55 protein-coding genes (1 of these 55 only partly in view) are annotated in these 57,671 nt (G+C 36.9%); 9 read left to right on the forward strand and 46 right to left on the reverse strand.

Translation table 11 applies throughout. From position 1 onward, the window contains the following. Positions 1–1,119, forward strand: the 3' portion of a protein-coding gene (locus LY60_RS01500) for a S8 family peptidase (protein ID WP_145079013.1). Its footprint begins 51 nt before the window's first position; the window shows 1,119 of its 1,170 coding nt (coding positions 52–1,170); its start codon lies beyond the left edge, outside the window; the stop codon is at positions 1,117–1,119. Between the two features lie 185 nt (positions 1,120–1,304). Here LY60_RS01500 and LY60_RS01505 read toward each other — a convergent pair whose 3' ends face one another. The 18 genes from LY60_RS01505 to LY60_RS01575 form a co-directional block, all read right to left on the reverse strand. Further along, a complete protein-coding gene (locus LY60_RS01505) occupies positions 1,305–2,087 on the reverse strand; it encodes a ParA family protein (protein ID WP_145079016.1) in 783 nt (260 codons plus the stop codon). A gap of 441 nt (positions 2,088–2,528) precedes the next feature. Beyond that, a complete protein-coding gene (locus LY60_RS01510) occupies positions 2,529–2,984 on the reverse strand; it encodes an Imm63 family immunity protein (RefSeq protein ID WP_145079019.1) in 456 nt (151 codons plus the stop codon). A 175-nt stretch (positions 2,985–3,159) separates the two neighbouring features. Further along, positions 3,160–3,375, reverse strand: a complete 216-nt coding sequence (locus tag LY60_RS01515; RefSeq protein ID WP_145079022.1) for a hypothetical protein — start codon at positions 3,373–3,375, stop codon at positions 3,160–3,162. Between the two features lie 355 nt (positions 3,376–3,730). Beyond that, positions 3,731–4,216: a hypothetical protein gene (locus LY60_RS01520; RefSeq protein WP_145079025.1), complete on the reverse strand. Its 486-nt coding sequence runs from the start codon at positions 4,214–4,216 to the stop codon at positions 3,731–3,733. A 196-nt stretch (positions 4,217–4,412) separates the two neighbouring features. Beyond that, positions 4,413–4,913, reverse strand: coding sequence for a hypothetical protein (locus LY60_RS01525; RefSeq protein ID WP_145079028.1), 501 nt, complete (start codon positions 4,911–4,913; stop codon positions 4,413–4,415). 35 nt (positions 4,914–4,948) lie between these two features. Then, the gene (locus LY60_RS01530; protein ID WP_145079031.1) at positions 4,949–5,596 is read right to left on the reverse strand and encodes a hypothetical protein; all 648 of its coding nucleotides are present in this window, start codon (positions 5,594–5,596) and stop codon (positions 4,949–4,951) included. 104 nt (positions 5,597–5,700) lie between these two features. Continuing rightward, on the reverse strand, positions 5,701–5,943 hold the full coding sequence (locus LY60_RS01535) for a hypothetical protein (RefSeq protein WP_145079034.1): 243 nt from the start codon (positions 5,941–5,943) through the stop codon (positions 5,701–5,703). A 62-nt stretch (positions 5,944–6,005) separates the two neighbouring features. Next, positions 6,006–6,491 (reverse strand): Fic/DOC family protein, encoded by a 486-nt coding sequence (locus tag LY60_RS01540; RefSeq protein ID WP_145079037.1) that lies wholly within the window; start codon positions 6,489–6,491, stop codon positions 6,006–6,008. 3 nt (positions 6,492–6,494) lie between these two features. Next, positions 6,495–6,671 carry a hypothetical protein gene (locus LY60_RS17915; protein WP_019227893.1) on the reverse strand — a complete coding sequence of 59 codons (177 nt, stop codon included), beginning with the start codon at positions 6,669–6,671 and terminating at the stop codon, positions 6,495–6,497. Between the two features lie 881 nt (positions 6,672–7,552). Next, positions 7,553–8,443, reverse strand: a complete 891-nt coding sequence (locus tag LY60_RS01545) for a sensor domain-containing diguanylate cyclase (RefSeq protein WP_145079040.1) — start codon at positions 8,441–8,443, stop codon at positions 7,553–7,555. A 31-nt stretch (positions 8,444–8,474) separates the two neighbouring features. Next, positions 8,475–9,128 (reverse strand): RecX family transcriptional regulator, encoded by a 654-nt coding sequence (locus LY60_RS01550; protein ID WP_145079043.1) that lies wholly within the window; start codon positions 9,126–9,128, stop codon positions 8,475–8,477. 461 nt (positions 9,129–9,589) lie between these two features. Next, complete coding sequence (locus LY60_RS01555) at positions 9,590–10,009, reverse strand: acyl-CoA thioesterase (protein WP_145079046.1); 420 nt, start codon at positions 10,007–10,009, stop codon at positions 9,590–9,592. A gap of 14 nt (positions 10,010–10,023) precedes the next feature. Next, positions 10,024–10,932 (reverse strand): protein translocase subunit SecF, encoded by a 909-nt coding sequence (secF, locus tag LY60_RS18120; RefSeq protein ID WP_246145339.1) that lies wholly within the window; start codon positions 10,930–10,932, stop codon positions 10,024–10,026. Next, positions 10,932–12,197 (reverse strand): protein translocase subunit SecD, encoded by a 1,266-nt coding sequence (gene secD, locus LY60_RS18125; protein WP_040581959.1) that lies wholly within the window; start codon positions 12,195–12,197, stop codon positions 10,932–10,934. The genes secF and secD overlap by 1 nt, the downstream gene beginning before the upstream one ends. 22 nt (positions 12,198–12,219) lie before the next feature. Beyond that, positions 12,220–12,612 carry a hypothetical protein gene (locus tag LY60_RS01565; RefSeq protein WP_145079049.1) on the reverse strand — a complete coding sequence of 131 codons (393 nt, stop codon included), beginning with the start codon at positions 12,610–12,612 and terminating at the stop codon, positions 12,220–12,222. A gap of 53 nt (positions 12,613–12,665) precedes the next feature. After that, positions 12,666–12,788: an OadG-related small transporter subunit gene (locus LY60_RS18280; protein ID WP_281291804.1), complete on the reverse strand. Its 123-nt coding sequence runs from the start codon at positions 12,786–12,788 to the stop codon at positions 12,666–12,668. A gap of 9 nt (positions 12,789–12,797) precedes the next feature. Beyond that, the gene (locus tag LY60_RS01570; protein WP_145079052.1) at positions 12,798–13,937 is read right to left on the reverse strand and encodes a sodium ion-translocating decarboxylase subunit beta; all 1,140 of its coding nucleotides are present in this window, start codon (positions 13,935–13,937) and stop codon (positions 12,798–12,800) included. A 206-nt stretch (positions 13,938–14,143) separates the two neighbouring features. Beyond that, positions 14,144–16,294, reverse strand: a complete 2,151-nt coding sequence (locus LY60_RS01575; RefSeq protein WP_170226070.1) for a DNA topoisomerase 3 — start codon at positions 16,292–16,294, stop codon at positions 14,144–14,146. Positions 16,295–16,431: 137 nt separating this feature from the next. Here LY60_RS01575 and LY60_RS01580 point away from each other — a divergent pair, with 137 nt between their 5' ends. Together LY60_RS01580 and LY60_RS01585 are read left to right on the forward strand one after the other, a co-directional pair. Then, a complete protein-coding gene (locus LY60_RS01580) occupies positions 16,432–17,496 on the forward strand; it encodes a P-loop NTPase fold protein (protein ID WP_145079058.1) in 1,065 nt (354 codons plus the stop codon). 19 nt (positions 17,497–17,515) lie between these two features. After that, positions 17,516–18,880: a hypothetical protein gene (locus LY60_RS01585; RefSeq protein ID WP_145079061.1), complete on the forward strand. Its 1,365-nt coding sequence runs from the start codon at positions 17,516–17,518 to the stop codon at positions 18,878–18,880. A gap of 110 nt (positions 18,881–18,990) precedes the next feature. Here the strand turns inward: LY60_RS01585 and uvrA are convergent, their stop codons facing one another. The 5 genes from uvrA to rph form a co-directional block, all read right to left on the reverse strand. After that, positions 18,991–21,807 (reverse strand): excinuclease ABC subunit UvrA, encoded by a 2,817-nt coding sequence (gene uvrA, locus LY60_RS01590; protein WP_145079064.1) that lies wholly within the window; start codon positions 21,805–21,807, stop codon positions 18,991–18,993. An 11-nt stretch (positions 21,808–21,818) separates the two neighbouring features. Next, positions 21,819–23,801 carry an excinuclease ABC subunit UvrB gene (gene uvrB, locus LY60_RS01595; RefSeq protein ID WP_145079067.1) on the reverse strand — a complete coding sequence of 661 codons (1,983 nt, stop codon included), beginning with the start codon at positions 23,799–23,801 and terminating at the stop codon, positions 21,819–21,821. A 123-nt stretch (positions 23,802–23,924) separates the two neighbouring features. After that, on the reverse strand, positions 23,925–24,407 hold the full coding sequence (locus LY60_RS01600; protein WP_145079070.1) for a metallophosphoesterase family protein: 483 nt from the start codon (positions 24,405–24,407) through the stop codon (positions 23,925–23,927). Further along, on the reverse strand, positions 24,388–25,002 hold the full coding sequence (rdgB, locus tag LY60_RS01605) for an RdgB/HAM1 family non-canonical purine NTP pyrophosphatase (protein ID WP_145079073.1): 615 nt from the start codon (positions 25,000–25,002) through the stop codon (positions 24,388–24,390). The genes LY60_RS01600 and rdgB overlap by 20 nt, the downstream gene beginning before the upstream one ends. Then, positions 24,999–25,742 carry a ribonuclease PH gene (gene rph, locus LY60_RS01610; protein ID WP_145079076.1) on the reverse strand — a complete coding sequence of 248 codons (744 nt, stop codon included), beginning with the start codon at positions 25,740–25,742 and terminating at the stop codon, positions 24,999–25,001. The genes rdgB and rph overlap by 4 nt, the downstream gene beginning before the upstream one ends. 194 nt (positions 25,743–25,936) lie before the next feature. On the opposite strand from rph, the gene LY60_RS01615 reads away from it, so the two are divergent. Continuing rightward, a complete protein-coding gene (locus LY60_RS01615) occupies positions 25,937–26,710 on the forward strand; it encodes an IclR family transcriptional regulator (protein WP_246145340.1) in 774 nt (257 codons plus the stop codon). 42 nt (positions 26,711–26,752) lie between these two features. Here the strand turns inward: LY60_RS01615 and LY60_RS01620 are convergent, their stop codons facing one another. The 4 genes from LY60_RS01620 to LY60_RS01635 form a co-directional block, all read right to left on the reverse strand. After that, on the reverse strand, positions 26,753–27,913 hold the full coding sequence (locus LY60_RS01620; protein WP_145079079.1) for an FIST signal transduction protein: 1,161 nt from the start codon (positions 27,911–27,913) through the stop codon (positions 26,753–26,755). A 38-nt stretch (positions 27,914–27,951) separates the two neighbouring features. Beyond that, the gene (locus LY60_RS01625; protein ID WP_212633435.1) at positions 27,952–28,188 is read right to left on the reverse strand and encodes a MoaD/ThiS family protein; all 237 of its coding nucleotides are present in this window, start codon (positions 28,186–28,188) and stop codon (positions 27,952–27,954) included. Between the two features lie 15 nt (positions 28,189–28,203). After that, a complete protein-coding gene (locus LY60_RS01630; protein WP_145079085.1) occupies positions 28,204–30,051 on the reverse strand; it encodes an aldehyde ferredoxin oxidoreductase family protein in 1,848 nt (615 codons plus the stop codon). Positions 30,052–30,624: 573 nt separating this feature from the next. Beyond that, positions 30,625–32,712: a stalk domain-containing protein gene (locus LY60_RS01635; protein ID WP_145079088.1), complete on the reverse strand. Its 2,088-nt coding sequence runs from the start codon at positions 32,710–32,712 to the stop codon at positions 30,625–30,627. Between the two features lie 229 nt (positions 32,713–32,941). Between LY60_RS01635 and ric the strand changes: the two genes are divergently transcribed. After that, the gene (gene ric, locus LY60_RS01640; RefSeq protein ID WP_145079090.1) at positions 32,942–33,658 is read left to right on the forward strand and encodes an iron-sulfur cluster repair di-iron protein; all 717 of its coding nucleotides are present in this window, start codon (positions 32,942–32,944) and stop codon (positions 33,656–33,658) included. Between the two features lie 219 nt (positions 33,659–33,877). Here the strand turns inward: ric and LY60_RS01645 are convergent, their stop codons facing one another. The 4 genes from LY60_RS01645 to LY60_RS01660 form a co-directional block, all read right to left on the reverse strand. Next, positions 33,878–34,585 (reverse strand): Crp/Fnr family transcriptional regulator, encoded by a 708-nt coding sequence (locus LY60_RS01645; RefSeq protein WP_019227915.1) that lies wholly within the window; start codon positions 34,583–34,585, stop codon positions 33,878–33,880. A gap of 12 nt (positions 34,586–34,597) precedes the next feature. Beyond that, positions 34,598–36,436 (reverse strand): heavy metal translocating P-type ATPase, encoded by a 1,839-nt coding sequence (locus LY60_RS01650; RefSeq protein ID WP_145079093.1) that lies wholly within the window; start codon positions 36,434–36,436, stop codon positions 34,598–34,600. Between the two features lie 186 nt (positions 36,437–36,622). Continuing rightward, a complete protein-coding gene (locus LY60_RS01655; RefSeq protein ID WP_145079096.1) occupies positions 36,623–36,838 on the reverse strand; it encodes a heavy-metal-associated domain-containing protein in 216 nt (71 codons plus the stop codon). 334 nt (positions 36,839–37,172) lie between these two features. Beyond that, on the reverse strand, positions 37,173–38,066 hold the full coding sequence (locus tag LY60_RS01660; RefSeq protein WP_145079099.1) for a substrate-binding domain-containing protein: 894 nt from the start codon (positions 38,064–38,066) through the stop codon (positions 37,173–37,175). Between the two features lie 235 nt (positions 38,067–38,301). Here LY60_RS01660 and LY60_RS17920 point away from each other — a divergent pair, with 235 nt between their 5' ends. Further along, positions 38,302–38,475 (forward strand): hypothetical protein, encoded by a 174-nt coding sequence (locus tag LY60_RS17920; protein WP_170226071.1) that lies wholly within the window; start codon positions 38,302–38,304, stop codon positions 38,473–38,475. A 34-nt stretch (positions 38,476–38,509) separates the two neighbouring features. Here LY60_RS17920 and splB read toward each other — a convergent pair whose 3' ends face one another. From splB to LY60_RS01695, 7 genes are all read right to left on the reverse strand, one after another. Next, a complete protein-coding gene (gene splB, locus LY60_RS01665; protein WP_145079101.1) occupies positions 38,510–39,529 on the reverse strand; it encodes a spore photoproduct lyase in 1,020 nt (339 codons plus the stop codon). A 277-nt stretch (positions 39,530–39,806) separates the two neighbouring features. Continuing rightward, on the reverse strand, positions 39,807–40,256 hold the full coding sequence (locus LY60_RS01670; protein WP_145079104.1) for a staygreen family protein: 450 nt from the start codon (positions 40,254–40,256) through the stop codon (positions 39,807–39,809). A gap of 114 nt (positions 40,257–40,370) precedes the next feature. Next, positions 40,371–41,135, reverse strand: a complete 765-nt coding sequence (locus LY60_RS01675) for a sugar phosphate isomerase/epimerase family protein (RefSeq protein WP_170226072.1) — start codon at positions 41,133–41,135, stop codon at positions 40,371–40,373. A 138-nt stretch (positions 41,136–41,273) separates the two neighbouring features. Next, on the reverse strand, positions 41,274–42,134 hold the full coding sequence (locus LY60_RS01680; RefSeq protein WP_145079110.1) for a DegV family protein: 861 nt from the start codon (positions 42,132–42,134) through the stop codon (positions 41,274–41,276). A 12-nt stretch (positions 42,135–42,146) separates the two neighbouring features. Next, complete coding sequence (locus LY60_RS01685; RefSeq protein WP_145079113.1) at positions 42,147–42,698, reverse strand: DUF1836 domain-containing protein; 552 nt, start codon at positions 42,696–42,698, stop codon at positions 42,147–42,149. A gap of 230 nt (positions 42,699–42,928) precedes the next feature. Next, positions 42,929–44,056 carry a cell wall-binding repeat-containing protein gene (locus LY60_RS01690; protein ID WP_145079116.1) on the reverse strand — a complete coding sequence of 376 codons (1,128 nt, stop codon included), beginning with the start codon at positions 44,054–44,056 and terminating at the stop codon, positions 42,929–42,931. A 159-nt stretch (positions 44,057–44,215) separates the two neighbouring features. After that, positions 44,216–44,401 (reverse strand): hypothetical protein, encoded by a 186-nt coding sequence (locus tag LY60_RS01695; RefSeq protein WP_145079119.1) that lies wholly within the window; start codon positions 44,399–44,401, stop codon positions 44,216–44,218. Positions 44,402–44,526: 125 nt separating this feature from the next. On the opposite strand from LY60_RS01695, the gene LY60_RS01700 reads away from it, so the two are divergent. Further along, positions 44,527–45,522: a zinc-dependent alcohol dehydrogenase family protein gene (locus tag LY60_RS01700; RefSeq protein ID WP_145079122.1), complete on the forward strand. Its 996-nt coding sequence runs from the start codon at positions 44,527–44,529 to the stop codon at positions 45,520–45,522. A 252-nt stretch (positions 45,523–45,774) separates the two neighbouring features. Here LY60_RS01700 and LY60_RS01705 read toward each other — a convergent pair whose 3' ends face one another. Further along, positions 45,775–46,053 carry a hypothetical protein gene (locus LY60_RS01705; RefSeq protein WP_145079125.1) on the reverse strand — a complete coding sequence of 93 codons (279 nt, stop codon included), beginning with the start codon at positions 46,051–46,053 and terminating at the stop codon, positions 45,775–45,777. Between the two features lie 106 nt (positions 46,054–46,159). Then, entirely contained in the window at positions 46,160–47,092 is a 933-nt protein-coding gene (gene cysK / locus LY60_RS01710; protein ID WP_145079128.1) for a cysteine synthase A, read from the reverse strand. 240 nt (positions 47,093–47,332) lie between these two features. On the opposite strand from cysK, the gene LY60_RS01715 reads away from it, so the two are divergent. After that, entirely contained in the window at positions 47,333–47,698 is a 366-nt protein-coding gene (locus LY60_RS01715) for an iron-sulfur cluster assembly scaffold protein (RefSeq protein ID WP_145079131.1), read from the forward strand. A 233-nt stretch (positions 47,699–47,931) separates the two neighbouring features. Here the strand turns inward: LY60_RS01715 and LY60_RS01720 are convergent, their stop codons facing one another. The 3 genes from LY60_RS01720 to LY60_RS01730 all read right to left on the reverse strand — a co-directional run bounded on the left by LY60_RS01720 (position 47,932) and on the right by LY60_RS01730 (position 50,980). Continuing rightward, positions 47,932–48,531, reverse strand: a complete 600-nt coding sequence (locus LY60_RS01720; RefSeq protein ID WP_145079135.1) for a nitroreductase family protein — start codon at positions 48,529–48,531, stop codon at positions 47,932–47,934. Between the two features lie 236 nt (positions 48,532–48,767). Beyond that, a complete protein-coding gene (locus LY60_RS01725) occupies positions 48,768–49,688 on the reverse strand; it encodes a DUF2935 domain-containing protein (RefSeq protein ID WP_145079138.1) in 921 nt (306 codons plus the stop codon). A gap of 161 nt (positions 49,689–49,849) precedes the next feature. Continuing rightward, entirely contained in the window at positions 49,850–50,980 is a 1,131-nt protein-coding gene (locus tag LY60_RS01730; RefSeq protein ID WP_145079141.1) for a 2-methylaconitate cis-trans isomerase PrpF family protein, read from the reverse strand. 359 nt (positions 50,981–51,339) lie between these two features. On the opposite strand from LY60_RS01730, the gene LY60_RS01735 reads away from it, so the two are divergent. Next, positions 51,340–53,307 carry a flavocytochrome c gene (locus LY60_RS01735; RefSeq protein ID WP_145079143.1) on the forward strand — a complete coding sequence of 656 codons (1,968 nt, stop codon included), beginning with the start codon at positions 51,340–51,342 and terminating at the stop codon, positions 53,305–53,307. 43 nt (positions 53,308–53,350) lie between these two features. Here LY60_RS01735 and LY60_RS01740 read toward each other — a convergent pair whose 3' ends face one another. The 3 genes from LY60_RS01740 to LY60_RS01750 all read right to left on the reverse strand — a co-directional run bounded on the left by LY60_RS01740 (position 53,351) and on the right by LY60_RS01750 (position 57,640). Next, entirely contained in the window at positions 53,351–54,040 is a 690-nt protein-coding gene (locus tag LY60_RS01740) for a TetR/AcrR family transcriptional regulator (protein WP_145079146.1), read from the reverse strand. A gap of 387 nt (positions 54,041–54,427) precedes the next feature. Continuing rightward, the gene (locus LY60_RS01745; RefSeq protein WP_145079149.1) at positions 54,428–56,620 is read right to left on the reverse strand and encodes a flavocytochrome c; all 2,193 of its coding nucleotides are present in this window, start codon (positions 56,618–56,620) and stop codon (positions 54,428–54,430) included. A 123-nt stretch (positions 56,621–56,743) separates the two neighbouring features. Continuing rightward, on the reverse strand, positions 56,744–57,640 hold the full coding sequence (locus LY60_RS01750) for a LysR family transcriptional regulator (protein ID WP_145079152.1): 897 nt from the start codon (positions 57,638–57,640) through the stop codon (positions 56,744–56,746). Between the last annotated feature and the right edge of the window lie 31 nt (positions 57,641–57,671).

Raw genomic sequence — 57,671 nt, forward strand, 5'->3', positions numbered from 1 at the left:
CTAAATTCAAGCAATAACAACATTTTACCGGTTATAATAAGTTATAAGAGCGACAAAAAAATTAAAGAAGGAAAAATTTCTTCATTATCAAATAAATTAAACTACAATCTTCCCATAGTAAACGGATGCGCCTGCGACATGTGCATTCAATCAATCATTGAAATAACAGAAGACCCGGACGTGGAATTCATAAGCTATGATTCAAAGGTATTCGCAGTAATGGATGTTGCAAGAAGCGTGGTGGGAGCGGATTTGATTACAAACACAAAGTATACAGGCAAAAACATCACAGTTGCCATAATTGATACGGGAATTTCACCCCATGCGGACCTTGTTTACCCCACAAACCGCATAGTAGGATTCAAGGATTTTGTAAACAAGGAAACAAGAGCATACGATGACAACGGACACGGCACTCATTGTGCAGGAATACTTGCCGGAAACGGCTATTCGTCAAAGGGTAAGTACAAAGGAATTGCTCCGGAAGCAAATATTCTTTCAGTGAAAGTTCTTGATGAAAGCGGAAACGGAAACACATCAGACATTTTATCAACTGTCCAGTGGATAATCGAAAATAGGGAGGTTTATAAAACAAGAATAATCAATTTTTCCCTGGGAGCCATTGCTCAGTACAGGGAAAGGAGAGACCCATTGGTTAAAGCAGCAAACAGGGCTATAGACAACAACTTCATAGTTGTTGCAGCAGTAGGAAACAGCGGACCCATGAGAAACACCATACTGTCTCCTGCAACCAGCAGGTATGTAATTTCCGTAGGAGCACTTGATGACGGGCGCACAGTTGAAACAAATGATGATTCAATTGCGGAATTTTCAAGCAGGGGCCCAACTCTTGACAGGGTAAGGAAGCCTGATCTCATAGCTCCCGGAGTAAACATCATGTCTCTTTCCAACAAAAACCTGACCAGTTATACTACATTGAGCGGAACAAGCATGTCCGCCCCAATGGTTTCAGGAGCTGCAGCACTTTTACTGAACGAAAACCCAAATTACACTCATTATGATATTAAGCGAAAGCTGTTGAATGCATGCACGAAAATAAAAGCCTCCTCCATTGAACAAGGCGCAGGAATACTTGATATAAGCAGAATTTTTTTATAAAAAAGATACAGTTCATTTCTATCAATAAATCTTAAATATAAAAATTGTACGGGCGGATCTTGTATCCGCCCGCATGTGAATAATAAAAGGTGCTTAAACAATTACCATCATCATTATTTATATCAGGCTTGCCAATTATATCGCTAATCAGATCGTGACCTTTTAATTTCTTATTTAAATTTAATTTACTCATTACATAACACTTCCTTTGCTAACAATTCATATGATTTAGCAACTTCACTGTTTGGATGATATGCAAATATGCTTAGTCCTTGTGATGGTGCTTCAGCAATTTTTGTTGACACCGTAATAGTATTTTTGAACACTTTAATATATTCCCCATAAGTATCATTAATTGCTTCAAAAACTTCTTTACTCAAGTTTGTCCGCTTATCGTACATTGTTAATAGTATGCCTTCAATTTCTAGATCCGGATTGATTTGTGCCTTAACTCCTTTAACAGTTTCTAAAAGTTGTTCCATTCCACGCATTGATAAATATTGAGCTTGCACTGGTATAATTACACTGTCTGAAGCTACTAAAGCATTTATAGTAAGATTTCCTAATGATGGCAGACAGTCAATTATTATGTAATCAAACATTGGCTTAAATTCCTTGACAATATTCTTAAGTATATTTTCTCGGTTTATAGTATTTAGCATTTTTACTTCAATACTAGATAAACCTATATCTGCAGGCAATAAATATACACCTTCTGCATTTATAAGATACTTGCTTTTTTCAATACTATAATTATAGTCCTTAATTCTATTTTCAATTAAATTTGTAATAGTATTATACAGTTCATCAGGCTCAAATCCTAATGACATTGTCAAATTGGCTTGCCCATCCAAATCAATGAGCAACACCTTCTTGTTAAGTTTTGACAGACTTATTCCTAAACTAATTGCTGTTGTAGTTTTACCAACTCCACCTTTTTGATTTGCTATTGCTATTACTTTACACATATACCCTCCTTATTTTTGGAAACAAAAAAATAATTGCATTAAATGCAACTATTTTTCTTATTTTTCAACATTCTTTTATTTTGTCTTACTGTATACGGCACTCAATAACAAGCATCATTGGACCAATTTTGTAAACCATACAGAAACAGCCTTTATTATATACGGTCAAACCCTCGTTTTTTACATCAGAATAGCATCTTTAAAATAATGTACGTTAAGACGAGTGCAGTTTTGGGCGCACTCATCGGTTAACAGCGGTCGGCATTGCCGACCGCTAAGAAATTTGAACCTGCAACAACTTTTCTTTAGGTGGCTGAACATTTAACAGGGTACACCTTTAGGTTAGCTGTAATTACTGTAAAATAGAAGATACAAGCTTTTCAAGGTATTTGTCACGGATATTTTACTTCACAATAATTAGGTTTTGTGTAATACGGCAGTTTACAAAAACAATTGGTCCTGGTACGGTGCTCCATTAAGAATGATATTTATGTCATTTTCAGCCTTTTTCTTATAATTCTCCCCTATTGCTTCAAAAAGCTGAAGTTCTTTATCAAATATCAAACGTCTAGGATCCTTACCTTTTATTCTGTGTTTTAACTCATAGCTTAATGCCATATTAAAAACTTGGTCATTAAATATCCAATAAGATAATTCAAAAAAATCCTTTGTTATCTTATGCATACTCACTTCTCCTCGTTCTGTATAACAATAATGATACCCATTTTCATCAGAGTAGCAATACGCCCCTTCTTTGTTTTGTGGCGTTCCAGTAGAAAAGCTAATATCAAGTGGTTTATAGATACCATCTGATACGGCTAAAGGCTTAAGCCTTCCATACGTTGCATTCAACTTTTTATCAAGCTCAATTGTGGTATACAGATTGTCTAAATCCATATTATAACCCCCATATTATTTTATAATAACATTTTCTTTTTTATCAATTCAACAATCTCGTCCCCTTGTCACTACGGGACTTTATAAAGAAAGACTGCTACGGATAATGAAAAGCCATCCTTTTTATTATCTTATTAGCCTTTGATTTTTCTGACTTTCTATGATTTTAAAACCATTAATAATAGTAAATTTGCCCCTGAGAAAACATATCCAAATACTCTCCATATTCTCTAACATCTTTAATCTTCTCTTCAAAATTCTCAGGTTTTTTTGAAATTGCAATATCTCGGAATATATTACTAAATAATTGTCCCTTTGAGTATGACGCCCATATAAAAATCAATCCTAGACAGAAATTGAGAGTCAATATTACTATTTTCATTGTAGTCATTCATTTACCTCCAGTCTATTAATTATCGTTTATGGGGTTTTGGTTTTCTCTTATCAGGGTCAAATATATCCGATTCAAGTACTTTTAACGTTGTTTGTTTTTATGTGATGCTATTTCTTCGAACAGTGCAGCCATTTGTGACTATATTGTGGTTTCTGCTGAAATTATTACCACAACTTCACTGCAAGATTTAATTTTTGCAGCCAACAGCCTACGGTCTAAACCGTTGGCGTCTGTTGTCGAAAAATTTATTCTGATTAATATATTATAAATATAACATAAGTAATTCACTACATAAAAGTAATTATAGGAACATTTTTATATCATTAAGACATTTTTATTATTAAAACTACTATCATTTTAAAGAATTATAATATGGTTCAAATAAATCATTGATTGAATTTAATTCTTCATAAACTGTTTTGATTTTATCTTCAGTTAATTCTATTTCGCTATTACTCAGTTTAATGGATTCAATAAGTAAGTTTTGAGAATTTTGAATTATTTTTGCTGCTGCATTACTAATATCTCTTCCTTCATCATATGTTTTATCCACATTTAATAAACCTTTTTTGTAACATTCACTCATGTTTCTTGACAATGAAATTAAATTTTCCATCAATATTCCCATATTATATTGAATATTGCTATAATCCTTGATGTTAGGTGTTTCAATGAAATTTTCTAATAATTCTATTAATTCTTTATTGCCGTTTTGAAAGCTAGAAATATCATTTTCGTAATCTCTATATATTCTTTTGTTTTGGTCTTCTATAATACTCCAAGCGATTAAAAATATTGTAATTATTAAAAATACTGCAATTAACCTTTTTTTGTTCATTCAGAAAGCCCACCTTTTAATCAATTATAATATTTTACAGTAATATAAAAACTAATACACACTTATTTTTAATTAGAAGTATTTTGTAAGATATTACTTGTATTTCGTTATAGTCCAATGTTAATGTCATGAGCATAGCAAGACATTGGTCTACAAGCCAGTGTCCGTCTTCTATCCCTATGTCATTATAATCTTATTATTTTGAAAAATTTATTTCTCCTATTCTGAAGCTAGTACCATTCTGTTGAAATAACTTATTCTTGTCACCATCTATTTCTACTCTCCAAGTAGTTGTGTATTCATCCGAATTATCAACTTCATACTTTTTTATTAATTTTTCAATATTTTCATCAAACATCCAAATTTCATTCTTGCCTTCAGACGGATCTATCTGGTTTACCAATATTCCTATATTATTTTTATCTTTTACAACTCCAGAATAATAATATCCATAAGGTAACTTTACCTTATCTTTATGTGATAAGCTATAACCGTCACCATCTTTAGCATATATGTATACTTGATCTTTAGGATTATACCCTTGCCCTTTTTCCAAATTAAATACTACATTTCCGTTTGGCAGCTCTATAAAGTCAATATTATAAGGGTAAACACTCTTAACTTCATTACTTCTAAGTACAACACCCTTATTATCAATCATTTCGACAATAACATCAATGCCACCCTTTTTTTCCATAAGTCTTTTAACATTTTCATCACTTGCTTTTATAATTACAATATTTCCATTTTATAAGATTCAAAAAAAATGTATGAGCCTTCATACTTTTTCAAGTCAAAATTATTTTTGTCTATTTCATGCATTGTTCTAATATTAGTAGTGTTTTCCATGTAGAGTCTACGCCTCTCATGCTCTGAATTACATTCAGCATATATCTTATCACCTACCTCAAAAAAGTTGCTAATTTCGTATTTAATCCTTACAGCCTGCTCTATCTCCATATCTGTATTAAATCTTATAAGATAACTGCTTGGCATCTCATCACCATAAGGAATTTCTCCATATGCCCCCATATACATTTTCTTATCTTTATTAGAATAGTATAGTGCCGTTACTTCAGCGTATTCTTTCGGAATTTCTTTTAACAAATCTATCCTGTTATTTTTAATGTTTACTCTGTATATAAAGTTTCTTCTATCTGTAGAAAGGTATGAGGCTTCAGTATAATACCGCATATTATATACCTTATCGTTTTCATCAAGCTGCACAGAATCTATGGCATCAAAATAAGGTATTTCTTCCACTAGATCAACCTCATTTAAAGTATTTATATGTATTATATCTTTATCACCATTCAAATTTACTACGATTAATGATATCAATAACACTATGGTTAAACTAATAAATAACTTTTTTACCATGTCATTTGTCCTTTCAACTAATTTTCAGGAATTTGAAAGTTAGCATGTTATCAATTTTCATTTATGTATGATGCTCAATTTTGTCATTTTCGCAAACTAAAATGTTATTTCTTACTAGTCTTAATTTTTCTTATATGAAGAATTGTTAGAATCAGCAATACAGTATTTATTCCTGCTACTGCTGGTGAACAGTCAACGTTTTCATAAAACATCTGTCTTCCTGATAAATATAGCATAAAAAATTCACTGCATAAAAGTAAGTAAAGGAACATTTTTATATCATTAAAGGCATTTTTATTTTCTTCTTTATTCTTTCTTTCAATTTTTTTATTGCTTTCATTGTTCATCTCTCATTATCCTTTACTAATATTATTTTTATTTATGATATTAGTTCCGTCTCAAAGCACGATTAATATTTCAACCCAATTGATTCAATAAAATCTTTTTGCTGAGAACGACCATTTCCTTCTCTAAAAGGATGAAGTGCATTTATTTCGCTCATATAAAAAGAAAGACCATCATATATAGCATCGTTACCTGCATTAATAAGATAGTTTTCTTCTTTAAGTTTATTAAAGACATAATCCGCATAGCTCTCGATATTTTCATAATAGCAAAAAACACTGCCCTTAGATATGTTAACATTTCTAATTTGTCCGGCCCACTCATATATATCTTTGAAAATATTGTAGTGTATATCCTTTAAATGTTTGAAATCCAATTTTCCTTTTAGTGGTTCATTTTCAATTTCCATTATTCTTAATGAACTTATTTCTCTTTCAGCAATGCCTAAATCATGTTCATTTGTTATATTTAATTTATTTTTTAGAACAGAAGAATTGGGATAACAATACTTTAAATCGTTATCAAAGCTGTATGAATAATCAGTATTCATAGTCTACACTCTTTTCACAGTATGTTTTTCCACAAGTTTTTTTACAGTATCATTAATTGTGGTTTTTCCAGTTAAACAATCTCTCATTCTTATTTTATCGTTGTTGGTTAATGGCATTCCTTCAATTGATAGATTTGCATTAACATTTCGTATTATTTTTTCTATTCTTTTATCATCCATAATAATCCCTCCAACCATACATATTTTATCATATTTAGGCAATTTTATCTACAAAAACCTTAACTCTTTACTTATATTCTAAGGCTGAATTCTCCACTTGCTTAAAGCTTAATTTCTATTTAACTGCATTTGAAACAACATAATATCCTAATATATAAATTAAAAACAAATATATCAATAATACCGCAAAATAAATTGCAAATCTAATACGTTTTAATTTAAGATGACGAAAATATTTACTATTTAAAAACACATATGCTGTTACAGGCATAAAGATAATAATAATTATTATCGCTTTTAAGATATAATCACCGCCACCAAAAAACTGTGACCATTTTATTATAATTATTATAGTTAATATGAAATACAATACATATTTAAAATTTTTTTCATTATAGAACTCCAATTTATTCTAAAAATAAAATACTATACTACATCTCATGCAAAACTTGCAATTGCACTTATATTAAAAATTAATTTTCTCAAGTGTGTCACTATTTTTCTATTTAATTTTTATTAAATACTATCATATAAAGGCTGATTGTGCGTGGACATGTTGAAAACAATATATGTTTTTGTAAAAACTTAAGATTCGTGTGTTAATTAAAGAAGTTCAAAAATATGAAAGGATTAAAAATTAGATTGGACTAAAAAAAGAATGCTATGCATTCCCTAGACTATTGACAAACTTAATTTCTACATATTGTAGCGGAGGATCTTGTGTCCTCCCGTGGGATTAATACAAACAATAAATTGTTATCTGCGGGAGAGCACAAGGCTCTCCCCTACGTACTTAGATTTCAACATCACCACAATTACCAATATTATTAATTAAAATAACTTTGTCAGAAGCCTGAGGAATGCTATGCATTCCATTAGGTTTATGACAATATTATTCCTTTGCCCATGGACTGGGCCTTTACCAGCAGTGCTTCAGCCTTGCTGAACAACTCTTCAATTGTTTCTCCGTTGTATTCCACCAGGGCGCCGCATGTGCTCAAACTTGTGTTATTGATGTTAAGGTTGTAATTTTTTGTTTCCATTTTTACTTTTTCAACCATAAGCTTGGCTATGTCAATGTCCACGTTGTTCATAACAACTATGAATTTGTCATTTTCATATCTTCCTGCAACATCAATTTTTCTTACTACAGAGCTAAGTATCCTGGCAAAATCCTGAAGAACCTTATCTCCTGTGTTCATGCCGTAGCTTAAGTTGAACGTCTTGAAATCGTCAATGTCTATAATCAGCATGCAGAAGTTGGCTCCTTCTTCTTTATATGATGCAATACTATTGTTTATGCAGTCAATCATGAACTGAAAATTGTAAAGTCTTGTGAGCATATCTACATTGGCTCTTGATTTTATTTCATTTTCCAGATGTTGTATCTGCCTGTCCTTTTCCAGCACAATTCTTCTGATTTCCTTTTTTTCAGTTACATCCTGTGCGGCAATGTAAAATGTGTCATCCTTGTATCCGAAAACACTAAGCCTTAGATATCTTTCAAAGTTCGGAAAATACTGCTCAATTATTTTATGTTCATTTGTCATGGCAGCTTCGGATAATATTCTCGGCCAATCAAACAACGAATCTGAAAGCTTTGGAAAAAGTATTGCCATGTTTTGATTCACCAACGCTTCCGGCCTAAAACCTGTTATGCCCTCTACCTTATCGTTGCAGAAAATCGCGAATAAATCAATCTTTCCTGTTTCCCCTCGTACAATTTTGCACTTTATCAATGCGTCAGAAATATAATTGCTAAATTCAATCATACTTACACCCCCTAGTTATATTCTGTCAATTTTAATAGCACTGGTCAAACTCATCAAAATCCCCCTTTAATAGACTTGACACCACCTTCTTTACTGTGCTGTATTCAAATCCCTTGTTAATTAAATAGTTCGACAATTTAAGCGTTTTTTTGCGGGTATCCTCTTCCTTCATTGAAGCGAGCTTTTTTTTGGCTAGCAAAAATGCTCTTTCTATTTCCTCTTCTTCAGACACGCTGCTCAGTTTTTCATCTATTATTTCCTTATTTATTCCCTTGTTGTACAATGCTTCTTTTATTTTTCGCCTGCCGTCTTTTGATGTGTTTATTTTGCTGCTAATGAACATTTCACTGTATCTTTCATCATCGATGTATCTTTGTTCTCTTAGCTTTTTTATGACATTTTCAATGAAGATTACATCATAACCCTTATCCTGCATTTTCATCTTAAGCTCTTTTTCGCTTTTTGGAGCTCTTGAAAGCAAGTTGACTGCGTAGTTGTATGCATTCATTTCTTCCTCTGCAGTTAATATTTCACTTATGAAATCATCATCTAGTTCCATGTTCTTTGCAAGGGAATATTTTATCATAACATTCATGTCAACAGCAAAGGCATAGCTGTCATCAAGGTAAATGTTAAATCTGTCTTTATTCTTTTTTTGATATTCGATTTTCGTAATTTTTTTCATATTTCCCTCGCAATAATTTTATATATTTTATCATGTTTATCGAAATTTATCAACTTTTGTATTATTAACAAAAAAAAGGAGAAGATTTCTCTTCTCAGAATATTGACAAACCCTGACGCTGTCATCCAACGATAGTGAAGGATCTCATATTTGTTGAAAACATGAGATTCTTCGGCTTCGCCTCAGAATGACAACGACCAATTTTTTTGTTTTGTCATCAGGCTGAGAAGATTTCTCTTCTCCACTAAATACTGACAATTATGTTTATTGTACTAATTGCAGGGGCGGATTATTGTGAGACCACTGAAAAAGTCTATTTTGTCATCCTGAACGTTAGTGAAGGATCTCATCTTTTGTTGAAAATATGAGATTCTTCGAGCAAGCTCTCAGAATGACAGCGAATAAATGTATAGTTTTTCAGTGACTTCATTATTGTCCTCCCTTACAATTCAAAATTTATCTTATTTTAAGTTTTTTGCTCTTTCTCTTATTTGGATTTCTTCTTCATCCTTTGGCTCATCCATCACAAGTCCGTGAGGAACTTTCTTGCCGTCAGCATCAACAGAAATAAATGTTATAAACCCTTCAACAGGTTGGATTTTGTTAAGTTCCATGTCAAGTCTCGTGTACACAACTATACTTGTCTTTCCAACGTGAACAACCTTGCTTGTGAATTTTACTATTTCTCCTCGGTTGATTGGAGTTCTGAACACAAAGCCATGAATATTGAGGCATACAACTCTTTCAGGATCTCCAATTGTTGAAGCAGCTGCAATGAATGCAGACTCTACAAACCATTCTGCAGTGCGTCCTGCGAACAATGTGCCGTGATGATTCAAATCTTCTGATTTTACCAATCTTGAACAAATATACTCCTTCATTTTACCTCCTTATATTATGCTTCTTGTTGTCTCTTATGCCACATAACAAGCATTGGGCCTGCAAGACAAACTGTTGAATAGCAGCCGCTTATAACTCCAACTAGCATTGGTATTGCAAATGTCTTGATTGAATCAATGTTGTAGGCAAATGCCAGTATGCATACAATCAAAATGCTTATGCCTGTTGTTATGCTTGTGTTGATTGATCTTGAAAGCGACTGGTTGATGCTTGTGTCAACAAGCTCTTCGAATGTTTTCTTTTCAAAATATGGTTTGTTTTCTCTTATGCGGTCATAAATAACTATGGTGTCGTTGATTGAATAACCTATTATTGTCAGTGTTACTGCTATAAATGAGTCATTAATAGGCATTTTGAATATTACAAATATGAAGAACACCACCAGCACATCGTGAACAAGTGCTATTAATCCTATAACACCTGCAGAAAGCCCTGATATTTTTTTGAATCTGAAGCGTACATAGATTATTATAAACAATGATGTAAGCCCAAGAGCTATAAGACCGTTTGTGAGGAATCTCTTGCCTATGAACGGCTGTACCACATTTGATTCAGACAATTCAAGCTGAGCATCGGGAAATGCTTTTTTAAGCTCTGCATCAAACTTATCCTGGTCGTTGGCATCAAGACCGCTGTTGCCTGACAGGTTGAATACAATTTTCTTGCTGTGGGTAGCCAGGTCTTCTGTAAGCTGGACTTCCGTGTTTCTGTTTAATATTTCAGTTGCCTTGTCTGCTGCTACTTCAGCATCCATTTCACCTGTGTATGAATATTTTATTATTGCCCCTCCCTTGAACTGAATGGACAAATTAACTCCGTTTATAAACAGTGCAACTAGGCCAACTATCATTATGGCAGCGGATAAAGCAAAAAATATTTTTCTTTTCTCATAAAATTTAATCATTATTTTGCCTCCTTAACTTTAACCCCGTACAGGGATTTTTTTGCGAACGCATCGTTCATGCTCATTGATTTAGATATTATTTGTGATGCAGTCACTCCTGAAACAAAGTTAAGAATACATCCAACCATCAAGGTGTAGCCAAATGAAAGCATTGAACCTGTTCCGAATATCATCATTATTATGGCTGCAGCTATTGTTGTTATGTTACCGTCAAAAACCGCTGAAAATGCCTTCTTGTATCCTGTGTCTATGCAATATCCCAAAGACCTTCCGGCTCTTAGTTCTTCTCTTATTCTTTCAGCAATTATTACATTGGCATCAACTCCCATTCCTATGGACAGAATTATACCTGCGATACCTGTGAGAGTAAGAGTTACCTGAGGTATTGAAAGGGCAAGCATTTGTATTGATACCTGAAGAATAATAGCCAAACATGCAACAAAACCCAATATTCTGTAGTAGAAAATCATGAACAGACATACAAATGCAAATGCCAGCATTCCTGCCTTTATCATAACATCAAGAGCTCCAGAACCCAATGTAGGTGTTATGGTGCTGTGATTTTTTGATACCAGTGAGAAAGGAAGAGCACCTGAATTTATTTTGTCAGAAAGGTCCTTTGCTTCCTCAACGCTTCCTATGTCGCTTATTACAGAGTTTCCTCCGGATATTTTTTCTCTTACGTTAGGAGCAGAAATCAATGTTTCATCCATGTAAATGGATATTCTTTGACCTACAAGTCTTTCTGTAGCATCTGCAAACTGTTTTGCTCCCTCATTATTGAACACTAATGTTACAACAGGTTTGCCTGTTTTTTTGTCAAGCTGCACAACACTTTCCTTTACATCCTTGCCTTCCACCAGAATATTTCCATCCGGGTCTCTGAAAGTAAGTCTTGCTGTTTCACCAAGCTCAGCAATTGCTGCCTGAGGATTGAAATTTGTTTCACCTGATTTCCAAGGAAATCTTACAATTATTTGCCCATTGTTATTGTCTACAGTAATTTCTCTGTCCAGAATGTTCTGAGCATCCATTCTTGTTTCCATTATGATTTTTGCAGATTCAAGCTCGCTTGCTGTAGGCACCCTATTAAGGTCTGCCGGTTCAAACACCGCTTCTACTCCGCCTCTTATGTCAATTCCAAATCTTATATCCTTCATTCCCTTGATTTGAACCGATCCTGCATTTACACCAAAGACTGCAACCAATGATATGCATATTATCAGCAATATTACAAGGATGTACATGTTTTTATTTAATCTCATTGTTTCCTCCTGATTTGTTTTATTATGTTGTTATGATTTCACGCATCATCCTTTTTTTGCCGTCACTCTTGTTTGTGTAGAACACCACAAACACGCTGTAATTAAACAGCCTGAAGATTTCACTTATGACTGAAGAATGTTTGTGTTTATAAATACTTGCATTTAGGCTAACATTTACCAAAATATATGTCTTGAACAAGCTGAACATAAAATTGCTGTTTGCTTTGAAGATGTGAGAATTCTCGTTTTGAGCATACTCTTCCTCTAATATGCTGATACTTTCAGTTTCCGCATACATTTCTATGTTGTTTTGTCCGTCAGTTTCTAATTTTTGGTTGTTTTTAAACTGCAAAATAAAAATCGAGGCCATAATGACTAAAATCATTATGGCTGCAAGTTTTCTGTTGCTTTTCATTTAGTCATCCTTCCCCGATCATTTAATCATTTAATCTTTTAATTAATGTTGTATTATTTCTCGCTAGTCCATTTTAACATTAAATTTAGGGCTGCATATATCACTATTATTACAAAAAATATTGCGGCCATTCCCATTCCCATGAGTTCTAATGATTTTATAACATCTATGTCCATACAAACCTCCTACAACAACAGTGCCGGTACAAGACCTATTATTACGCCGCCGGCTATAACTGAAGCAATTTGTCCTGACACATTAGCTCCTACAGCATGCATCAAAAGGTGATTTTGAGAGTCTGCTTCAAGACCCATCTTCTGAATAACTCTTGATGACATTGGGAATGCAGATATTCCTGCAGCACCAACCATTGGATTTATTTTTTCCTTCAGGAACAAATTAAGGAACTTAGCAAACAATGCTCCTGCGATTGTATCAAACACAAATGCCAGCAATCCCAAAACCATTATTAACAATGTCTCCTTTGTAACAAAATATTCAGCCTTCATGCTTGCTGAAATTGTAAGTCCCAAAAGCAGTGTAATGAGGTTTACCAAATCTTTTTGAGCTGTTTCAGAAAGTGACCTGAGCACTCCACATTCTCTTATGAGGTTTCCGAACATCAAAAATCCTACCAGAGAAATGGAAGCCGGTGCTACAAGACCTGCAATCAATGTTACAACTATTGGGAACAAAAGTCTTGTCATTCTTGAAACACTTTTTGGATTGTACTTCATTCTTATTTTGCGGTCTTTTTCTGTAGTGCATATTTTTATTGCAAAGGGCTGTATTATTGGCACAAGCGCCATGTATGAGTATGCCGCCACTGCTATAGGCCCTATGTAGTTGCTCTTTAAAACCTGCGAAACCAAAATTGATGTAGGACCGTCAGCTGCTCCTATGATTCCTATGGCTGCTGCATCTGTGAGAGAAAATCCCAGAAGCGTTGCAACCGTAACTGTAGCAAAAATTCCGAACTGGGCTGCTGCGCCGAAAAGCAGAAGCCTTGGGTTTGACAAAAGGGGTCCGAAGTCAATCATGGCTCCAATTCCTATAAACAATAAGAGTGGCATCATTTCAGAAGCTTCTATTCCTACTTCAAAAAGCCAATCTATTATTCCCTGTACTTCACCAATTCCTTGTAAAGTCTGATTTAACACGCCTGAACTTGGTATGTTAACCAAAATTGCTCCAAATCCCATTGGCAGCAACAGGGCTGGTTCAAGTTCCTTTGCAATTGCCAAGTAAATTAGAGTGCCACCTATAATCCACATTAAAATTTGCTGCCAGGTAACCTGAGTAATACCGTTAGTTAAAAATTCCATTTCCCGCTCCTTTTTGTTTATTCTTGTGTATTCTATTATAAATAACTTCAATAAGCAATTATACATAATCCTTAAAATTATTCATTTATGGGACAAATCATTAATATTTATATATATTTAACAAAAAACATTCATTAAAATACTAGTAACTTTTATTTTCTCATTTTTTCTGCTATAGTTGTTTTATTCGCATTTTCATGCAAGAATCACTGTACTTCCTGCATCCATGAAGTATGCTCTTTATTTTCTATGGTAAAATCAATTCTGTAGCCATTGTCAGCCATCTTGAGGGTCAAGTCAATTTCCTGTCCTTCTTTTGTTGCCTTTACTGCAGTTTCCTTGTTTTTCAGGAGTTCCTGAACATCTTTACTTGTCAGTGAAATTCCGTTATCTTCAAGAACCTTGTCATTCTTCCATATGGAAAATTTGCAAGAAGGAAAATTTTTATATCCTGTGCAGAAGAAATTTTTTTTGCTTTCATATACTTCTCTGCCACAGCGTGGGCATATGCCTACAGCATTGCTTTTCTTTTTGCTGCCCGTACTTTCAAAGCTCACATTTTTTGCAGAACTTAATTTGCCTTCCTTTATTATTTCAGCTACATACTTTTTTATGTCAACTATGAAATCCTTTGAGGATGCTTTTTTTTGTGCGATTTTTCCAAGCTCACTTTCCCATTCCCCTGTGAGGTCCGGCTTTTTAAGCTTTTCATGCACAATTTCAATGAGCTGTATTCCATTTTGGGTAGGCACCAGATTTTTTTTATTTCTTTTAATATAACCAACAGAAATTAACTTTTCTATTATTCCGGCTCTTGTGGCAGGAGTACCCAGCCCTATGGATTTCATTTCTTCCCTAAGCTTCTCGTCTTCTATTTGCTTACCTGCTGTTTCCATAGCAGTCAGGAGAGTTGCTTCCGTATATGGTTTCGGAGGAGAGGTTTTTTTTGTTACCACCTTAACTTCCTTGGGCATAATCTTGTCGTTGAGATTCAGATTTGTGGTTATTTCCTTGTCTTCCGAATCTTCCTTCACCTTGCCTAGCATTATATCTTCAATTTCCTTCCAGCCGGGTATGACAACTTTTTTTCCTCTTGCTTTGAACTTATCGCTTTCAATTTTAAGTTCAATGTCTGTCTGATCAAATTCCTGCTTCCTGTCAAGTACAGCAATGAATCTGGCAACAATGAGCCTCAGTATGTTTTCTTCTCTTTCAGGAAGCTTAATATTTGAAACTGTCCTGATGTTAGGCGTAACAATTATGGCGTGATGGTCTGTAACCTTTGAGTCGTCAATTACTCTTTTGTCAGCATTGATCTTTTGCTTTAGCACCTTGTCCACGCAGTATTCAGAGCCTTTCCATCCTTGTTTAATGTTTTGAAGAATGTCGGTCAATTTTGATTTCATGTCCTTTGTCAGGTACCTGGAATCTGTTCTTGGATAGGTTGCCAGCTTGTATTTCTCGTAAAGGTTCTGGGCTGCATCAAGGGTCTGTTCAGCAGAATAACCATATCTTCTGTTTCCGTCCCTCTGCAGTTCTGTCAGGTCATACAATAAAGGCCTTTCAACCGTAGCCCTTTTCGTCTGCAGCTTTGTGACAGTTGCTTCCTTGTTCTGACACCTTGCTGCAATTTCCTCGGCCTTTTCCAATTCATCTATTCTTGTGCCATCCTTGTTAAACCAAGTGGCAGTAAACATTTCGCAGTCTGCAGCCACTTCATAAAATGGCTGAGAAACAAACTCGTCGATTTCCTTCTGTCTTGACACTATAAGTGACAATGTTGGTGTCTGAACCCTTCCTATGGTCAGCATCTGGTTGTACTTAACCGTAAAAAGCCTTGTGGCATTTATTCCCACAAGCCAGTCTGCCTCTGAACGTGCCTTTGCGGACTGGTAAAGGGCAAAATATTCCTTGTTGTCCTTCAGGTCCTTGAATCCTTCAAGAATTGCCTCGTCAGTCATGCTGCTTATCCAAAGTCTTCTGACAGGCTTATTACAGCCTGCGTTCACATAGACATAACCAAATATGAGCTGCCCTTCGCGGCCGGCGTCGGTTGCGCATATTATTTCGTCGATGCTGTCGTCAAGCATTAGCCTTTTTACTATTTCATATTGTTTTTCTGTGGAAGGATTGACCATGTATTTAAATTGCCTTGGGAAAATAGGCAGGTCATTTACATTCCAGCTTTTATATTTAGGATCATATTCTTCCGGGTATGAAAGCTGAATCAAATGTCCTACACACCATGTTATTTTGTAATCCTGGCTTTCTATATAGCCGTCTCTTGAACGGTTTATGTTCAAAACCCTTGCAATGTCTTTTGCCACTGACGGTTTTTCAGTAACTATCAATTTCATACAAATTCTTCCTTTTTTATTGCTTTGCCTGATTATTATAGCATAAAACCTGTTACATGTCCTTTCTTTTTTTGTTTTTAACATTATTGCTGCTCTTTCATATAATACAACATTAGTCTATGTAGGGAGGTATTCATTTGAAGGAAAAGCATTTTTTTGCAGGCAACAATACATCGCAAGGTTTTTTCAGTTACTTTGACTATATTTTAAAACCGGATGAAGCAAGACACATTTATATTTTAAAGGGAGGACCCGGTGTTGGGAAAAGCACTTTCATGAAGAAATTTGCTCATGAAATGCTTAAGAAAGGTTACTCGGCAGAATTTATTCATTGTTCCAGCGACAATGAAAGCCTTGATGGTGTTGTGATTCCCGAACTTAAAATTTCACTCATTGATGGCACAGCTCCTCACACTGTTGACCCATCCGTTCCCGGAGCAGTTGACGAAATAATTAATTTGGGTGTTTATCTGGACAAAAGTTCCCTTGAAAAGCACAAAGCACAAATTATGCAGCTCATAAAAAACAAATCAAATCTCTACAAAAGCGCCTACAGGTATCTTGGAGCTGCCGGAATCATATCAGAAGAAATAAATTCTATTTATGACCAGTACATGAACCAGGATAAATTCAACAATCTTGTAAACAAAGCAAAGGAAATGTTGTTCCCGGATGTTCCGCGAAGATTAAAAAAAGGCAAGGCGAGAAAGCTTTTTGCTGAAAGTTACACTTCCGCAGGATATGTAAGCTACACCCCTTCTCTTTCAAGCGGCAAAATAATCTGGGCAGTAGTTGGAGAAGACACAAATTACACATCATTGTTTTTAAAATCAATAGCAGAGGAAGCTTATGACAAAGGCCTGGATACAGAATGTTTCTTCAGACCACTTGACCCAACAAGGCTTCAGCATCTTTATATTCCTGAAAAAAATCTTTTTATCATGAGTGCAGAAACAAGCATGAGCGTACATTATGACGAAGTTTTCGACATGCACCTAATCATGGACACTGAAAGCATCAAGGCCCGCATTTCAGAAATTGAAAACAACCTCCACATGCATGACATGCTTATTAAAAATGCCCTGGAAAAATTGTCAGCCACCAAAAAGGCTCATGAACTTCTTGAAATTTTTTATGTTAACAGCATGGACTTCAAAGGAGCAGATGAATGCTTCAGCAGTGTAATTTCAAAACATACATAAAATTCAAGGAGGTTTATTTATGGTTCTAACTTCAATGCACTATCTGTATATGGTGATGGTTGTCATCATCCTGGTAATCATGCTCATGAAAAAGGATATTGTTATTCCTTGCATAATCGGCATTTTCGCAATGGGTTACCTTTATTCCGGCAGTATTGTTGTGGCTGTTCAGTCAATTTTCAACACTCTCATTTATGCGGGCAATGAATTTTGGGGTATTATTGTTATTATTTCCCTTGTGGTTGCAATGTCTAAAGCATTGCAGGAAGTTGGGGCTGACGTCTTGATAATGTCTCCTATAAAAAAGGTGATGGTAAATCAATCCATGGCATTTTGGGCAATAGGCATAACCATGATGATCATTTCATGGCTGGTTTGGCCTAGTCCTGCAGTACCTCTTGTAGGGGCTGTACTGCTTCCGGCAGCAATGAAAACAGGGCTTCCTGCTATATATGCAGCTGTGGCCATGAACCTGTTCGGGCACGGCATTGCACTTTCCAGTGACTTCTTCATTCAAGGAGCTCCATCCATTACTGCTGCAGGAGCAGGAGTAGAAGTTACGGAAATAATTTCCGCTTCTGTGCCTATATGGCTAACCATGTCTGTAGTGACCGTTGCAGTTGCATTTTTCATGATGAAAAGAGATTTGAAGAAAAATCCTCAGCTTTATGTTCATCACGAAATGGAAGCTTCTGAAGTTAAGGTTCCGGGAAAGACAGCAAAAGCAATTGCCATATTCACACCTCTGGCATTCATACTTGACATTGCAGCAATGTTAAAACTAAAACTTGCAGGAGGAGATGCCACAGCTCTTGTAGGTGGAACAGCAATCATAATAATGCTGGTAACGGTGCTCACAAGCTTTAACCCAAAGGATGGATTTGAAATTACGGTTGATTATATCAAGAAAGGATTCTCTTTTGGAATAACAGTATTTGCTCCGGTTATATTCATAGGAGGATTTTTCTTCCTCGGAAACCAAGGAGGAGCTACGGCAGTTTTCGGCGAAGGGGCTCCGGGCATATTGAATGAAATCAGCATATTCCTTTCGGAAAATGTTCAGATGACAAAGTTCTCTACAATTTTAACCCAGTCTGCAGTATCCGTAATCACAGGACTTGACGGTTCCGGATTCTCAGGTCTTCCCATTGTTGGAACACTGGCATACACATTTTCAAATGTAATAGATATTAATATGGCAGGGCTTGCTGCTCTAGGTCAGGTAATCACTGTGTGGTTTGACGGCGGAACAGTAATTCCTTGGGCTGTTATTCCTGTTGCTGCTATATGTAATGTAAATCCTCAGGACCTTGCAAGAAAGAATCTCATACCTGTTCTGTGCGGTATAGCTGCAGCAATAGCAATATCAATGATAATACTATAAACAATGAAGAATTAATAATTAAGAATGAAAAATGAATGAAGGGAATTTTGCCTCAGCAAAATTCCCTCCTTTAATTCTTAATTCTTCACTCTTCATTCTTAATTAATTAATTAATGTTTCATTACTTTTTTCAGATATTGTCCTGTGTAGGATTTTTTCACCTTTGCCACTTCTTCCGGAGTTCCCTGGGCAACTATTGTTCCGCCGCCGTCTCCTCCTTCGGGACCTAAATCAATAACAAAGTCTGCTGTCTTGATAACATCCAGGTTATGTTCTATGACAACAACCGAATTTCCTGCCTCAACAAGCTTGTTTAAAACTTCAACCAGCATGTGAATATCAGCTATGTGAAGCCCTGTAGTAGGCTCATCCAAAACATACACTGTCTTTCCTGTTCCTTTTTTGCTCAGCTCATATGCTAATTTAACACGCTGTGCTTCTCCCCCGGACAATTCCGTTGAAGGCTGGCCAAGCTTCACATATCCCAATCCCACATCATTGAGTGTCTTAATCTTGTTGTATATCTTAGGAATATTTTCAAAGAATTCCAATGATTCCTCTATGGTCATGTCAAGAACTTCTGCAATATTTTTCCCCTTGTACTTAACTTCAAGAGTTTCTCTGTTGTATCTCTTGCCCTTGCACACATCACATGGAACATACACGTCGGGAAGAAAATGCATTTCGATTTTCAATATGCCATCGCCGCGGCAAGCTTCACATCTGCCGCCCTTAACATTGAAGCTGAACCTTCCCTTTTGATAGCCTCTTTCCTTTGCTTCAAGAGTCATTGAAAAGATATCTCTGATATAATCAAATACTCCTGTATATGTGGCAGGGTTTGACCTTGGAGTTCTTCCAATAGGGGACTGGTCAATGGTAATTATTTTATCGATATTTTCAATGCCCAGCATCTCGTCGAACTTACCTGGTTTATTGCTGTTTTTGAACAACTTCTGGTGCAATCCCTTTGACAGTATTTCGTTTATCAATGAACTTTTTCCTGAACCCGATACACCTGTTACAGCACACAAGACGCCCAATGGAATTTTGACATCAAGATTTTTCAGATTGTTTTCTCTGGCACCTTTTATTTCAATAAACCTTTCAGGCACTCTTCTTACTTCAGGTATTTCTATCTTTATCCTTCCGCTTAAATATTGACCTGTTATGGAGTTCTGGTTGTTTTTTATGTCTTCAAATGTTCCCTGTGCTACAACCTCGCCTCCATGGACACCTGCACCGGGGCCAATGTCCAATATATAATCGGCACTTTCCATGGTTTCTTCGTCATGTTCAACAACTATAAGGGTGTTTCCCAAGTCAGTAAGGTTTCTCAAAGTCTTAATGAGCATGCTGTTGTCTCTTTGGTGAAGACCAATGCTGGGTTCATCCAGCACATAAAGCACTCCCACAAGACTTGAACCGATTTGTGTTGCCAGTCTTATACGCTGGGATTCTCCTCCGGACAATGTTCCGGCATTTCTTTCCAAAGTGAGATATGTGAGCCCCACATCTGATAAAAACTGAAGTCTTGAATTGATTTCTTTGATTATCTCGCTGCCGATTATCTTGTTAATAGGGCTTAGCTCAAGCTCATTAAAAAACTTCAGACTTTTCAAGACTGAAAACTGAGTTACCTCATAAATATTCTTGTTTCCTACCTTTACTGCAAGGCTGACAGGATTTAATCTGGCTCCGTGACATACAGGGCACAAACTTTCATACATGTAATCTTCAATCCACTCTCTCATTTCAGGAGACCTTGTTTCCATGTACCTTCTTTGAAGGTTTGTCACAACCCCTTCAAATTCTCTCTTATATGTTTTATTCTCGCTTTGATACTTGCTGTAAAAATCTACTGTAATTTCTCTTCCATTTGTTCCATACAAAATTTCATCTATGAATTCTTTTGGAGCTTCTGAAAGTGGTTTTGAAACGTCAAATTTGTGGTAATCAGCTATTGCCCTGAATATCTGGTAATAATAACCATCTTCATCTGCTCCGTAAGGAGCAATTGCTCTTTCGCCGATTGTTTTTGAATAATCAGGAATTACCAAATCAGGATCAATTTCTTTTTTTACTCCCAGACCGTTGCATTCAGGGCATGCACCAATGGGGTTGTTAAAGGAAAACATCCTTGGGGATATTTCTCCGAAGCCTATTCCGCAGTCTGTACATGCAAATTTAGTGCTCATGAGAAGCTCTTCCTGCCCCATGACATCAATGAGAACCATTCCGTTAGACATCTCCAGAGCTGTTTCTACTGAATCCACAAGTCTTTTTTGTATTCCTTCCTTTACAATTAATCTGTCTATAACAACTTCAATGCTGTGCTTTTTGTTTTTATCCAGATTAATTTCTTCTTCTAATTCCATGAGCTCCCCGTCAACTCTCACTCTGACGTATCCATCTTTTTTAATGTTTTCAAGAAGCTTTTTGTGGGTGCCTTTTGCCCCCCTTACCATTGGAGCCAAAATTTGTATTTTTGTTCTTTCTTCATATTCCAGAACCTTGTCTGTTATCTGGTCCACTGTCTGAGTTGTAATTGGTCTTCCGCAGTTAGGACAGTGAGGAGTTCCGACTCTCGCATACAACAGTCTGTAATAGTCATAAATTTCTGTTACGGTTCCCACAGTTGAACGGGGATTCTTGCTTGTTGTCTTCTGATCTATGGATATGGCAGGAGACAACCCTTCGATTGATTCCACATCCGGTTTATCCATTTGTCCCAGGAACATGCGGGCATATGAAGACAAACTTTCAACGTAGCGTCTCTGTCCCTCTGCATAAATTGTATCAAATGCAAGAGATGTTTTTCCGGAGCCGCTCACTCCGGTGAAAACAATCAATTTATCTCTTGGAAGCTCAACTGAAATATTCTTCAGGTTATTTTCCTTCGCTCCCTTAATTATAATTTTGTCCATTGTTTATCCTTTCACTCAACAACCAGTGCGATGTTGTTCTGAATTTTTATATCTTTTATCTGATCTCTTAAGTGAGCTGCTTTTTCAAATTCCAGGTTTTCAGCAGCTTTGCGCATTTCTTTTTCAAGCTCGATGATGTATGAATTGACATCCTTAACATCATCCTTGGTCTTGTAATGTTTTTCTTCCTCTGCTGCCTTTGTTGCCTCAATTATGTCTCTCACACCCTTGATTATGGACTGTGGAGTGATGTTGTGCTGTTTGTTGTACTCATCCTGAATTTTTCTTCTTCTGTTTGTTTCATTTATTGCTCTATCCATGGAACCTGTCATTTTGTCAGCATACATTATTACTCTGCCATCCACGTTGCGGGCTGCTCTTCCCACAGTCTGAATGAGAGATGTTTCCGAGCGCAGGAATCCTTCCTTGTCGGCATCAAGAATGGCAACAAGGGAAACTTCAGGCAAGTCAAGACCTTCTCTCAAAAGGTTTATTCCCACAAGCACGTCAAATTCTCCCACTCTCAGGTCTCTGATTATTTCCATTCTTTCAAGTGTATCAATGTCCGAATGAAGATACCTTACCCTTATGCCTGTATTCTTGAAATAAGCTGTAAGGTCTTCAGCCATTTTCTTAGTAAGGGTTGTAACAAGAACCCTTTGATTTTTTGATGTTGATTTTTTTATTTCATTGAGCAAATCGTCAATCTGATTAGCAACGGGACGAACATAAATTGGAGGATCAAGAAGCCCTGTAGGGCGGATGATCTGCTCAGCAACATTCTGAGAATGTTCCGTTTCATATGGTCCCGGGGTTGCGCTTACAAACACAACCTGGTTAATTATTTTTTCAAATTCATCAAATTTCAGCGGCCTGTTGTCAAGAGCCGAAGGAAGTCTGAAGCCGTAATCCACAAGCGTGGTTTTTCTGGCTCTGTCTCCGTTGTACATTCCCCTTACCTGAGGAACTGAAACGTGTGACTCATCTATTATCATCAAGAAATCCTTTGGAAAATAGTCCAGAAGCGTGAATGGTCTCATGCCTGGCTGGAGGTTGTTTATATGCCTGGAATAGTTTTCTATTCCGTTGCAGTATCCCATTTCCTGAAGCATTTCCACGTCATAGTTCGTTCTTTGCTCAAGTCTTTGCATCTCCAGAAGTTTGTTTTCACTTTCAAAAGTTTTAAGTCTTTCTGCAAGCTCCTCTTTTATGCTTACAACTGCTCTTTGAACATTTTCTTCCGTTGTGGCATAGTGAGTTGCAGGAAAAATTGAAATATGGTTTCTCCTGCCTATGAGTTCTCCTGTGACTGTGTTTATTTCTGTTATTCTGTCGATCTCATCGCCGAAAAATTCAACCCTGATTGCATTTTCAGAAGATGATGCAGGGAATATTTCAACTGTGTCTCCTCTGACGCGAAACGTCCCTCGTGTAAAGCTTATGTCATTTCTTTTGTATTGAATTTCCACAAGCTTCTTTATAGTTTCTTCTCTTCCCTTTTCCATTCCCGGTCTAAGAGACAAAACAAGATTTTCATAGTCAATAGGGCTCCCCAAGCCATATATGCATGAAACGCTGGCTACAATTATTACATCTTTTCTTTCAAAAAGAGAAGCAGTTGCCGAGTGTCTCAGTTTATCTATTTCATCGTTGATGGATGCATCCTTTTCAATAAAAGTGTCGCTGCTGGGCACGTAAGCCTCAGGCTGATAGTAGTCGTAGTAGCTTACAAAGTACTCAACTGCATTGTCCGGAAAAAACTCTTTAAATTCCGAGCACAGCTGTGCTGCCAGCGTCTTGTTGTGGGCAAGAATCAGCGTAGGTTTTTGAACCTTTTCGATGATGTTTGCCATGGTGAAGGTTTTTCCTGAACCTGTTACACCAAGAAGGGTCTGATACTTTAAATTTTTCTCTAAACCTTCCGTAATTTTAAGAATAGCCTCCGGCTGGTCGCCTGTTGGCCTGAATTCTGATTTTATTTTAAATTCTCCCATAACGCACCTCTATACATAAACGTATGTTCGCTTCATTATATTACTTTTAGTATACATAGTCAACTAAAAACTGCCTTATCATAATCCATTTTTTGGCATTGAAAAGGCAGTTGCATGTATTGTTTAATTTTCCAGCGTCATGACGCTGCATTTTATATCATTGTCTGTAAATTCAAGTATACCGTAGCTTCCATTTCCCTTTCTTGGGAAAATTGTGCTTCCCGGGTTAAAAAACAATGTTTTGTCCATATATTCAGTCAGCTGGTCGTGGGTGTGCCCAAACAATACAACGTCAGCATTGTTTTCTTCAGCAAATTTCTTTAAGGCATCAAGATTGTATTTGACATTGTGGATGTGTCCATGTGTAATGAGAACATTTCTCCCCATTATTTCCTTGAAGATAATTCCTTTCTCTATAACATTGTAATCACAGTTTCCAGGAACCTGGTATACCGTGTTTATATTAAGTTTGTCCGCAAACTTCTGTGCATCATTGTACTTGTCACCGCAGTGGATTAAAATATCATAATCTCCATGTGTCTTGATTTCATTTATGTGGCTTTCAAACACTGCTCCGTGACTATCGCTAATTACCAGAACCTTCACTTGCTTCCTCCAGCTTTTCCTTTAAATTCATGAGTGCATTTGCTCTATGACTTACTTGGTTTTTTTCTTCTTCTGTCATTTCAGAAAATGATTTATTCCATCCATCCACTATGAACAATGGATCATATCCAAAGCCGTTAGTTCCTCTTTCCTCAAATGCAATCTTGCCCTTGCATTCTCCTTCTGCCATCAGTCGACTTCCATCTTCCAAAACAACTGCCATCACTGTTTTAAATGTGGCAGTTCTTTTTTCCATTGGAACACCTTCAAGATTTTTAAGCAGAAGTTTGTTGTTGTCCTTGTAGGATACAGGCTCTCCTGCATATCTTGCAGAATAAACTCCGGGGTCTCCGTTTAATGCATCCACAAAAAGTCCCGTGTCGTCGGCAATCACTATCCCCTTCACAAGTTTGTGAAGTTCTTCTGCTTTCTTGAATGCATTTCCTTCAAGAGTGTCCTTATCTTCTTCAACATCAAAATCCAAATATCCAAGATCGTCTTTTGACACCACATCAAAAATTGTGTTTTTGAGAATGTCTTTTATTTCATTTATTTTATGCTTATTTCCGCTGGATAAAATTATTTTTCTTCTCATTTTCCTATTTCCCCGCTGATTTCTTCTCCCAGAGCTTCTCTTTGTATATTATAAAGCTTCTGGCAGCCTGATGTGGCCAAAGAAACAAGGTCCATAAACTCGCCCTGAGAAAATGTTGCTTCCTCTCCTGAGCCCTGAACTTCAACAAATTCGCCTTTGTTTGTCATAACTATGTTCATGTCCACATCTGCTGCTGAATCCTCTTCATAGCACAAATCAAGTATTTTTTCTCCTCCGCTCAGTCCAACGCTAACTGCTGAAACAAATGCCTTTATGGGCATCTTTTCAATCATTTTTTTATCTATTAGGCCCTTGAATGCATCTGCCATGGCAACAAATGCACCGGTAATTGATGCAGTCCTTGTGCCCCCATCAGCCTGAATTACATCACAGTCTATCCAAATTGTTCTTTCACCTATAACGCCCAGGTCAACAACGGATCTCAGGCTTCTGCCTATGAGTCTTTGGATTTCCTGAGACCTTCCGTCTATTTTCAATTTATTTATGTCCCTTGACTTCCTAGTAATTGTAGAGCCAGGTAGCATTGAATATTCTGCCGAAACCCATCCCTTGCCTGTTCCCTTCAAAAATGGAGGAACCCTTTCCTCAACCATTGCAGTACAAATTACTTTTGTGTTTCCTACCTCTATTAAAACTGAACCGTCGGGATGCATCAAATAATTTCTTGTTATTTTTACATTTCTCAGTTCATCGTTTTGTCTGTTGTCAATTCTGTTCATAATTACTCCTTTTTTCAATTCTGGAATTATTATACCCTAATTATACATCTTTAACAATAATAAACAACTAAGTTTTTGACATACATTATTTAAAAGAAAAGTCAACCGAACCTTGTTATGTTGACTAATACCATTCATTCGAGTAAAATATAAGTATTACCGTCAAGATTGCAATATGTCTAAGGGGGAAACGTATGGTTATGGAAGATAAGAACAGCAATATTCAAGTTATTGACAGAACTCTTGATATAATCGAACTTCTGTCAACACAACAAAAAGGAATAGGCGTCACAGAAATATCAAAAAAAACAAATCTGCACAAAACTACCGTACATAGAATCCTATCGTCATTATACGCGAGAAATTATGTTGAAAAAAACAAAAATGGCGAGTATAAATTGGGATTGAAATTAATAGAAATAGTGGGCTGCCATATTAATGAACTGGAACTTCAAACTGAGGCTCGCCCATACCTGTTAGAATTATCTTCAAAATACAATCTTACATCACATCTGGGAGTACTTGACGGCGAAAATGTTGTTTACATTGAAAAACTTGAGACATATACACATATGAGGTTGTATACGCAAATAGGTTACCGCGCCCCGGCTTATTGCTCATCTCTTGGAAAATGTTTGCTTTCTTCTCTGTCTGAAACAGAGCTTGAAGATATTATGGCAGACTGCACATTTGTACGATATACTGAAAATACCATCTGTGATTTAAAGGAATTGAAAAAGCACCTTAGAAATATAAGAATACAGAAATGGGCTATGGATAATCAGGAACAGATTATGGGTCAACGATGCATTGCTGCACCAATTTACGATTACAGAGGCGAAGTAATTGCTGCTGTCAGCGGAAGCGGAAACTTAGAACAGCTGCCCGATGAAAAAATAAATGACGTGGCTGATTACATTGTCAATATTGCCATAGAAATATCAAGACGTCTGGGATATAAGCAATAAAACAAAAAACGGCTGGCACCAATATTGGTGTCAGCCTGATTATTATTTTGAAAATCCTGTAAATGACAGCATCAGCCCTCCGCATGTATTAATGCCGTCTTGTTCATATCCGTATTCGCCAAATGTAAATTCAGCAATGAATGGAACATCGCCTGCAGCATCCTTGATTTCTTTAACGACCTCATCAATTCTGCTGTCAATTCCTGCCCTTCTTCCTCCGCAATGAACCAGGTGATAAGCACCAGGATTTGCACCAAGTTTTTCTTTCAATTCATTTAATGTCTTGCCTGTTGATGATATTAATTCATCAACAGAACCTTCCATGTAAATTATTGCTGTGTTAACGGCTATGTTGTTTCCTAAATTCATGGTATTATCTTCATTTCCGTTCATAGGATGTCTGATTGCCACCAGGTCACCAAGGCGGTCCTTAACTCCAAGAGGGGCACATATAGTTGCTCCAAGAAGATTCATGCCTAGGAGGTCCTTAGTGTTTTTACCGCTCCACTCTGCATATTTTTCAAGTGCCGGTACACCATCTATTTCTGCAAGAACTCTGTTTCCTACTACCTTTGTAATAACACCTGATTTATTAGTCTCATTGTAAGCGCCTGTAAATTTATTGGCAAATTTCTTATCTGTATAGAAAAATGCTACAGCAACACCGTCTGCAAATGAACCTTTATCTGTGAACAGTTTCCATTCTCCTGATATGGTATTGTCAGCAGCGCTTCCTCCAAAGAACGGCACTCTGCCTACAACCTTTGTGATGCCCTTCAGATAAAATTCCTCTTCTCCCGGAGGAGCTACCATGTAAAAATAATTCGGCGAATCTGTCCTGCCTGCATTTTCAAGGGCTTTTTTTGCAACTTCTTCACCTGTTGTAATAGCATCAATTCCCTTAGGCATTCCTGCAACACCTACAGTCATATCATCTTCCATGGCCATGATGCCAACAAAAGCATCTCCTGTAATAAATCCTTCAGGTGTTATAACTCCTGTAAATGATGTGTTTCCTATTACAGGAACTCCGTTCATTGCTTCTTTAACGCCTTTAATAAGTTCATCCTGGTCATACGCAACACTGCTGTACATGAAAGCCACTTTCGGATTACTTAATCCTTCAGCTGCTTTCATTCCTGCTGTTTTTCCTGCCTCAAAGGCATTAGTGGATGTACATGAACCAACGTTTGCTTTAAACATAATATTTCCTCCTTATATTTTTAATCAATAATATTTTATTAACCCCCGGCCAGCAGTGGTATAACTGTTAATATGTCCCCCTCTTCAAGAACACAGCTTGGATCACGCCTTTCATTGTTTACAAAAATATTGTATTTTATATTTGTGTCCTTAATTGGAGATGAATCAAGAAGCTCCCTGACAGTCTTTCCCATAGCTTCTGTTATCCAGTACCCTTCATTGTCTTTTTCCGGCATCTTGGCGGATAAAACACCGAAAAATTTCACCTTTACCATATTTTCACCCCACATCTAAGGCAGCATTGGAATATAATCCTCAAGTCCCAATTCCTCTAATGTTTTTGCAGTTGGTATTCCATTTTCATCCCAGCCTCTTAATTTATAATAATCATCAAGCATTTTTTCAAAGGCTGCAGGACTCTTTCCTGCTCTGCCTCCGATTACTGCAGCCCGCAGCATTTTAGGCGGCAGTGTATCATCCTTGCGGCTCATTCCGTCTCTTACGTTTATGAGTCTTTGAAGTGCAATGCCTCTTTCTGAAGTCTTGAGAAGATCCCTGTTTGTGTAATCAAGGCCTGTTGAAACTTTAAGTTCTTTTCCTATTTCAGTTACTGTTAGGCCACCGTTATTAACCATGAATTTGCACATTGTCAGATTGTTGAAAAGCATGCTTGTATTTTGATAAACATATGCACAGTAGCCTGCACTGTCTTCGTCAAATCTTTCAGGAGGAGAATCCATGTCGCAGTCAGGATAGAAAAGTCCCAGTGCACTGGCTTGAGGATTTCCACGTTCGTGACAGGCTCCACGTGGGCTTGTTGCATAATTTACTGCAAGACCATACACGGCCCTTGGGTCATGGGCGGGTAAATCCAGATTCTTTACTTCAACTGCAATTCCAGCAGATTCTTGTCCTATTATTTCAACTGCTCCCCTTATTCCTTTCCTGAATAAACTTCCTACTCCCTCTAAGCGTGATATTTTGTCCTCAAGGTACAAAAGTGTTTCTTCATCATTCCATCTTGGAACCATGCCTATTTCTTCTGCACTTAAGAAACCTGCTTCATAACATTCTATTACGAAACCGATATATGAACCTAAGGATACGGTATCAATACCGCTTCTGTTTGCTCTGTCATTTGCAACAGCAATTGCTTCAAGATCATCAAGCAAAAGAGAAGCTCCAAGCATTCCAAGAGTTTCATACTCCGGACCATTTCCGTCCAATATGCTTCCATCCTTTAATTTCAAATTTATATGTCTGTGGCAGCCAACAGGACAATTTTGACAAGGCAGCGGCTTTACATTCAATAGTTCAGTATATCTTGGAGTGCCTATCATTTTAGCGCCATGGTGCCATACATCACCTCTCCAGTATTTAATAGGAACATCTCCCAGTTCCTCCAGGGGAACCATAACATCGGGAGTTCCTCCGCCTCCTTTTGCAGTTTCATGAAGCCTTATGAAAAGTTCCTTGGCCAGTACCTGAGAACCTTCCAAATCAGCTACAGGAACCTGTTTTGTTCCCCACACGGCTATGGCCTTTAAGTTCTTAGAACCCATTATTGCCCCTGCGCCGCCTCTTCCTGCAAATGAATGTCCGTCACAGCTTATGCAGGCAATAGGGTTTAAATTTTCTCCTGATGGTCCTATGTTTATGGCATTTATTCTTTTATCTCCTAATTCTTCCTTTATAATCTTTGAGGTTTCTATTGTGTCTTTTCCCCATATTGAAGAAGCATCCCTAAATTCAACTTTGTCATCATTGATGAAAATATATACAGGATTTTCTGATTTTCCTTCCACAACCAGCACATCATAGCCTGCCTTCTTCAACTGAGGAGCCCATGCCCCTGTTCCGGCAGAATCAAGAAATGAACCGGTAAGCGGACCTTTAGTAACTACAGTCCATTTGGCATTTCCTGGGAAATTAACAGATTGCATAAAACCCAGGGAAAATATTATCTTGTTTTCAGGAGACAGCGGATCAATCTTAGGTTTTACCTCATCCAGCAGTATCTTAGCACCAAGTGCAGCACCACCTAAAAGCAGTTTTAAATATTTTTCATCTAAAGTTTCTGTGCTGTAAGTATGGTCCGTTAAATTAATTCTTAAAATCGTTTTCCAGTAACCGTACATAGTCGTGAAACCTCCTTTGGCTATATATTTTTAAATAATTATACTGTAAATTTTTCTAAAATACAAATGCCTGGTTCCACATAGCGGACCGTCCATTCCGCATCATGGTACAAAAAAGTTGCTCCGCAACTCCGCTAGGAGGACCTATGTCCCCCTTCGGCGTAAAACGCATACGCGTTTTTACTGAGCACCCCCCTTGACGGCAAGGGCGTCCCGCCCTTTGCAATCCTCGTTTTTATATTATAGGAAAGAGAACTTTCCTATAATATAAAAAATGAGGCACATATGTGCCTCATTTTGTTGACAACCACCGGTGCTGTCATCCTGAACGATAGTGAAAGTTGCCCTAACCCTATTTTTCAGGTGTTTTTCTGAAAAATAGCGGTAGGTCATTCGCGATGAGCACCAAATTTATGTGAGCGTTAGCGAATTAATAAATTTGTGTGCGAAACTGCGGGATCTCATCTTTGTTCAAAACATGAGATTCTTCGAGCAAGCTCTCAGAATGACAACGTCCAAATATACCTTTGTCATAAAACTGAGGAACTTAGATGTGCCTCAGTTTGTTACTATTTATATCGTTGTTTCATCAAGTGACTTCAAATTATAAAGATTAATTATGTTTATCAGCTTGACTGAATACTGTGAATCTGTTGCATATCCGCATCTTCTAAGAGCCCATGCTCCCTGTGTGCTGTCAAACATAACATCCCTGAATGGCTGGTACCTGCTTTTTGTGAGAAGAAGTTCGTTGTGGTCTGCCCAGCTTTCGCTTACGTTGTTGTAAGCTCTGAACTCGGCATCAATTCTGAATGAAACTCCGTTATATTCTTCCCAAGTGTTTGATGTTACCGAACCTGCAGTTCCTGTTCCCTTAACACCGAATAAATTGTTAGATAATTGTCCGTCGTACTTATCAACAGGAACGCTTTGTCCCCAGCCTGTCTCCAGTATTGCCTGTGCTGTCTGAAGCGCAGCCGACATTCCTGTAACTTCCTTTGCATCTGTTGCCAATCTCGAAGCAAAATCCATGAATTTTTCCTTTTCAACTATGGGTTTTGCTGCATACAATTGTTTTGTATAAACACTGAAGTTTACTTCTTCGGTCTTTATGGTGCTGCCTTGATATTTTGCTTCTGCTTTTATGCTGTAGTTTCCTTCTATACCTGTTTCAGGAGTGTATGAATATTCAGCAAGGTAGCTTCCTTCGCCGATTATTTTTGTTTCTCCTGTAGCTTTGTTCGTGAGAATGTACTTGATACTGTCAAGTGTAACATTGCTCTTAACCTTGAGAGTTACCGGTGCGGATACAACTTGTCCCGGTCCCACACCCTGCAGCAGTACCTGTGGTGTTCCCTTGACATTTACAGTAATCTTATTGCTTGTGTAAATATTACCGTTTGTGTCCTTAACCCTTGCATAAAGCTGTTTGCTGCCGGCCATGTCTGGACCGGGAAACCAGTTGTTGCTGATAACTGTTTCTTTTCCTGTGTTCAGATCAACTGCAACATATTCAGCTGTAGAAACGTTGAAATTTTTTGAAACAAAAAGACTTACGGACTTGTCAATTGTTTGTCCTTCCGTCACTCCCCCAAGACTGAGCTTTCTGGCAACATCAACCTTTACATTTACTTTCTTGCTGGAATATTCATTGCCGGCTGTGTCAAATGCAATGACCCTCAGCGCCATGTTTCCGTTGTCTTCCATAACAGGGATCATTGTAAATCCTCCCAGCGGATCAAGTCCTGAAGATATATAGTAAGCATTTGTGTCAGGATTAATTATTTCATATTTTACATAAGCAGCTGAAAAATTAAGTTCAGCAGCAAGAGGCACTCTGTCTTCTGTAACCAGCTCCCCTTCACTAAGGCCTGTAAGCTTAATATCCGGATTTATGTCTACAGTCACTGGAATTGCATGGCCTGCCAGGAAGTTTCCTTTTGCATCGTAAAAGGCAGCAACCAGAACTTTTTCACCATTGTCTTCCATTGCAGGCATCCATTTGTACGATGCAGCAATGTCAGTTCCTCTTGCCACTACAAACCCCCTTGCAGTGTTTCTGTCAAGAAGCAGGTACTTGATTTCTGCAGCACCCTTTGGTGCCTGAGTAGGCATAACAGTTTCAAGATATGTTGTTCCTTCAATAGTTTGTCCTGATTCTACAGAAGAAATTTCAACGTCAAAAAACGGAACCACTTCTGATTCTACGCTTGAGTCCACATATACTGTTCTTTTATTGTTGTCCCATTCAATTCCAACACCAAGTGCGTTGCTTATAAAACGGATGGGTACAAACGTGCGGTCTTCTTTTATTAAAGGAACCACATCAAGCATGCTGTATGATGTGCCGTCTTCATTTGTGTATTCAACGAGATGGCTGTCTATACGAAGCTCAATTTCATTACCGTCCTTGGAAATATGTACTATTCTGTTATCATTATCCCAAGACACTTCAGCATTGAGATTTTCTGCAACCACACGGATTGGAACAAGCGTACGATCATCTTTTATGAACGGTTCAGGATCGGCTGTCACCTTGTCACCGTCTATAACCAGCTGTATAGGTGTGTCTGCATAAACCTTTGGAACAAAATTAATGGCTACTGTCGCTGTAACTAACAGCGAAGCAAATATGTACTTGTACAAATTTTTTTTCTTCATAACATTACCCCTTCATTTTACTTAAATAAATTATACCATGAAAACATTAACTGAAACATAATAAATAGGTGTGAATTTCTTCCATAACAATATTATTAATCCATTTCATAATAAAATATAAAAGTATTTTTCAAAAATTGATTTAAATCAAAGTCATTATCATAAAAACAGATTAAAATGAAACTATAGATAAGACAGATAAAATAATTTAAATATATAAGGAGGAACTATGAACAAATTTAACAGCACACAAAAAATCGGAACCATTGCGACTGAATTTCCTAAATCAAAAGAGTTGTTTAAAGAATACAGAATTGACTTTTGCTGCGGAGGTGAAAGACCTCTTCATGAAGCATTGCAAGAACAAAACATCAACGAAGATGAGCTTATAAACAAACTTAACAGCCTGTACGAAGACTACTCGGCTGAAAATGACCTTAGTGACAAAGCATGGCAGGAAGCACCATTAAGCCAGCTTACAGACCATATTGTCAACACACACCATGCATACCTGTGGTCGGAACTGCCAAGAATCAGCAAACTTGCAACAACAATACTGAGAGTTCACGGCGAACACCATCCGGAGCTTTCCAAGGTGCACAAATTGTTCCACACCATAAAAATGGAACTTGAGCTTCACCTTGCAAAGGAAGAAGCTGTTCAATACCCTGCCATTAAGAAGTTTGAAGAAACAAACAGTGCAGCTGACCTCAAGGAAGCTGTGAGAATTATACGTGAGCTTCAGGATGAGCACACAGAAGCAGGCAACATTCTTAAGGAACTTAGAGACATCACTGATGACTTCACAGCTCCGGAAGACGGATGCGAAACATACGAATTGACGTACAAAAAGCTTCATGAGTTGGAATCAGACGTGTTCCAGCACATTCATCTTGAAAGCAACATCCTGTTCCCAAGACTCTTTGAACTTGAAGAAAAATTGTAAAATAAATACCCTGGTTTCCAGGGTATAGAACTATATACACCTAATTTTCTAAAAATCGTAGGGGTGTATCTTGTTTCCGTCTGTTTAATTAATTCAATAATTTCGTTTTCTGCGGGAGGACACGAGGTCCTCCCCTACGCGTATGAATTTCAAATTTATGATAATCTCTAAATCACTTTATCATCAAACTAAATACCCTGGTTTCCAGGGTATTATTTTTTATCTCATTTGTTTTAAAACTTCCATGTCCTTAACGATTATCTTTCTTTGACCCTTCAGCCTTATGATGTCATTGTCCTGGAAAACTGAAAGCTTTCGGCTCAGGGTTTCCTGAGAAGTTCCAATAAGCGCAGCAAGATCCTTCTTGCTCACAGGTAAAGTTATTTCAAATTCATTGTCCTTGTCTTCAATTGCATTTTTTTCGATTTCAAGCAACAGGTAGTTTGCAATCCTCTGCTCCACATCACGAAGTCCTATTTGCTCAATAAGCTCTTCACTTTCTTCAATCCTCTTTGTGTAGGACTGAAGAAATTTAATTGCTATTTCAGGCTTTTTCAATAAAAGCGCCTTGATTGTCACGCCATTAATTATGCATATTTCAGTGTTTTCAATGGCCTCTGCGTTGTTGCTCAACGTTGTGTTTGAAAACAATGAAAGTTCTCCCATGAAATCACCGGGCTCAAGTATTCTCAAAATCTGTTCCTTGCCGATGGCAGAGATTTTATAGATTTTTACAATTCCCTTGTTTACTACAAACAGGTTCTCAAAAGAATCACCGGGAGTGAATATTATCTCACCCTTTTTAAACTTCTTGTGAACAGAAGCATTCATAATGCTTTCTTTTTCTTCCAAAGTCAAGTCATGAAATATGGGCACATTGTCAATACACAATTTTTCATGACAGGAACAACACGTGCATTTCTCCACCTGGTACCTCCCTTAAATTTTTTCTTTGTAGTTCATTAGCCTTACTGCATTTATGATTACAAGAAGAACACTTATTTCATGAATAAGCATACCTGAAGCCATAAATACATTTTTAGTGAGAACTCCTGCAAGAAGGGTGAACACAACAGCCACTGCAAAATAAATGTTTTGCTTCATGTTTCTCATGGTGGCTCTGCTCAGCCCAAATGTATATGTAAGCCTCGTCAGATTGTCTGACATGAGTACCACATCAGCTGTTTCCATTGCTGCATCCGTTCCCGTTGCTCCCATGGCAATTCCAAGATCAGCAACTGCCAGAGCCGGAGCATCATTTATTCCATCTCCTATCATAGCAACAGGTGAGGTTTTTTTCAACTCTTTTAATTTTGAAACCTTGTCCTCAGGCAGAAGCTCTGAAAAATAGTCATCCATTCCAAGTTTTGCAGCAACTGCCTTAGCAGTCCTCTCATTGTCTCCTGTAAGCATAACAACCTTTTTGACTCCTGCTTTTTTTAGTTTATCTGCAAGACCATATGCATCTTCACGGATTTTATCAGAAATTGATACTGCTCCGATAATTTTGCCGTCCTTTGCAGCCAGCACTGCTGTCTGTCCGTTGTTTTCTTCCTTTTGAAGATATTCTTCTATTTCTTGGGAAATAATTATGCCTTCTCCAGCCATGAGCTTTCTGGTGCCCACAAGAATATTTTTACCGTCTACAATTCCCTTGACTCCAAAGCCGGACAGAACTTCAAAATCTTCTGTACTAGCTATGGTTATATTCCTGTCTTTTGCTTCCTGAACAATTGCCTTTGCAAGGTGGTGTTCTGAAGGAACCTCAACAGGAGCAGCCATGCGAAGAATATCATCTTCTGTACCTTCAAATGCTTTAATTTTTGTCACAACCGGCTTCCCCACAGTAAGGGTTCCGGTCTTATCAAAGGCAACCGTCTCAACTTTTCCGGCTTTCTCCAGATACTCGCCGCCCTTTATGAGAATTCCTTTCCCTGCTCCATTTCCTATGCCTGCTACTATGGAAACAGGAGCAGATATTACCATTGCACCGGGACATGATATTACAAGAAGTGTTAGGGTAAGTTCAATATCCCTTGTTGCCATGAACACAAAAATGGATAAAACCATGATGCCCGGAGTGTAGTACTGGGCAAAGCGTTCAATGAACTTTTGAGTTGGAGCCTTTGAATCCTGTGCTTCTTCAACCATTTCCATTATGCGGGCAAATGTTGTGTCATCCCCTACCCGCAGGGCTTCCAGCTCAAGATATCCTGTTTCTATGACAGTTGTACTAAACACGCTGTCACCTGTTTTTTTTTCAGCAGGAATTGATTCTCCGGTTATGGCAGCCTGGTTTACGGAAGCCTTGCCTTTTATCACAATGCCGTCAACGGGAATTTTTTCTCCGGGTCTAACTATAACTCTTTCGCCGATGTGAACTTCATCAGGAGATACTCGTTCTTCTCTTCCATCCCTGAACACAGTTGCAGTGACAGGAGCAAGCTCAAGTAGAGATTTCAGCGATGACCTGGTTTTTTCAAGAGTTCGCGATTCCAGGTATGAGCCCAGCATGAACAAAAATGTTACAGCAGCGGCTTCCCAGTATTCTCCTATGAATATTGCTCCAACTACAGCCACTGTCACCAGCGCCTCAATGCCTAGCACCCTGTATTTAAGAGATACCACTGCATTTCTGGCTGTCTGGTACCCGGCTGTAATTGCTGCTGCAATCATTAACGCATCTTTAGCATAAGAATTTACGTCTATGTACTTTAAAATGAATGAAAAAATGATCAATGCTCCAGATATTATTAAAATATTTTTTTTATTTTTCATGTTATCTCCTATAAAAATAATGAGAGTAATAGATCCTAGGTTGATTACAAATACCTTTCGACGATGTCATTCTGAGGGTGTAGCCCGAAGAATCTCATGTTTTCAATAAAGATGAGATCCTTCACTCTCGTTCAGGATGACAGTGTCAGGGTTTGTCAATAGTCAGGGAGCTAACTGTTCCCATGATTATTTTACACTGAGAACTTCAAATCCCAGGTCTTGAATTATTTTCGAAAGTTTTTCCACATCAGTCTTTGTTTCATCAAAATTTATTTTTGCCTTGCTGGCATTGAACAAAATATTAACTTCATCAACTCCGTCAGTTTTTTTAAGCGCCCCTTCTATTTTTTTCGCACAGCTTGGACACACAAGCTCTTCCATTTGTATAGCAACTTTTTTCATATATTTTCCCTCCAATTGTTATATCTTGAATATACAGCATATTTTTTCAAAACACTTTGACTTAAATCAAATTTCAAAAAAAATAAAAACCATCTTAATTAAAAGATGGTTTTTGAAATAATTACATGGGCAGACAAATGATCTCACTTACTAATTAATATTGATATTTATCAGTGAATTTGATAGTAAAGTTCGTAGGGGAGGACCTCGTGTCCTCCCGAAGATAACATAAATGTTTAATTAACAAACGGGCGGATACAAGATCCGCCCCTACAATTTGTGTATAATAAATTTTTCATTAATCTGAATTATCTATATTTAATGATATTTTTTGTTATTTAACTTCAGACCACTGGGTTATTTCCCCCGTGTAAATCTTTGTTATATTTTCTGATGTAATGTCATTTATTAGATTTTCTTTATTTAATATTACTGCTATGCCGTCAATTGCTAGAGTATATTCATTAAGCTGAGATTTTTCCTCTTCCTTCAATGCCCTTGAGCTCATTCCTATTTCATATGAGCCGTCAATTGCAGCTTTTATACCCTGTGATGAACCGTTTGACTGCATTTCAAACACTACGTCCGGATTGAGTTCCTTGTATGCTTCCTGCAGTTTTTCCATAAGAGGAGATACTGATGTTGAACCGGCAACCTTTATAGTTCCGGATAATTTTTTTGCTTCATATTCTTTTGGGTTTTCAACTGATGAAATATAATGTTTTTCTTCAACTAATTTTTGTCCTTGAACCGATTCTGTATATGCTATAAAATCCTTCACCAGCTCACTTTCATTTCCTTTTGTAACAAGTAAAAATGGTCTTGCAACCTTGTACTGGCCGTTTTTAACATTTTCTATTGTAGGTTCCACGCCATCAACACTGGCTGCAGCAATTCTGTCACTTACTGAGCCTAAAGAAACATATCCTATTCCGTACAAATCTCCTTCAACAGCTGTTATAACCTTGTCGGTTCCGTCGAATTCAAGTGCTCCTGTAACAAGCTTGTCTATTTCAGTTTCCCCTTCTTTTACTTTTATTTTCATTAGTTCGTGGAATGCTCCTCTTGTTCCTGAAGCTGCATCTCTTGCTACTACAGTTATTGAGGATTCTGGATTAAAACCTGCAGCAGGCTTTGCTGCTTCAGTTCCATTATTTGAACATCCTACAAATGCAATTGTCATAATCAATAGTGATGATATTAAAGTTAATATTTTTTTAGATTTCATTTTATTCTCCTTTAAGTTTTATCTTGGACTCAGTATACGACCCCTAAGTAAAATAAAAAGCATGTAATTGTAAAATTCATGTAATTATTTACTTCTAAAATTTCAACGTTATTTTACATTTGTGATTTTGCTGGTGCACTTTCAATGTATGCTTTTTATAAAATCATCATATAGTTAATAAACTAATTATTCTCTACGACAATTAACTGCACAAAATATGTAAGGGGGAACAACAATGGGTATGTCTCAGGAGGAGTTTAAAACCGCACTACTAAAGGATTATGCACAAATGAAAAGACAGAGAGAAAAGGAATACATGGATTACATGTCAATAGCCAAGTACAGGAGAAATCAGAAAAATTACAAAAAAAAGCTTATAAATATTGCAACGCTTTCAGCAAAACGGTAGTAAAAATTAAGGGGCCATAAATGGCCCTTCCTTATTAAATGATATATTTGACTTCCTTGTTGCTGAAAAGATTTTCTATTTCTTCGGCAAAAAATCCCTTTATTTCATCCAGACTTTCCTTGGGATATACATACTTTCCATATCCGAACTGCCCATATTTAAACACGCGGTCTTCATCATTCATGGGCAGCTCATTATGGGGGAAAATTTGAGCAATTCTATTTTTGGCAGTTGTTGTATACCTGTGTGATATAACTTCAAAGGTTACAGGGAACTTAAGACCGTCCGGCAGCCTGCTCCTTAGTTCCAACAACAAATCATGATATTCTTCCTTCCAGCCCTCATATATAAAAACAGGAGCAATGAGAAATCCAACAGGATACCCTGCCATGGAAGCCTTTATGCCGGCTTCTATTCTTTTATCACGGGAAGCTGTAAAGTGTTCATATTTGTTGATAACAGAAGAAGTGTTTATGCTGAACCTCATTTCAGTATGGCCATTGTGTTCCAGATTGAGCAAAGAATCTATGTCATTGTATTTTGTTACAAACCTGAATTTTGAATTTTCACTTTTTCCGAAAAATATTATTGATTTTTCCAAAGCATGAGTGTAAGGTTCCACAGGCACAGGGTCAGAAGTGGCTGCCCCTTCAAATACAGTTGTGTCAGGCACTCTTTCATCAATATATTTTTGTGCCTGATTTAAGATATCATCCACATTAACATGGACTTTCACATATGGTTTATCCCCAAGCATGGTGTTTAAGTAACAATACTCGCATTGTCCCATGCATCCGGAAACCAATGGAAGCTGGTAGTGTGCGGATGGTTTACATGTCTGAAACTTCAGACTTTTCTTTGTGCCAACAACCAGGGTTCTTTTTCCTTCCCCATATTGCGAAGCAAGGTCAACGCCTGGTATATGCTGTTTGAGCTTATTGGATGTAAGACTTATTATTTCAACATCTTTATCCTTAAACTCCTCATAAATATTTCTTGCAGCTTCAAAATCTAAAGAATCTTTCTCAAAAATTATCCTTTTGGGTTTGAACATTTGTCATACAAAACAGTACGTTTTATTCAGACTATTTACAAACCCTGACGCTGTCATCCTGAACGATAGTGAAGTATCTCATCATTATTGAAAACATGAGATTCTTCGGGCTACGCCCTCAGAATGACAACGTCGAAGGTTACTTTGTCATCAACCTGTATTAAACGGTACGTTTTATTTCCTCTTTTCTTCCGATATTTTATTCCTTTATTTTGCTTCCTGATGGAAACTTTATTCATATGAATAGTCTCATATATCCAAAACAAACTCATGACAATTATTTGTAATCTTTTGGAGTTCCCCAGTACTCAAATTTGTCGTATTGTGGTGTTGTAGAATCAAAATGCACCCATATGGCAGCATCATCAAGTTCAGGATGTGCTTCAAAAAACTCCCTGTCTCCATATCTTATAGCTTCCAGTGCCAGAGGAAGCTCACGTCTGAAAATCATATTGCGTATTTCCGCAGCAATGGAACCAAACTGACCATTCACATATACATAAATATATAGGTATGTTCTTCCGTTATTATCCCTCCATTCCCCCAGTACTTCATCTCTCATTATCATGTTTATTTTATCATATGCATATTCCAGGCCTATTGTCAGAAACAATTCGGCAGTTATGTCAGAATGTGTTAAAGTATAACGTCTATTTATTATTGGTTCTTCAGTTGTTACTCCCTGTCTAAATTCCACATTGAGTTTTTCAGGATTTAAATTTTCCATAATATCCTCCAGTCCTGCAATTGATAAACTGCAACAAATTAGTTTTACATTACAATATGAAATTAAAAATAAAAAAACACTTTAAGATACTTCTTAAAATGCTTTTAAATAAGTTTACTTTTTCAGCCATCCGTTTTCATCAAGCCACTGAATGGATTCTCTGCATTCCTGATTTTCTACAGTGAAAGTGATATTTTCAGGAGAATTTTTTTTAAGTGCTTCCATTATTTTGTTCATGTCCATGCTGCCGTTTCCAAGAGACCAGTGGCAGTCATATGTTTTGTCGTTGTTGTGCAGGTGCACATGCCCAAGAAACGGACCCAAGACTTCAATCCATTCTAACAAATCAATATCTGACTTACAGTGTGCATGGCCTATGTCAAGACATGCAGACACTCTTTTGTCTTTGATGCCTTCAATTATTTTTGCAAGAGTGTATGGTTCATCCTCCAGCACATTTTCTATCATAATGTGAAAATCATCCGTCTTGCTGCTCATGAATTTTTGCCAGAACTCAACTGATTTTTCTTGAAACCAGCTTTTGAAATACAACACAGGAACATACCCTGAATGCACAACCATTCTTTTTATTCCGTAACTGCCTGCAAGGTGGAACGACTGCTCAAATCTTTTATTTGCAAGCTTAATTGCCAGCGGGTCCACTGCCGCAGGAAACAACTCATTGAAAGGAGCATGAAATATATGGCTGTGTGAAATTTTCATCTTTTTTCTTACACTTAAATCCAATTCTTTAAAATTTTCATCATCCATGTTGGATGCGGTACAAAATTCGTCTATTTCTATTCCAAGTTCATATTCTTCAGCAACATCGGCTGCATCTGATGCAACAGTTGCAACATAAAATTTGTCTGATTTCATATATTTCCTTCCTGCTCCCATCCATTTTCCCTGCTGACATAAAAATACAGTCTCCTTCGATAGCAATAATTATGCATGCGGAAACTGTATCAATTTTATCACATATATAAGTTTTTCACAAGAATTACAAAACTGTAATCAATCCCCAAGTTCAAAACAACCTATTCCTATGAGCCCCGGGCCTGTGTGAACACCAAGGGAGGCAGAAATCTGACCTTCCATGAACAAAGCTGCATTATCTATGAATGGTTTCATCTTTTCCTTTACCATGTCTGCTTCTTCCTTTGCAGATCCATGGCATATTGCGAGATAATAATTCTTCTTGTCCTTTATTATATCCTGAACGATTTCCATCAGCTTGTTTATGCTTTGCTTTCTTCCGCGTACCTTTGCAACAGTGTAATAAATACCGTCATTGTCACATGCAATAATAGGCTTAATCTGAAGCATGCTTCCGATAATTCCTTCAACACGGCCAAGCCTTCCTCCCTTTATGAGGTATTGGAGTGTTTGAATGCTGTAATAAATGTGAGAATCCTTAATTTTACCCTCAACTTTTTTTATTATTTCTTCAAATACGAGATTTTTTTCTGCCAATTGAGCTGCATAAACAGCTAAGAAACCTGAGCCAAGGGCAATGTTTTTTGTGTCAATTACTGCTGTCTTAATATTATGGAACTCACTGCAAACCTGTTTGATGGCATTATATGTACCGCTAAGCCCTGATGATATTACAGGAATAATCACATGAGTGTATCCGTCAGCAACTATTTTCTCAAGCGTTTCACGGATTTCTCCCAATGTTGGAAGGCTTGTGCTAGGAATTTCTTCTGTTAGTCTTTCATATACCTCTTCGGGAGTTATGTCGATTCTGTCCCTATAGGATTTATCCTTGTAATTAATGCCGAGTGAAAGTTGATAAATGTTGAATTTATCCAGCATATTCTGTGGAACATCTGATCCGGAATCTGTCAATACTGCTATTTTATTTTCGTTCATGTTTTCTCCTCACTAAGGCTTAGAATTATAATTTTTTATTTTTGTTTTTATTATTTTTTCAGTCAATAGCTTGTTTGATAAAGCTGTAGTAATTGAGGAAATTGCTAATCTGTCATATTCGATTTCTCTTTCTTCCAGAACATAGGTGTTTTTATCCACCGTTATCGGCTTAAATACCTTTCTTGTGGATTCTTCAAATGATTCAACAAAAGCATCATAGGCCCTTTCGTTGCCGTGCAGGGCAATCTGCAGCAGTATGCCGTCTTTTATTTCTGATATTGTCAATATTTGCTTAAGAAGGGTTATGACCATAACTTCTGCAATGTGCAGTTTGTCATATTTTTTCTTAACCGGTTTAGGAATCATACCCCACTTCACATAATTGTTCACCATGCTTTTTGTAAGGAGGTTCTCGTCATCAATCTGCATACTTGATAATTCATCATTCACAATTTGTAAAAGCTGGTCGCAATATACCGGAAATTTCGGCAGGTCATTCCATTTGATGAGTTTTATTTCACTCATTTGTTTGCTGTATTCATATAGTTCCAAGTTATCATCCATATTTTTTCCTTTATCGTTAACGATTATATGTAGTTATAACAACTACATATATCATAGCGTAGACATGCATGGTTGTCAAGCATTCTTATTTAAATTTGACATCATTTTCCTCATTTAAAAAAGTTTCTCCGCAACTCCGCTAGGGGACCTATGTCCACCTTCGGAGTTAAAAAAGGCTCTGATTAACTCAGAGCTGTGTAAGCTATTTACGATAAGAAGACTCAGTTTCTCTAATGTTCCATTTTTCCATCCACATCAAGCACCTTTTCAATTTCAACCTGCACATTATGCGTTATGTCATTGAAGCTTCCCAAGACATAGGAATGCATGTATGGAGGCATTGCCGGATTTTCCTTCTTGGGATTGACCCTTACTACATATTCTGCAACAGCATCCGGAAGATAGTTTTTATCTGTAAGAAGAAGGGGTGTATGCTTGCCAAGATGAGCCAACAAATTTGCTGAAACAATGTTGTACCATCTCTTCAGTTCTCCGAATGCAAATGCCCACCCATCATTTGTGTTGTGTTTCCATCCAAAAGTATCAACTTCACTGGCATATTCCGAAAATTTAACAGATATGGTATAAGGATTGCTTGCGCTGATTCTAATAACGTCTTTGTCTATTATTCCACTTATCTCTTCTTCCACCTTAGAGCCGACAGTTTTTTCACTTCCCAGAATATAGTAATTCTTATCCTTATTATCGTTTATGAAAATTCTGACAGGTTCCGGGACTATGTCTTGCTCTACCAATATTATTGGTGTACCTTTGTGTGCTGCATAAAATGAAGCTGTTATTCCTTCGCTGTAATCCTGACCTGATATTACTATGATGTCCTTTCTACCTTCTTCTGATGCTGACGGAATTATATTTAGTCTGAAATCTGCTGTTTCAACGCATGATTCATATACATCCTCGGTATCAGTTATTCTGTAGACAGTCAGTCCTGCCATTTTCAGAATATTTTCAACTGCGCGTGAAACAGGGCCTGCAATTAGCACCTGGGCAGGAACCTCATTGCCTGTGGGGCCCATTCTTTGTATTTCCTTTATTGATATTTCAGGCAGATAATTTCTTTCAGTAAACATTATGGGGGCATTAATGGGAAAATGAACAACACTGGAAGCACAAAGAGAATACTGCCACTTATCACCGGGAACAAGTATAACAGCATTAGGCTTCCAATTAATATTTCGACTTGGATATATCATTTTTGTCATTGCTATGTTGAAGCTGTACATGTCTTCATGATTTATCCTGGTGGTATTTACTGTGTTTTGTTCTTCTGTATCTGCTTGTCTAGGTTCAGGCATGAGCCTTACACACCCGGATTTCGGATTGAAAAATTGCTGCATGTTTTTTCTCCTTCCAATAGTAATTTATATAATATATTCGCTTGTTGTGTCTTCGTGAACATTTATATTCCATCAATCTGATGCAAGAAATTGAAAAATCTGCAGATAAGCAATAAAAAAGCCCTAAACATAATGTTCAGAGCTTTAAACTTTAAAGGATTATTCTGCACACACTTCTGCTTTAGCGCACTCAGAAACTCCCTTATCCATTGTTCTTGCACATTCAGCCACTGACTGTCCGCCTTTGTTCACTGCCATCTCTGACACCATGTTGACTGCATATGCCTGTTTTGTCGATCCAAGAACAATTATTGAAGCTACAAATATATATAATAATTTTTTCATTTTATTTCCTCCTTTTTTATTTTATTGTACATAACAAATGTGAAGAATTTATGTATATTTTTAATTTTTATGTTGAACTTAAATATAATGGGTATAAGAGTAATAAAACATAAAGGAGTATTCATATGAAAGCAATGGTAATAAATAAAACTGGCGGCCCGGATGTTTTTGAAATGATGGATATAAAAAAGCCGGAAGTAAAATCAGGCTATGTCCTGGTCAAAGTCTTGGCCAGCAGCTTGAATCCTCTGGAAACTAAAATAAGATCCGGCCTCACACCGGCAATTATACCACCATTTCCCGCAGTTCTGAATGCAGACTTTTCAGGAGTTGTGGAACAAGTGGGCGAAGGCGTCACAAACTTTAAAGAAGGAGATGAAGTTTTCGGTTATGTGGGAGGAGTCAAGGATGAATGGGGTTCCCTTGCAGAATATACATTGGTTGACAAGGACTTGATGAGCCTCAAGCCTAAGAATGTTGACTTCAAAACTGCTGCAATGTTTCCATTGGTAAGTTTGACTGCCTGGAAAGCAATTATTGATAAATCAAATATCAAGATACATGACAAAGTATTGATTCACGGAGCAGCCGGAGGAGTTGGGCATATGGCTGTCCAATTTGCAAATCTTTTAGGTGCAGAAGTATATGCAACTGTATCAGGAGACGAAAAAGGTGAAATTGCTAAAAAGTTCGGAGCAGCACACGTAATCAACTACAAGGAAACACCTGTTGAGCAATATGTAAATGAATATACAGGCGGAAGAGGTTTTGATTTTGTATTTGACACTATCGGAGGAAATAATCTTCTCAACAGCTTCAAGGCTGTAAAAATTGACGGAACAATTTGTACAACAAATACCAGAGTTACACTTGACTTATCGCTTATGCACAGCAAAGCTATAGGGCTTAAAGCATTATTCATTGTCCTGCCGATTTTAACCAACACAAACAGAACTGAAATAGGAACAACATTAAATGAAGTTAAAAAACTCATAGAAGCAGAAAAAATCAGCATATTGAAAGATAAAAACCAATTCGTGTTTTCTGAAATAACAAAGGCTCATGAGTATTACGAATCAGGCATAGCGACCGGCAAAATTTCTCTGGTAAGTGACTTATAATACACAAGTATTCATTTTAACATCAACATGACGAATTTCCTGCTCTTTGCAGAAGAAGACTTAATTAAAAACAGCACCCTCGGGTGCTGTCAGTTTGATGACAAAGTAAAATTTGGACGTTGTCATTCTGAGGCGCAGCCGAAAAATCTCATGTTTTCAACAAAGATGAGATCCTTCACTACCGTTCAGGATGACAACGTCGGAGTTTGTCAATAGTCTGAACAGCACCCAATTGAAGGTGCTGTTTTTTAGTTATTCTGTCTTTATTTCCTCTATTTTTCTTTTCAGTTCCTCTATTGTTTGCTGTGATAATTTAATTTTTCCAATTAACTCTGCCACAGCACTGTCAGGATTTTCTTTTTCACTTTCAAAAATAAATTTGCCTATTTCCATAAATAATTGGTTGATTTGTTTTTCTTCTGCTGATATTTCGGAGTTAAGTTTAGTTGTTTCTGCAAAATCTTTAGCCATATCAGTGGCAGAACCAGCCACATCACCTATTTTCTTGCCTATCTTGTCTAAAAACGCCATAAAATTTCTCCTTTCAATTATTATATATTTGTATATCAATAAACTTATACCAACAATATTATTTTTTAATCATTAAAAATCAACATAATTACTACTTTCTGGATAGCTATTCTGAAAATAATGCAGTTGAAAAGTACCTGTCGCCTGAATCAGGCAGAAGTACAACTATATTTTTTCCTTCATTTTCTGGTCTATTTGCAACTAAGGTAGCAGCCCAAAGAGCAGCACCGGATGATATTCCAACCATTACTCCTTCAGATCTGGCAATCTCTTTCCCTGAATTGAAAGCATCTTCATTTTCAACTGTTACAATTTCATCATAAATATTAGTATTAAGAGCGTTTGGAATAAATCCTGCTCCTATTCCTTGAATTTTGTGTGGACCGGCAGTTCCTTTTGATAGAATGGGTGATGCTTCAGGCTCAACCCCTATTATTTTTACATCAGGATTTTTTTCCTTCAGAAATTTTCCTACTCCTGATATGGTTCCTCCTGTTCCGATTCCTGCTACAAATATATCTACTTTTCCATCTGTGTCTTCCCAAATTTCAGGTCCCGTAGTGGTGTAATGAATGGCTGGATTAGCAGGATTGTCAAATTGCGCCGGTATAAATGAATTTGGTATTTCAGCTGCCAGTTCTTCTGCTTTTGCAATAGCACCCTTCATTCCTTTGGCACCTTCAGTCAATACAACTTCTGCACCGTAAGCTTTCAATAAATTTCTTCTTTCAACGCTCATTGTGTCAGGCATTGTTAGAATTGTTCTGTATCCTTTGGCAGTTGCAACGCTTGCGATTCCAATTCCTGTATTGCCGCTTGTAGGTTCAATTATTACTGAACCTTCTTTCAAGAGTCCTTTTTCCTCAGCATCAGCTATCATGGCAAATGCAATTCTGTCTTTAACACTGCCTGCAGGATTAAAATATTCAAGTTTTGCAATTATTTTTGCCTTTAAATTATTCTTTTTTTCATAATTGGTCAATTCCAAAAGTGGTGTTTTTCCAATTAAATCTGTTAAGCTTTTATTTATTTTTCCCATATTCTTTTCTCCTTTTATTTTATTTTGCTTTATGCTATTACATATATTTCTTATATGTTTTGTATGAATTAATTTTCCAAATTATACAATATAAATTACTCCATGTCAACAATATAATTTTGTTAAAACAAATAATTTTTATACCCTCTTTCAGATATATTTGACTTATGAATTTACCGGTAATATAATATTATATTAATCAAATAGAAATAAATGTTCAGATGAAAAAAGGAGACAGTTATGTATACAGATATAGCTTTAGATCATATTTCAGCTCCAAGAAATGCCGGTGAAATACAAGATGCAGATGGCATTGGTAATATAGGCAACCCTTCAGATGGAGATAGGTTAACAATTTATATAAAAGTTCATAAAGAAATTATTACTGATATAATGTTCAAAGCCTTTGGCTGTGGTGCTGCCATAGCTGCCGGAAGTATGATGACTGTAATGGCAAAAGGCAAGACATTGGACCAGGCTATGATGATAACAAATGAAGCTGTCTCAGAAGCGCTGGGAGGACTTCCCCCTCAAAAATTAAAATGTTCAAACATAGCAGCCGATGCCCTGCATAATGCAATTGATGATTATAAATCAAAGCTATAATCATACTTTCAAAATAATAATCTTAGGCATATTAATGCCGACAAACAAAAACAGAAGATTAACTTCTGTCAGATTGATTACAAAGTCATTAAATTAATTAATATTGGGAATTGTTGTGAACTTGAAATCTAAGTTCGTAGGGGAGAGCCTTGTGCTCTCCCGCAGATAACAACTTTTTTGAATTAATTGCCCCGGGCGGACAGTAGTCCGCCCCTACGGTTTGTCAATTTGTTTTATTTGTATATCATAATTTGTTCTTTTGAAAAGTTATACTGCTTTTCATCCGGTTGTGCTGTTGGCTTTCCAAAAGGCATCTGAGCTATGAACTTCCAAGTGTCCGGTATTTCCCACTCTTTTTTAACATCCTTGTCTATGAGTTCAGTGTAATGTTGAAGCGATGCACCATATCCTTCATTTTGTAAAGCAGTCCATATAACATATTGAAGCATCCCGTTTGACTGCTGGGACCATACAGGGAAATTATCCTTGTATGTGGCAAATTGCTCCTGAAGGGATTCTACCACTGCCTGATCTTCAAAGTACAGCACAGTTCCATATCCACTTTTAAAAGAATTTATTTTTTCTTCAGTTGGCTTGAATGATTGCTCAGGAACTATATTTCTCAATGCTTTCATTGTAATATTCCAAAACTTGTCATGTTGTTTGTCTAAAAGAAGTACCGCTCTTGCACTTTGAGAATTGAAAGCTGATGGCGTATATTTCATTCCATTCTCCACTATTTCCTTAATTCTATCGTCTGAAACCACAGTTTCTTTGCTTATTCCATAATATGAACGTCTGTCCATAACTGATGTTGAAAAATCTTTTGTCATTTTATCCTCCGAAATTTTTTATTTTTTTATTTTGTCCTTTTGATTCTTTTATATTTATGTTAAAAGTAATTTTACTTAAATAAATATCATGTCATTGATAGAGAGTCCAGGGTGCACAAGTTACTACTAATTAGTAATATTGTCAACACATATTTTCATATTTTTTATTTCATTTTAAATCCATGAAAAAACGACTATGATTTATTCATCCTTAGCCGTTTTTTTAACATGCAATTTTATTTTTCTAAAATTTTCAAAAGTCTCAAGTAATGATTTGCTTCACGAAGCGTATGGTCTCCCAATAACGGTATGATGATTGACTTAATCTTACATTCAATCAATCCCTGTGTTCCCTGTGCCTTGAAATTGCGTATTGCTTCTGTTGCTTTAAGACTTGCATCAGTAACCTGAGCTAAAGGAATTGTCCTGTCCATAGCAGCTTTTGAAGCTAAAGTCAATTCATCAAACTCACGCCCAAAATCATTTGCTGTATTGAACAATTCTTCTTCGGTAGGATCAAGAAGACCGCGAATGAATTTTGAATGTTCTGCCATTATTCTATTCCAGAACATTTCCTGTTGCGCAGCTTCCATTTCCATATTTATTACTTCTCTGTTTTGAAGTCTCTTAATCATTTGCAAGTAAAGATCAGCTTCACGCATGATGTGATCTACCATCAAAGGATATGTTGACGTAAACATTTTACATGAAAGAACATTTCTTAAAATATTTGCTTTAAACTGAATTAATTCTGTAACTAAGTCAATTGCCCATTGATTTATCATAAATACTCTTTCTTCGATCCTCGGGTTAAAAGGTGCTGAATCAGAGCCCATCAATCTTGCTTCTTCTTGAGTCAGTTCAGTAGGTATGCGCAATCCTGTATAGTATGAAGAGGCCATTTCAGCCTTAAGTGTATATGGTGTTATAACTTCACCTGACTTAAGTACACTTTGGCTTACAATACCATTAGAAAGTGAAACAACTTCTCCTAACAGCCTGTCAAATTCCATTCTGAATTCATCTGCTCTTTGCGTATAATTACTGTCCCTGGGCGTAAATCCAAGCTCAAGAAAAAACGAGTGTTCTTTCATTATTCGTGCAAAAAAAAGGTGTAGCTCCAGTGACTGGCGTACAAAATCCATGCTTGTAGGCATCGTTATCCTCCATAATATAATTATTTTATGTTACATTATATGCTCATATGGTATACCTGTCACAAAGGATGTAAAACTATACCTCGCAGACACGACGTCAGCCCTACATATTGAGCAGCAAATAAAAAAGAGGACAATGTCCCCTTGATTACTTCATTATATTAATCCCTTACATAGACATATCCGTCCATGATTCTTCTTGCCGTCCTCGTAACTCCGCCCTTAAGAACTTCTTCACCATTCATTTTCATGTCAACTTCTGTTGTTCCGCTTGAATGACCAAGCACTATTATGTCTTTGCTGTAATTTTTACTAAGACATGCTATTTCATTTACAATAGTTCCTGGAATTTTAGCTGCTGCTCCTGTTCCAACAGCCACAGTCATGGGGTACGCCTTGTGAAGTTTTCCAACTGAAACTGCTCTGCAGCACAAATCCATCTCTGATGCTTTTATATTATTTCCGTCCATATCTTCATAGTCCTGTGGAATCGATACTATGGATACCTTAGGGACTGAAGTGGACATAGTCCTGGCTTGTTCCCATTTGTCCACAAATCCGCATTTTTCAGCTGCAATGCAGCGAATGCGCTCAATATATTCCATAACTTCCTTGTTGTTGTTCAGTTCAACAAGTTCTGTTCCTTTTATTTTTAAATCCCTTGCCCTTATAAAGACGATTGGGTTTGAACAGTCAATGACGGTTACTTCTATACTGCCAAAATCCGGCACGTCAAATATATCTTTTTTATTTCCCGTTGGAAATAATTTGCCTGTAACAGCCCCTCCGGGTTGTTCAAAATACATATCAATTCTTGAACCTGTGCCGGGAACTCCCTTAATAACCTCGTCACCGTGAACCATTGCCCTTTTATCTTTGACGCGGACATGCTCCTCAATAATTTTGTTTGTATTTGTGTTTAATACACGAACCACTGTTATAGGCTCCACTGCCTCTACTAAACCTTCATCTATGGCAAAGGGTCCTATTGCCGATGAAATGTTTCCGCAGTTAGCACTTCCATCGACTCTTGGTATTATTATATCAACTTGTTTAAAAGTATAATTTACATCAACATCTTCCCTGTCTGATGGAGAAACTATGGCTATTTTGCTTGTTGAGGAAACTGTTCCTCCCATTCCATCTATTTGTTTCACGTCAGGCGTGCCCATCACCTTTAAAAATATGTTATCCCACAGACTTTTATCCTCGGGAAGATCTTTTTCATGAAAAATAACTGCTTTGCTTGTGCCTCCGCGCATGTATACGCAAGGATACTTCTGCATGTACATAGTTTTCCTCCATTATGCTTTTTAATTAACTATATCCATTGGTGTGATAATTGTAAAATAATATAATTTTATCAACATCAATAACCAAATGTTATTGATAGATAATGCTATTTAAAATATTCATGTCCTGCTTCGGTTTTTTTATAATGTTATATATTTTTCATAAATAATATTTCTACTTTTTAAATACATTTATAAATATTATTATAATAATCAATACTATATTTTCAATATTTATATATATTTTATTAAATGCGTTTAATTTTATTGTTGACTTATTTAATATTGCTTATTATAATAATTTTATATTGTTTGACTTTTATTAAACAATATAAAACAACTTGACGGGAGAGAATAAAATGATTAGAAAGAAAAAACGCCTAATTAGCCTCTTGATGATTTTCGTATTGCTTCTTGCAGCAGGATGCAGCAATGGAAATTCAAAAGATGCGGCCGCTGGCGAAGATTCAAAGGCACTTTTCAAGGAAGGTACTTACACTGCAGAAGCTGAAGGTAACGGCGGACCTGTAAAAGTAGAAGTTACTTTCACAGCAACAGAAATAAAGGATATTAAAATACTAAATCAGACAGAAACTGCAGGGCTTGGAGATGCTGCCCTTGAAAAAATAAGAACAAGCATTCTGGAAGGACAAACATTGGCAGTTGATGTCATAACAGGTGCAACTTATTCTAGCAATGCTATTCTTAAAGCTGTTGAAGATTGTGTGAAGCAGGCAGGGGGAGATATTGAAGCATTAAAACAAAAATCAGCTGATTCAAAAACAGGCGAAGCAATTGAAAAAACAGCTGACGTAATAGTAATCGGCGGCGGCGGAGCAGGACTTGCTGCAGCAGCATCTGCTTCAGAAGACGGTTCAACTGTAATCGTAATTGAAAAAAGCATTTCAACCGGCGGCAACACCATAAGAGCCGGCGGACAATACAACACATATGATCCTGACAGGCAAAAAAACGTTAAGATGAACCAGTCTCTTTTAAATGAACTGAAGGGATATCTTGATGATAAACCTGAAGATTACGGAGATTTCGCACCATCATTAATAACACTTCAAGGACAAATCAAAGAATATCTTGCAGGAGATACAACAGTTCTTTTTGATTCACCAGAACTGCACACAATTCATGCTTACATAGGCGGAAAAAGAACTGACCTTAAAGGCAATACAATAACTGGCAACTATGAGCTGGTTACAACCATGACAAACAACTCTTTGCCGACACTTAAGTGGGTTGAAGGATTAGGAGCACACATAAGCGATGAAGTTGGTACAGTTCTTGGAGCTCTTTGGCCAAGAAGCCATTCACCTTTGGAACACACTGGAATTGGTTATCTGAAACCTCTTGAAGATACAGCAGTTAAATTAGGCACTGAAATAATGCTTGAAACAGAAGCAAAAGAACTAATTGTTGAAAATGGAAAAGTTACAGGAGTAAAAGCTGTAAAGTCTGACGGAACACCTGTAACATTAAAGGCAAATAAAGGTGTTGTAATGGCAACCGGTGGATTTGGAGCAAATCCAGAAATGAGACAAAAGTACAACACTTACTGGCCTGAAATGCCTCTCACTATGAAAACCACAAACACACCTGCAGCAACAGGAGACGGAATCATCATGGGAGAAAATGTTGGAGCACAGCTTGTAGGAATGGGATTCATTCAGCTTATGCCAAGTTCACATCCTGAAACAGGATCATTGTCAGGCGGCGTATGGGGCAGTGCAGAAACTCAAGTCTTCGTAAACAAAGATGGTAAGCGCTTTGTAAACGAATATGCGGAAAGAGATGTTTTGGCAAGCGCTGCATTGCAGCAGGAAGATCAGCTTTTCTATATAATCTGCGACAAGAACACAGCAGGAATCAGTCCTGAAGGAAAAAACGTATGGGGCGATGATGTAGAAAAATTGGTTGAAACAAAGAGCATCTACCGCGCAGATACATTGGAAGATTTAGCAGTTCAGCTGGGAATGGATAAAAATGCTCTGATTGATGAAATAAACAAATACAACGGTTATATAGAACAAGGAGTTGACCCAGATTTCGGCAAGTCAAACTTTGGAACTAAAATTGAGACAGCACCATTCTATGCAACACCCAGATCACCTTCAGTACACCACACAATGGGCGGTCTGGCTATAGATACATCTGCAAGAGTTCTCGATGCAAATAATCAGCCAATACCTGGATTATATGCAGCAGGTGAAGTTACAGGAGGCATCCATGCAGGAAACAGACTTGGAGGAAATGCTATTACAGACATAATAGTATTTGGTAAAATTGCCGGAGAAAGTGCTTCACAAATGAAATAATTCAAAAATTATAATAAATAATCTGCCGGTAATTGCCGACAGATTATTTTATTTTTATATTAAAATTCTTTTCCATCTTTATGTCAATATTATCATACACTGCCTTTGATTCCTGTAGTATCATGCTTATTTCGCCTTTTTCCAGTCCCAGCATCTTCAAGTACATTTCACATTCCTTTTCAGCAATGTATTCATGAGAACAATCAATATGTCCCTCGCTGTGAACAATTATCAATCCGCTTATTATTGAAGAAAGACTGCTCTGGTAAATTTGTCTATCCACCTCGCTTAAACAAATATCATGTGTCTTTTCCAGATATTCATAAATGGTGTTGCCCCTGATGGCTCTTACTATCCAGTTTTCTCCCAGTGTCAATATGTTTTCCAGAGAAACTTCCTTCATGAAACGTCTGTAATTTTCATTGAGACGTCTAAAAGAATTAAATGCTCTGGTTTCCACTGCAAATAATACAAGCGGATTCGCATCTACATTTGTTTCTTTTAATTTGTACGTTATTTTTTCTGTTATTGTGGTATTGAATTGATTTACAATGTGCAGCGCTAAATTTCCCTTGCTCTGGAAATAATATGATACCAAGGCTCTGTTTACATTTGCTGCTTCAGAGATATTTCCTATTGATGTGTTATAATAACCCTTTTCATAAAAAAGAGTTTTTGCAGTATCAAATATATTTTGTTTTGTTTCATTATAATCCGCAGCTTTAGTTTCCATTTTATCTCCTGATTTCGCAGCACATGATTTTATTAAGTAAATATGCTGCCATTTTAAAAAACAGCACACATATAATTATATCCATAATAAAACAAAATGTAAATGTTTATATGCAATACCAATTTACCTTACTTTTCTGCTTTCTTAATAAAAAAGTTGCTCCGCAACTCCGCTAGGGGGACCTATGTCCCCCTTAGGCGCAAAAAATACTAACGTATTTTTTGCTGAGCACCCCCCTTGACGGCAAGGGCGTCCCGCCCTTTGCAATCCCCGTTTTTTATATACTGGAAAGAGAACTTTCCTCGTATATAAAAAAACCTCCAAACAGAGCATATAAAATACATCCGTCCAGAGGTTTTGCTGCTAATTATTTACATTTATTTCTTTTTACTTCTTATTTGCAGCATTATATCCTGCAATTCTTCCAAATACAACAGTATCATCAACTGCATTTCCGCCTACGCGGTTTCCTCCATGAATTCCTCCGGTTACTTCTCCCGCAGCATATAATCCTTCAACTATAGATCCGTCTTTATAAATAACGTGTGTTTCAGAATCTATTTCAACGCCTCCCATAGTGTGGTGAGCAGATGGTACACGTTTTGCAGCAAAGAAAGGTCCTTCATCAATTGTTGCAACAAGAAGCTTTCTTCCTGTGAGGTCATCTACTCCTGTTTCAACATACTTGTTGTATTCATTTACACTGGCAACAAGATTTTCCTTAGGAACACCAATCAATCCGGCTAACTCTTCTAAACTTTCAGCCCTGTACAAATATCCGCCTTTTATGAAGTTTTCTGCTTCAGCACTTTTAGGATCAATATTTTTAGAATCGTGAATCATCCAATAGAATCCGCCTTCTTGTTCTAAAATTGCATTGCACATTACATCACGACGGCCATCTTCTGCTACAAATCTGTCACCGTTGGAGTTTACAAATATAACTTCGTCTGAGTTTCTTCCTTTGTAAGGTATAACTCCTTTTGTAGAACCTGTAAATGCATTGCCCAGGTGCAGCAGCTGTATTTGATCCATATCAACTAAGTTAACGCCTATTTCACGAGCCATAATTATACCATCGCCAGTTATTGCTTTTAAGTTAGTAGTTAAAACTTTATCGCTTAAATCCTTCCATTTTTCACCTTCGCAATATTCCTGGCGCAGTTCAACATTTCCTGCAAATCCACCGGTTGCTAAAATAACACCATTATTTGCATTCACGGTATATTTATTGCCAAACTTATCAGTTGCCTTTACTCCAACAACCTTTTTCCCTTCCATAATTAATGTATCCGCTGGTGTTTCCATCATTATAGTAACCTTGTCACCATACTTCTTTAGGGTTTCAACATAAGCATTAATAAATCCGGAACCGCTAGGTTTAACAGCACCATGAGTTCTTTGATACAGAGAACCCGCTCCTTGTGTCAGCTTGTCATTGAATTCAACGCCAATGTTTTCCAGCCATGTAAAGCCATCATAGGCATTATTGCACATAATATCAACCAATTCTTTATTTGCAACTTTATCTCCGGAGTTCCAAGTTTGAAGAGCAAACCATGATGCTGAGTCAAACAATCCAACTGAGCCGTTTGCTTTCCACGCTTCATAGTCAGCCTTCACTGCTGCAATTGCAGCAGCATGCACTTCATTTGCAGGTTCGGCATTAATAGCTGTTTCTAATGTTTTCTTAACTGCTTCACTCATTTCCATCTTTGATTGCTTTTCTTTATCCGGAGCATTGTAAATTCCTCCAAACACCGTTAAATTTCCGCCTAAGAAAGGAGCCTTTTCAAGCACAATTACAGATGATCCCTGTTCTGCAGCAGAAATAGCTGAAACAAGGCCTGCTCCGCCTCCACCAATAACAACTACATCGGCTGTCTTTGTAATTTCCTGTGGAGTCACATTTTCTTTTTCCTTCGAAATATTCAATGCATCAATATCAGCGCCGGATTTTTCAAGAGCATTTCCTACAGCACTTATAATGGCTTTAGAACTTACTGTCGCACCTGAAACTGTATCAACAGCTAAAGATTGTTCTTTTAATATTTCAGAAATAACTGTATCCCTTGCAGCATCGAATAATATTGGTGTTTCATTTTGCTGGGCAACTTTAATGTCAGTAATTTCTTTTTCAGTCACTGTAACATCTACTACAATCGTAGAAGTATTTCCATATGCTTCACCTGAATATGTTCCCGGTGTAAATGACAATACTGTTTCAACTTCACCATTTGCTTCCTTTAAAGCTGCTTTTGCTGCTGATTTTACAGCATTGCTTGTTATAGTGGCCCCAGTAATTCCGTCAACATCTGCAGAATTTGCAGCCACCATTAATTTCGGCAGTTCTTCAATTGCCTTGCTTCCAATACCGTTTGTTTCATTTGGTCCTTCAGCCTTTACATCAGAAATAACTCCATCTTTTAATGTTACAGTTACAGTAACATCTCCTCCAAAACCTTTTGCAACCTTTGTGTAAGTTTCTGTCTTAACTTCACTAGCTGCTTCTTTGCTGCATCCTGCTATGCTCATTACCATCATAACACACAGCAATATGCTTAAAATTTTTCTTTTCATCGTATCTCCTCCCTTGAATTACGTCTAGCTTGAAGCTGTATATATTTTAACATACAAAAATAGCATATAGAAATGCCTATAATGCATTTAAATATGCCATCTATAAAAAAATGTAATAGATTACTACGCAAACAATTGCATGAGTTTATTAATTGATGGGTTTTTTTGATCCTTTTTCCATATGCACAAAAGGCCAAAATTTTCTTTGCTGTCTGATACAGGAATTAATTTAAATTCTTCTTGATCAACAACTGCAAGTTTACAGGATGCAAATCCCAAAGCGTTATGTAAAATTGACAAAGTCATTATATCTCCCATTTTCTTACCGTAAGCCACAAATTCCGGTTTAAACCCATTCTTTTCACAAACCATAGAATGAGAATCATTTATTAACGGTGTTTCATCCGGACACCATCCAATAAATTTCTGATTTTTCAAATCATTAAAGTTAACAAAATTACGATGAAACAGTTCGTTTTTATTAGGTATAAGTACATAAAGCTGACTTTTCTGCAATTTGAATGAATTAAAATTATTAAAACTCGTTATGGAAGCCTCAGGAATAATGGCCATATCAATTTCATCTGACATTAGTTTTTCGTTTGTTCTTGCCAAAGAATCATATTCCGTTTCTATCTTTATTGTATTACTGTTTGGTATTTGACTTAATTTTTTATTGAATACTGCTAAATGACCGTATATAACATATCCGATTTTGACAGGGTTTTTGAATTGCTGATTGGCATTAGTTACTTTTTCAACCAATGCATCACAATGTTTTATTATTTTTTTTGCTTCAGCCAGACAAACTTTTCCCTCCTCAGTTAATTCAACAGAACGGCTGTTCCGTTCAAATAATCTGCATCCTAATTCATTTTCAAGTTCGGATATTGAACGGCTTAGCGCTGGCTGTGTAATGAAACATTCTTCTGCTGACCTGGTATAGCTCTTCGTTCCAGCTAAATTTACAAAATATTTTAATGATTGCAGTTTCATGTTAGTAGCTCCTGATGTTATCATTATTTGTTAGCTATATCACAAACTATTATAG

The sequence above is a fragment of the Sedimentibacter saalensis genome (assembly GCF_007830175.1).
Lineage (GTDB): Bacteria > Bacillota > Clostridia > Tissierellales > Sedimentibacteraceae > Sedimentibacter > Sedimentibacter saalensis.

Bases quoted from the DNA above. Each gene is read 5' to 3' on its own strand.
- LY60_RS01525 (WP_145079028.1), bottom strand. From the start codon at position 4,913: ATGGAAAAAAAGGGTGGCATTGATGTTATTGTCGAAATGATTGATAAT.
- secF (WP_246145339.1), bottom strand. From the start codon at position 10,932: ATGATTAAATTTTATGAGAAAAGAAAAATATTTTTTGCTTTATCCGCT.
- LY60_RS01650 (WP_145079093.1), bottom strand. From the start codon at position 36,436: ATGAAAAATAAAAAAAATATTTTAATAATATCTGGAGCATTGATCATT.
- cysK (WP_145079128.1), bottom strand. From the start codon at position 47,092: ATGGGAAAAATAAATAAAAGCTTAACAGATTTAATTGGAAAAACACCA.
- LY60_RS01530 (WP_145079031.1), bottom strand. From the start codon at position 5,596: ATGGTAAAAAAGTTATTTATTAGTTTAACCATAGTGTTATTGATATCA.
- LY60_RS01570 (WP_145079052.1), bottom strand. From the start codon at position 13,937: ATGGAATTTTTAACTAACGGTATTACTCAGGTTACCTGGCAGCAAATT.
- LY60_RS01655 (WP_145079096.1), bottom strand. From the start codon at position 36,838: ATGAAAAAAGTTGCTATACAAATGGAAGAGCTTGTGTGTCCAAGCTGT.
- LY60_RS01625 (WP_212633435.1), bottom strand. From the start codon at position 28,188: ATGGTAAAGGTGAAATTTTTCGGTGTTTTATCCGCCAAGATGCCGGAA.
- LY60_RS01520 (WP_145079025.1), bottom strand. From the start codon at position 4,216: ATGAACAAAAAAAGGTTAATTGCAGTATTTTTAATAATTACAATATTT.
- LY60_RS01540 (WP_145079037.1), bottom strand. From the start codon at position 6,491: ATGAATACTGATTATTCATACAGCTTTGATAACGATTTAAAGTATTGT.
- ric (WP_145079090.1), top strand. From the start codon at position 32,942: ATGAACAAATTTAACAGCACACAAAAAATCGGAACCATTGCGACTGAA.
- splB (WP_145079101.1), bottom strand. From the start codon at position 39,529: ATGTTCAAACCCAAAAGGATAATTTTTGAGAAAGATTCTTTAGATTTT.
- LY60_RS01510 (WP_145079019.1), bottom strand. From the start codon at position 2,984: ATGGATTTAGACAATCTGTATACCACAATTGAGCTTGATAAAAAGTTG.
- LY60_RS01705 (WP_145079125.1), bottom strand. From the start codon at position 46,053: ATGGCGTTTTTAGACAAGATAGGCAAGAAAATAGGTGATGTGGCTGGT.
- LY60_RS01670 (WP_145079104.1), bottom strand. From the start codon at position 40,256: ATGGAAAATTTAAATCCTGAAAAACTCAATGTGGAATTTAGACAGGGA.
- LY60_RS18280 (WP_281291804.1), bottom strand. From the start codon at position 12,788: ATGGACATAGATGTTATAAAATCATTAGAACTCATGGGAATGGGAATG.
- LY60_RS01720 (WP_145079135.1), bottom strand. From the start codon at position 48,531: ATGACAAAAGATTTTTCAACATCAGTTATGGACAGACGTTCATATTAT.
- LY60_RS01745 (WP_145079149.1), bottom strand. From the start codon at position 56,620: ATGAAAAGAAAAATTTTAAGCATATTGCTGTGTGTTATGATGGTAATG.
- LY60_RS01545 (WP_145079040.1), bottom strand. From the start codon at position 8,443: ATGATTGAATTTAGCAATTATATTTCTGACGCATTGATAAAGTGCAAA.
- rph (WP_145079076.1), bottom strand. From the start codon at position 25,742: ATGAACAGAATTGACAACAGACAAAACGATGAACTGAGAAATGTAAAA.
- LY60_RS01535 (WP_145079034.1), bottom strand. From the start codon at position 5,943: ATGAACAATGAAAGCAATAAAAAAATTGAAAGAAAGAATAAAGAAGAA.
- LY60_RS01690 (WP_145079116.1), bottom strand. From the start codon at position 44,056: ATGCAGCAATTTTTCAATCCGAAATCCGGGTGTGTAAGGCTCATGCCT.
- secD (WP_040581959.1), bottom strand. From the start codon at position 12,197: ATGAGATTAAATAAAAACATGTACATCCTTGTAATATTGCTGATAATA.
- LY60_RS01555 (WP_145079046.1), bottom strand. From the start codon at position 10,009: ATGAAGGAGTATATTTGTTCAAGATTGGTAAAATCAGAAGATTTGAAT.
- LY60_RS01550 (WP_145079043.1), bottom strand. From the start codon at position 9,128: ATGAAAAAAATTACGAAAATCGAATATCAAAAAAAGAATAAAGACAGA.
- LY60_RS01685 (WP_145079113.1), bottom strand. From the start codon at position 42,698: ATGGATGATAACTTGGAACTATATGAATACAGCAAACAAATGAGTGAA.
- LY60_RS01660 (WP_145079099.1), bottom strand. From the start codon at position 38,066: ATGAAATCTAAAAAAATATTAACTTTAATATCATCACTATTGATTATG.
- LY60_RS01715 (WP_145079131.1), top strand. From the start codon at position 47,333: ATGTATACAGATATAGCTTTAGATCATATTTCAGCTCCAAGAAATGCC.
- LY60_RS01700 (WP_145079122.1), top strand. From the start codon at position 44,527: ATGAAAGCAATGGTAATAAATAAAACTGGCGGCCCGGATGTTTTTGAA.
- LY60_RS01585 (WP_145079061.1), top strand. From the start codon at position 17,516: ATGGTTCTAACTTCAATGCACTATCTGTATATGGTGATGGTTGTCATC.
- LY60_RS01635 (WP_145079088.1), bottom strand. From the start codon at position 32,712: ATGAAGAAAAAAAATTTGTACAAGTACATATTTGCTTCGCTGTTAGTT.
- LY60_RS01620 (WP_145079079.1), bottom strand. From the start codon at position 27,913: ATGTTTAAAGCAAACGTTGGTTCATGTACATCCACTAATGCCTTTGAG.
- LY60_RS01735 (WP_145079143.1), top strand. From the start codon at position 51,340: ATGATTAGAAAGAAAAAACGCCTAATTAGCCTCTTGATGATTTTCGTA.
- LY60_RS01730 (WP_145079141.1), bottom strand. From the start codon at position 50,980: ATGTACATGCAGAAGTATCCTTGCGTATACATGCGCGGAGGCACAAGC.
- LY60_RS01695 (WP_145079119.1), bottom strand. From the start codon at position 44,401: ATGAAAAAATTATTATATATATTTGTAGCTTCAATAATTGTTCTTGGA.
- LY60_RS01505 (WP_145079016.1), bottom strand. From the start codon at position 2,087: ATGTGTAAAGTAATAGCAATAGCAAATCAAAAAGGTGGAGTTGGTAAA.
- LY60_RS01675 (WP_170226072.1), bottom strand. From the start codon at position 41,135: ATGAAATCAGACAAATTTTATGTTGCAACTGTTGCATCAGATGCAGCC.
- LY60_RS17920 (WP_170226071.1), top strand. From the start codon at position 38,302: ATGGGTATGTCTCAGGAGGAGTTTAAAACCGCACTACTAAAGGATTAT.
- LY60_RS01750 (WP_145079152.1), bottom strand. From the start codon at position 57,640: ATGATAACATCAGGAGCTACTAACATGAAACTGCAATCATTAAAATAT.
- LY60_RS01740 (WP_145079146.1), bottom strand. From the start codon at position 54,040: ATGGAAACTAAAGCTGCGGATTATAATGAAACAAAACAAAATATATTT.
- LY60_RS01575 (WP_170226070.1), bottom strand. From the start codon at position 16,294: ATGAAATTGATAGTTACTGAAAAACCGTCAGTGGCAAAAGACATTGCA.
- uvrA (WP_145079064.1), bottom strand. From the start codon at position 21,807: ATGGACAAAATTATAATTAAGGGAGCGAAGGAAAATAACCTGAAGAAT.
- LY60_RS01630 (WP_145079085.1), bottom strand. From the start codon at position 30,051: ATGTACGGTTACTGGAAAACGATTTTAAGAATTAATTTAACGGACCAT.
- LY60_RS01515 (WP_145079022.1), bottom strand. From the start codon at position 3,375: ATGACTACAATGAAAATAGTAATATTGACTCTCAATTTCTGTCTAGGA.
- LY60_RS01680 (WP_145079110.1), bottom strand. From the start codon at position 42,134: ATGAACGAAAATAAAATAGCAGTATTGACAGATTCCGGATCAGATGTT.
- rdgB (WP_145079073.1), bottom strand. From the start codon at position 25,002: ATGAGAAGAAAAATAATTTTATCCAGCGGAAATAAGCATAAAATAAAT.
- LY60_RS17915 (WP_019227893.1), bottom strand. From the start codon at position 6,671: ATGGATGATAAAAGAATAGAAAAAATAATACGAAATGTTAATGCAAAT.
- uvrB (WP_145079067.1), bottom strand. From the start codon at position 23,801: ATGGGAGAATTTAAAATAAAATCAGAATTCAGGCCAACAGGCGACCAG.
- LY60_RS01565 (WP_145079049.1), bottom strand. From the start codon at position 12,612: ATGAAAAGCAACAGAAAACTTGCAGCCATAATGATTTTAGTCATTATG.
- LY60_RS01725 (WP_145079138.1), bottom strand. From the start codon at position 49,688: ATGCCTACAAGCATGGATTTTGTACGCCAGTCACTGGAGCTACACCTT.
- LY60_RS01615 (WP_246145340.1), top strand. From the start codon at position 25,937: ATGGTTATGGAAGATAAGAACAGCAATATTCAAGTTATTGACAGAACT.